The organism is Bartonella sp. AC329YNZD (genome assembly GCF_042196685.1).
In the GTDB taxonomy this organism is placed as follows: domain Bacteria; phylum Pseudomonadota; class Alphaproteobacteria; order Rhizobiales; family Rhizobiaceae; genus Bartonella.
Window position 1 is genome coordinate 1 of sequence record NZ_JBHIQS010000004.1, and the last position, 57,671, is coordinate 57,671.

The window sequence follows — 57,671 nt, forward strand, 5'->3', positions numbered from 1 at the left end:
TAAAAAATAATGGATATACTTCATAAGGAAAAATTAAAATCTGTTGAACCTATTTCACCAGCTGCTGCTTATATTGGGGGCAAAAGAAGATTAGCCAAAACCATTGTCAAAATCATTGAAGATATTCCACATAGCATTTATGCCGAGCCTTTCGTTGCTATGGGTGGAATATTCTTTAGACGGAAACTGATACCATCTACTGAAATTATCAATGATTTTTCAGGAGATGTGGTGAATTTTTTTCGGGTGTTACAACGCCATTATCACCCTTTTATAGAACTGTTAGCGTTTCAAATAAGCAGCCGTGAGACATTTGAACGCTTACAGACACAAAATCCAGAAACGCTTACGGATTTAGAACGGGCTTTGCGGTTTTTATATTTGCAGCGTTTAAGTTTTAGTGGGAAAGTAGCAGAGCGTACGTTTAGAGTTGAGACAGACCGTAGTGCACGGTTTAATCCCTTCAAACTTGAAGGTGTATTAAAGCTTATTTACCGCCGTTTAGCGAGAGTTATCATTGAACATTTAGATTGGTCTGATTTTATTGTGCGTTATGACCGGCCAAATACCTTGTTTTATCTTGATCCACCTTATTTTGGTGTTGAGGATTATTATGGCAAGGACTTGTTTAAGCGGGAGGATTACCAGACGATGTCTATGCTGCTTGCACAATTAAAGGGGAAGTTTCTTCTCTCTCTCAATGATGTGCCAGAGATTCGAAAAATCTTCAGTCAATTCCATATAAAAGAGGTGAGAACAATTTATTCCTGTAATTTGTCAAATAATGCGATTCCGGCAAAGGAACTCATCATTACCAATTGTGATTAGGAAAAGAGAAAACGATTCACGAAAGGGGCTTTAAATGACCTTTGAAAGGCCTTTGAAGACCCTTTGAGAACACCTTTAAAACTCTTTGAAAAAAAATGAATTGGTACAAAACCTAGTGGCAAAATATACAAAACCTGCTGGCTAGCTACACTACACAAGCTACAGCTGGCAAGCTACAATGGTAGCGGAGGAGGGATTTGAACCCCCGACACAAGGATTATGATTCCTCTGCTCTAACCTACTGAGCTACTCCGCCAAAATAAGCAATCATAATTGTCAATAATTACATCTTTTGCGGATATAAGGGGTAGAATAGTAAGATGTCAAGCATCGTTTTGAAGCTTTTTTCTTGTTATTTTATTTTATCCTCGATATGTAAGTGTAGTTTTATATGATAAAGTAAGGTAAGGCGTAAAAATGGTGCCACGTGTAGCGGTTTTAGGATGCGGTCATTGGGGTGGAAATCATATAAAGACACTTCACTCTCTTGGGGCTTTAGCAGCAGTTTCTGATATTGATAGTGATCGTGCTGCCAGTTTTGCAACACTGTATGGTGTGGAGATTATTAAACCAGATGATCTTTTTGCTCATAGAGATATTGATGCACTGGTGTTGGCGCTGCCTCCACAATTTCACACGCAAAATGTGCTGCGTGCTGTTAAAAATGGTAAAGATGTTTTGGTGGAAAAACCAATAGCCTTGAATGTTTCTGATGCTAAACGCCAAGTTCAGGAGGCTGAGGCCTATGAGCGAGTTTTTATGGTGGGCCATATTTTGCGTTTTCATCCAGCTTTTGAAAAAATGTGTGAATTGGTGAAAAACGGAGATGTGGGAGATGTGCGATATATTTATTCTCATAGATTAGGCTTTGGAAAATTTCACACACACAGTGATGCTTTATGGGATCTTGCCCCTCATGATCTCTCAATGATTTTGGCGTTGACAGGATGTGAACCTTCCGAAATTCGTGGTGAGGGCGCTGCTGTCGTTGATCAGATTTCTGATTTTTCTCATATTCATATGACTTTTCCAAATGGTGTGCGTAGTCATCTTTTTACTTCACGCTTGAGTTCTTATCGTGAGAGGCGTTTAATTGTTGTTGGAACAAAGGCTATACTCGTTTTTGATGATATGGAACCGTGGAGTCGTAAATTGGCAATGCACCATTTTGCCGTTTGGAAAGAAAATCAAGAGTGGGCTTTTAGCATGGATGAGCTGAATTACATTGATGTTTGTGAAGATTTGCCGCTTACTTGCGAATTACGGCATTTCCTTCATTGTATTGAAACGCGTCAATCGCCTCGTACAAATGGTGATGATGCTATTGCGGTTTTACGGATTTTAACAGCTGCTGATATCAATTATGATAGATAAAAGAGATAGGTAGCGCTTTTGCATTCTTGTGATGATCAATGGAGTTAATATGCAATTCATCGACCTTGGGGCGCAGCGTGCGCGTATTGAAGATAAAATTAATTCTGCAATTGCGCATGTAGTCGCTAGTGGTAAGTATATTTTGGGGCCAAAAGTAACAGAATTTGAAGAGAAATTGGCAGAATATCTTGGCGTTAAACATGTGATTGCATGTGCTAATGGAACAGATGCTTTGAAGATGCCTCTTATGGCTAAAAATATTGGTCCAGGGGATGCTGTTTTTTGTCCTAGTTTTACGTTTTCTGCAACGGCTGAAGTGGTTGCTTTGGTGGGGGCTAAACCTGTTTTTGTTGATGTTTTACCTGATACATTCAATATTGATGTTGAAAAACTTTCTCATGCAATTGAAATGGTAAAAAAAGAAGGACGTCTAAAGCCAAAAGCTCTTATTGCTGTTGATTTGTTTGGGCTGCCTGCTGACTATGTGCAAATTGCTCAAGTAGCAGCAAAGGAAAATCTTTTTGTGATTGAAGATGCTGCACAATCTATGGGCGGAAGAAGCGGTAATACTATGTGTGGTGCTTTTGGTGATGTAGCTGCCACAAGTTTTTATCCTGCAAAACCATTAGGATGTTATGGTGATGGAGGTGCTATGATGACCAATGATGATCATTTGGCAGAACTTTTACGTTCTATTTTGTTTCATGGTAAAGGTGAAACGCAATATGATAATGTCCGTATTGGTATGAATTCGCGCTTAGATAGCATTCAAGCTGCAATTTTATTAGAAAAGTTTGTTATCTTTGAAGATGAAATGCAAAAGCGTGTAGAAATTGCTCAACGTTATTCCGATGGCTTAAGAGATATTGTTACAGTTCCAGAAATAGGAGAAAATATTCGTTCTGCTTATGCACAATATACGATTAAGGTAAAAGAACGTGATAAACTAAAAGATTTTTTACAAAAAAATTATATTCCTACAATGGTTTATTATAAAACTCCTTTACATAAACAGCCTGCTTATAAACATTTTCCTTATGTCACAGATTCTCTTTCTGTTTCAGAGTCTTTAGGAGATTGTGTTTTAAGTTTACCCATGCATCCTTATTTAACGCAGAATGATCAGGATATGATTATTCAGAAAATAAAAGACTTTTATTACTCTTGAGAGAGTTCTTTTATCTTTAAAAATATGTAAAAGCTTTATGAATGGATCCATTTTAGAAAATATTTTTATTAGAGTGTGTGGCAAATGTTTTTAAGTATAATTGTCTGGACTCATGAAATGTTGTCTTTTAGGGCGGTGATATGATCAGCAAGGAGAACCAGCGAGACAAGAAGATGTTTTTTTTACAAAACGGCGTGGATTTAAGAAAATTTGTTCTTTCGTTTAGTGAGAAAGCCACGTTTAATAAAAAATATTTCGGTTATGAGAGCTCTTTGTTGATTTCACTCTTCATTTAAGGTGTTTTTAAAGACAACTTATTTAAGGGGGACTTGGGAGAGAAGCTTTATTTTTTGGCGAATACGTGATGCTAGGTCATTTTTGCTTTTGGATTTTTGAATCAATGTGTTGATGGGTGATGTATTCCCCTCTTGTAGTGCTATGTGAGCTGCCAATGTTGCTGCAAGTTCTTTTGTTTCTTCTCGGAGTTCTTCTAGCAGTTGCTGGTTAGCGGTCGTGTCCAGCTCATGAGTTTGGATTTTTTGTAAGCGTTGCTGATAGTGTGCGACTTTTTCACGCATCATTTGTCTTTCCTTTGGAAGTGTGTAGTGTGGCGATATTTTGTTTGATTGCTATCGCTTCTTTGGTGAGAGTATCTTTTGTGGGGAGGCATAGCCGATAAAATTGTTCTGTTACTTGGCTCAGTTGTATTTTTTGTTGGACATATTTTTTTTGCAAAAATTCGTACTTTTTTTGGTTGTTTGCTAATTCTACAGCATGTTGTGCACGAAGAAAATCGTGATTTGCTTCTATTTCCGCGAGTGATAATGGCATTTTCGCACAAACATCTTTATACGCAAAATGAACGGCTTTACGCCAAATAAAAGGAGATAAAAGCACCAGTAACCAGGAAGTAAAAGCAACTCCAAGTATAAAAAAAAGAAATGATTGAATAAGCATAATACCCCTTTTCAAATAAGAAACCGTTTAAAACGGATTCCATGTCGGTTTAGGTGTTAATTTTAAATATCCTATATTGATACCAAGGCGAGCGCCGACTCCTGTACGTATTGGGATTAACAAGGTATTATGGTATTTGAGGACATGAAAACCAACACCTGCAATTAAATAGGCCGAACCTGAAATACCTCCATAGCGTCTCCATAAATTATTTATGCCATTAAGATTGTAAACTAAGATCATTAAACGGGAGCCTTGTCCGCCAAAATCCCATCCTACTGAGGGACCTTGCCAAAAAACTTTATGTTGACCATAGCTTTTGGTAAAAACCATTCCTTCGCCATAGGTTAATCCAGCAAAAAAGGCACCAGAAGCTTCTTCTCCTAAAATATAGGCATTGGGATAACCGTATTTTGAAAAAATATTTTGAATTGCAACAGCCAGACCACTGGCTGTTTTTCCAAAAAAAATATGACCAGAATCAATAATTTCTTGGAGTGAATAATGAGGTTCGTTTTGCTCTATTGGTTTTAGTCGAGCTTGTGTAGTGTTTATGGTGATGAATAAAAGGAAGATTAAAGATATAATATTTTTGTACCAGTATTTGAGCAGAGAGAGAGCCATAGAGTTTTCTCCTTTTATTAGTGATAAACAAAAAGATAATATTAGAATTTTCATTCTATTCAAATAAAAAATAAGATATAAGGTTATTTAAATTCTTGAATTTATTTCTAAATTTTTTAGCATGATTGTTAATGTTTCCTATTATGCATCAGATGTTAAGAGTTTTTCTTTAAAATAAAGTTTGTTTTTTTGAATCTAGGAGTTTTCAATCATTATGACGTTAGATATTTTTTTGAAGCCTATGGATCTTGCTGCTTTGCTTTGTAGTCGTATTTGCCATGATTTGATTTCACCTGTGGGGGCTATTCAAAATGCAATGGAGCTTTATGATGAAGGAGGAGCTGAAGAAGATGCTTTACAATTGGTGCGTTTATCCGTTGCGAGTGCTGCTGCACGTCTACAATTTGCGCGATTAGCTTTTGGTTTTGCTGGTGCAAGTGGAGGACAAATAGATACACGGGCTGCAGAGCAGGTTGCTCAGCAATATATGAAAGAAGAAAAAGCAACTTTAAAATGGCAAGCTTCTTCTTTATTGTTAGCAAAAGATGAAGTTAAACTTTTGCTTAATTTATTATTGATTGCAAACGCAACAGTTTCTCGTGGTGGTGAAATTGTTGTTATGATTTTGCAAGAAGAAAATAAACGTTCTTTTCGATTTGAGGTTTTCGGTAGAACTCTCCGTATACCCCCTCATTTTCTTGCGTTATTTCGTGGAGAAGTTCAAGAAGAGCTTATTGATGCACATGTCATCCAATTTTATTACACAATGTTACTTGCTCAGATGACAGAGATGAAAATAAATATTGATGAAAGTGATGGTTGTATTGTTTTAGAAAGTGTAAAAAAGCTTTGAATAAGAGAGAAGCGCTTAAGCTGTGTTGGGAAAAGTGGCTTCGATTGAACTTATGAGTGATAAGGTTATATGTGTAAATTGGGTGTGGTTACTTCTTAAGCTTTAAGCGCTTTCTATATGAGATTTTTTGTGTGCGAGTCTCTACTTTTAAAAGAGAAAAGATCTCGGAAAAAATCTCGGCCCGCTACACTCCGAGATTTTACAATGTGCATGTTCACTGCTTAAGCGGTTTTTCGTACGTTCTCTTCAACTGGATCACGTAATACATAACCACGTCCCCAAACTGTATCAATGTAATTTACACTGGAAGAGACTGCTTCCAATTTTTTCCGCAATTTACAGATAAAAACATCGATAATCTTTAGTTCTGGTTCATCCATTCCACCATAGAGATGATTGAGAAACATTTCCTTGGTAAGGGTGGTACCTTTGCGTAAAGAGAGAAGCTCTAACATTTGGTATTCTTTACCGGTTAAATGAACAGGGCGCCCTGCAACTTCGACAGTTTTTGTGTCAAGGTTAACGGTGAGATCTCCGGTAACAATAACCGATTGTGCATGCCCTTTTGAACGACGAACAACTGCATGGATACGTGCAATGAGCTCATCCTTATGAAAAGGCTTCGTCATATAGTCGTCTGCTCCAAAGCCAAAACCACGAACCTTGTCTTCAATGGCATTCATACCAGAAAGGATTAGGACAGGAGTTTTTATTTTTGCCAACCTTAGAGTCCGCAAGACATCATACCCTGACATGTCAGGCAAATTCAGATCAAGCAAAATGATATCATAATCATAGAGTTTTCCCAAATCGATACCTTCTTCACCCAGATCAGTGATATAAACATTAAAGTTAGCCGACTTTAACATCAACTCAATGCTTTGAGTAATTGCTCTATCATCTTCAATTAATAATACGCGCATTTTAGATCCCTCACTTTGCTCCTTCACGAATCATAAGGAGCATTTCTATTTTATATCAGTTAGCAAAACCACTGTTATAAAAACAATTCATTAAATCAAACACTTATAACAAAGCGTTTATGAACATTTCAGTAGTACGCGTAACAATCACTACTAAATTCCCCACTATCCATGATAGTGGTTAACAAAATATTTTTATTTTTGAAAGAGGCTACAAAATTATTTTAGAAAAATCCTATATTTTTTAACATAATAAAAAAGGAGGACTTTTTTTATAAACTTTAACTTAAAAAAAATTGTAAAAGAGCTTTATAAATTACTTTTTTACAATTTCAGTGTTTATTTACTGAGCTTTAAACCTCTTCAGTTTATAATGGGGGAAAAGTTAAAGAAATAGTTATTACTCTTTAAAGCAGATTGTATTTTCAGATGCTTTAATGAAAGGCAGAAATTATTATAATTTCAAGTTAATAGACTGTTTTTGTCAGATAGATATATAACTAAAAGATATTTATTGGGTGTAAATGCGAGTTTTGAGTTGGCGCAATCAAGGAGTAGTGAGTATGAAGCCACGAGAAAATATGGTGCGATTGAGGATGTTTCAAGTGCGTGGAAAGCGGCGTGAAATTGCACAGCTTGAGATGATGATCGCAGAATTTGAACGAATGGTGTTAGAGTTGGAAGCACAGATTACTCATGAAGAACGTAAATCTGGAAACAATGATGTTCACCATTTTGCTTATTCTGCTTTTGCGCGTGCAGCGCGGCAAAGACGTGATAATCTGATCAATTCAATTCGTGATTTAGAACTTCAAAAAACAAATGCTGAAATTGCTCTCCATGAAGCTAATACAGAGCTGCAACGTGCACAGCTTTTGGAAGCACGAGAAAAGAAGATTGCTGCGGATGATAAGGATATTTTGATTCAATCTAATTCAATGGTTGGCTAATTTAATGGCTGGATGATAAAAGCAATTATTGAAAAATCCATTCTTTCAGGTTTATCTTTTGGATATAGTATAAAACAGCCAAACTTTTATCAAGTTTAGCTGTTTTATGGATTGCTTTATGTTATTAATCAATGGCAACTTAATGCCTGTAGTGTTGAATCTTGGTTGTTCGTAATCCCGCTAAACCGTGTTCATCGATTAAACTTTGCCATGAAAGAAATTCTTCTACAGTCAAAGTATAACGGTGGCACGCTTCGTCAAGACTTAATAATCCACCTCTGACAGCCGCAACAACTTCAGCTTTGCGACGAATCACCCAGCGCCGTGTTGTTTGCGGCGGTAGGTCGGCAATTGTAAGCGGACTTCCATCTGGCCCAATAACATATTTCATTTGTGTTTTTATCAAGTTGCTCATTCGTATCCTCTACCTTTAGTCAAGGACTTGATTCGTTTATAGAGCATGAAATTTAAAAAAGAGCTAAAAGCGCTGAAAGAAAAAATTAATAAAGTGATTGGGTATGTAAAAAGAAGCTCAAGTTGAAGTGTTAGAAGAGATTCTTGCAATATTTTACTGGATTTTTCAAAAGAGAAAAAAGGTTTTCTAAAAGGATTTCTCCTAAACAATTACCATTATGCCTTATTTCCATCATTCTTTTTTGTTTGCAGCAGCTTTTTAGAATGTGATGCTATGGTTGTGGAAAGGATAAAAAAACAATATAAAGAGCAATTAATAGTATAAAAGTGGCAAAGAATGCGCATCAGAATATTAATAATAGATGGGTATCCATTAAAGAGAGCATTAAATAGAGAATGAATACATGTTTTTAAACAGCCTTGATTTACCAGGACAACCTGAGGATTCTCGCATTGTTGTTGCAATGTCGGGGGGGGTTGATTCATCGGTTGTTGCAGGTCTTTTGAAAAAGGAAGGGTATAATGTTATTGGCATTACGTTGCAGCTTTATGATCATGGGGAAGCAACGCATCGGGTGGGGGCGTGTTGTGCAGGACAAGATATTGAAGATGCTCGTCGCGTCGCAGAAACACTAGGAATACCGCATTATGTTCTTGATTATGAAAAGCGCTTTCGCGAAGCTGTTATTGATCCTTTTGCAGAAAGTTATGCTCATGGAGAGACCCCAGTACCATGTATTGCATGTAATCAAACGGTTAAGTTTGCTGATTTATTAGCAACGGCACGCGAATTGGGGGCAGATGCTTTGGCTACGGGACATTATATTCGTTCGCGTTCCCACGGAGCGCATCGAGCACTCTTTCGTCCTCTCGATAATGATCGTGATCAGAGTTATTTTCTCTTTGCAACGACACAAGAACAGATTGATTATTTGCGTTTTCCACTTGGTGACCTTCCAAAAGCCCGCGTTCGTGAAATGGCAGCAGAAATGGGCTTTGTGGTTGCCAATAAGCATGATAGTCAGGATATTTGTTTTGTTCCACAAGGAAAATATTCAGATGTTATCGCAAAACTGCGTCCAGAAGCAGCTAATCCTGGCGTTATTGTCCATATTGATGGAAAGATTTTAGGTAAACATTCGGGAATTGTTAATTATACTGTTGGTCAACGTCGTGGTATTGGGGTGTCAACGGGTGAAGCGCTGTATGTGATTTATCTCGATGTGGAAAATGCACGTGTTATTGTTGGACCGCGTGAAATGTTAGAAACGCATAAGCTTTTTTTACGTGATGTGAATTGGCTTGGTGATGAACCGTTAGATAATTTCCCTTCTCAAGGTATTGAGGTGGCTGTAAAGGTGCGTTCAACGCGTCCTCCTCACCTTGCGCGCTTACATTATAAAGAAGGTATTTTTTCCGTTGATCTGTTGGAATGTGAAAATGGTGTGGCACCAGGGCAAGCTTGCGTTCTTTATGATGGAAATGGTCATGAGGCGCGTATTCTTGGGGGAGGATTTGTAACACATTCAGAACGTGCGGCCGATACTGAAATGATGTTGAAGCGCGTTTTATGCAATCTTGAAACAAAAGATTCTGTTTCCTCAGAACTAAAAACAACAGCTTTATAAAGCATAGTGAATTGATTTATAATGATATTTTTTAATCTTAAACTTGAATGAGAGACTTCCGGAAAATTTTCTCATTGAAAGTTTATTTTATGATTGAATCCATCAAAATTATATCTTCTGCATTTCATAAGCGGGGTTAGGGTGTGGAAAATGATTATAAAGAAAATGTGAAAATGTTTTTTATCAATGTTTTCAAAGGCTAGGGAACGGTAATATTATTGGAGACTGGTAGATAACACACAACATTGGATATGTTCTATAACTTGAAGTGTTATCATCTTTAGGGGTCAAAGTTAGTAAAATGGGCAAGTGCAATACCTGAGGCTGTGGCAACATTAAGGCTGTCAAAACCGTCAGTCATGGGAATACGTAAGGTGTTTGATTGTTGTAGTATATGGGGTGGTAAGCCATCGCCTTCTGTTCCAAAAATAAGTGCTATTCTTTTGGTTTTGTTGGCTTGTTTGAGAGTGTGTGAGGCAGAAGGGGAGAGTGCATAAAGATGAAAGTTTTCATCGTTTAGAGCAGCTATAATGTCATCTATATCAGCGTTTTGCGTATAGGGTACTTTTAAAGCAGCGCCGGCAGAAACTCTTATTGATTTGCGATAAAGTGGATCGCATGAGGTTTTGTCGACAATAATGCCATTACTGGCAAAGGCTGCTGCATTACGAAAAATTGATCCCATATTATCGTGATTCGAGATACCACATAAAACAAGAATCAAAGCTTTTTCTGGAAGATATTGTAAAAAACTTTGTAAGGATGGCAGTATTTTGCGTTTACCAATACCCAGAACACCACGATGAACATGGAAGCCGGTGATATTATCCATAACTTTTTGTGGAACGCAATAAATGGGACATAGGGGCTGTGTTTTTTCTAAAAGCGGTAGAAGTCCAGAGAGACGGTTTGCTACGATGAGCAGTGAGATGGCAGAAAACTCTTTTGAGTGTAGTAATGCGGACAATGTTACTTTGCCTTCAGCAATAAATTGATGTTGCCGTCCAACAAGATCTTTTTCACGGATATTATGATAGGCTTTTAGGCGTGGATCATCTGTTTCATTGATTGTTATGATATTCAAATGCATGGCGAGATTTTTAGTGTTTTTTTCTTATGATTTCCAGATGTTTGAATTTGTTTTATTTTAAAAAAAAGAGATAAAAAAATATTTTTTAAAACTTATGGTAGAATTTGTATTGACAATATACAACCATAGGTATACTGTAAAAGTACTGATACGGAATCATATATTTTTCTTGTATCGGATGCAGTGTCTTGGGTCCCCGCTATTTCCCAAGTTCTGTATGCCCTTAATTTCTAAGGGAAAAGAATCTGGGTCCCCAATGCCCAGATTCTTTTTTTTTGAGGGTAATCATTGTTCTTCTTTTTATATCTAAATTTTTTAGTAAATCATATTTTAAAATCCAGTTGACCTGTAAGGTTACCGTAGAGTGCTAAGATATTTTTTCTAAGGTGCAAAGATGGCTTATAATGCACATCATAAGACTAAAAAAATGCATGATTATGATAGATTTGAGCAAAAACAAGTTTTTCGTTTATGAGAAGTGAGATGGCTTTAAGTTATTCAGAAAACGATTAATAATGAAGGTTATGTGTTTGATTGCTCTTGGGAAAGCTCTTCTTTCTATTATTTTCTCTCTTCTTTATTTATTGGTGCTGTTCGTGTAACTGAGCAGTTTTTACGATAATAATGGTGAGCTGAAGCGTTTATTGTATGATGAAGCTTCTGTAATATTGAGGAAAGATCGTCGTTATGCCAAAAGTATAATGATATGGTTGAAAATATTAATTCCCTATTTCGTGAAGAAAAGGATGAGGTTCATGGATGTAAAAATCAATATACAAAGCTTAACTTTATACTCTATTTTTATTGCGTGTATTGTTTTTGCTTTGAAATATTGGGCATATCACATCACAGGTTCGGTTGCACTTTATTCTGATGCATTGGAATCAATCGTTAATATCCTTGCGTCATTGGCAGCATGGTGGGCTGTTAAAGTGAGTATGAAGCCAGCAGATCATGATCATCCCTTTGGGCATCATAAAGCGGAATATTTTTCCGCAATTCTTGAAGGGCTACTCATTATTATTGCGGCAATTGTTATTTTAAGAGAAGCATGGATAGCTCTTTCGACCGTTAAATTGTTGCAGAAACCTGGAATATGGCTTGCTATTCATCTTATTGCAACTGTCATAAACTGTATGTGGGGAATGGTTCTTATTGGGCAGGGAAAACTCCATCGCTCACCGGCTCTTAAAGCTGATGGAGTACATTTTATAACAGATGTTTTTACGTCGCTTGCAATTTTAATTGGTTTGATTGCCGGTTTTGTCGGAGGATGGGGAGCTTTAGATCCAATTTTAGCGATAATCGTTGCCGTTAATATTCTCTTACAAGGCTGGAAGGTGATTAGAAATGCTGTTCAGGGATTAATGGATGTTGGTGTTGAATTGAATGAAAGCATGCGGATTCGGGAGCTGATTTCTGCAAATGCATCGGGTGCGCTTGAGGTCCATGATTTGCGGACGCGTGTTGCTGGGAGGGTTACTTTTATAGAGTTTCATTTGGTTGTGCCTGCTGTAATGCAGGTAGGAGAAGCACATAAAATTTGTGATAAAATCGAAGCTGTTCTTCAAAAAGAATTTGATAATGTACGTATTTCTATTCATGTCGAGCCTGAAGATGAGGCAAAATTGCCTCCCGGTACAACGGTAATCCCTTTTATATAAAAAGATTTTTCAAATTGTCTGTTATGTTAGACTGTTTTTTTATGATGGGGTGATTCATATCTCTCGAAAATACAATGATGCTCTTTCGTTGATTTAATTTTTGCATTAATCAAGTATACAAGGTTAAACAGAGTATTTAAGGCAAGATTTATTCTATGTCGTTAAAACACTGCCATTTAAGGTGTGGTGAGATAAGGCATATAAAGTTTGATCTATTAAGTGTTTCTAGAGTATGGAGTAAATATTCAAAATAGGATTTGCCGGTGTATTCTTTTGTAAGTGAATCTCATGAAATGGTTAGCAGCTTAAATTCACTTAAGAAAACGGATTGTTTACAGACTGTCAGGAGTAGATGTTTCGTTGCTTAGGGAGAAGAGGAGTGAAGCCTTCGTAATAAGTTTAATGAGATTTAATTGTAAATTTTATATAAAAGTTATGAATAGAATTTTAAAGTTTGTGATCATAGATTAATCATCATTATTGTTGCTAATAAATGTGTTGTTTTATCGATACAATGTGTTCTGTTTTGAGTGTTCTTTATTACATGAAGGATGGGGATACATTAAAGAATGAAAAAACAAAAAATAATGCTCATATCTCTACTCTTTAAAGGATATTATTGTCGTTGCTGTAGAAAATCGCAAAGCTGGACTAAAGAATGATGCTAAAGATAGAGACTGGTTTTTAATTGATACTTTCATATTTTTATTTCAATCTGGCATCAAAATTTTACAAGGACTCGTACAGTACTGGTGCATTTTGATCATAAATATGCTGCTATATCAGGGCTATTTTAATTTATAGACAACAACAAAAAGAAAAGACTTTATAAGGAAAACAATGCTATAAAGTCAAAAATTTATACGCAATAAATTAGAGAGGTAGATCGAATTTTTATAAAATACTTTATAGACAATAACCAAACATATCTGGCTTTACTTTTACTTATATTTACGAACATTCGTTTGTGTATTTTTCGTTATATTTGTAAAGATCAGATTAGCTGTAATCTATAGATAACTTTTGGTTGAGAATATGAAAAGAAAGCGTGATACTATAGTAGAGTTTTTTCTGTCTTTATCTTTCAATAAGTAAAAGTGATTACAAATTCGTAATTTCTCCAAAAATGATTTTGTCATACCTATAAACAAAGTTAGATCAAAATGACTTTTTTCTCTTAAAACTGTAAACAAATATATTGTATCCGGATAGCTTGAACGAAGTTAGATGTTTGCCGGAATAACGACAGTATATATTTTAAGAATAGAGAAGATATTCCATATCGCTATGATGTTATTCAAGGGCTCTTAAAACGACGATTCCTGGTGTTTTTGCAACATAATCCATAAAAGGGGTATCGACGACTTTTTCATTTTCTTTGTGTGAAGGAGCATGTCGTAACATTGGCCCTTTATCTGTCATGATAAAGAAACTTACATGTGTTACATCCAATCCAGCAAGTTTTGCATAAATGCCAATGAAATCCCCTGATTTTAAACGGCTTATAACCTCTTCATTAATAAAGTTACTTGGAATATACGTTATTGTGCGTTTCACAACTGGAAGTCCAGGAAGATAGCGTCTATCATCAGCTTTTTTATTGAGATATTTTTCTACGCTGACTGTATGAGGACTTATTTCAGCGGTAATATCAGTGGCGAGTTTATATTCTCTATAAGCCCAGTCTGTAAAAAAATGTTTTCGGTTTAAAAAGTGAACATTACCCTTAATGTAACGCGTTTTTATGATGTTATTTATGAATTCTTTTGGGGTTGTTGATTTGCGCAATGCTTCAATATAATCCATACAAATGAAGTTATCTAAGCTTCTAAAATCAATAATCAGTTTTTCTGGTGTATTTTCTGAGCCATGTAACATATGGGCTTTGTAAGGTGTTCCTAAAAAAGCTTCAGAAAGAAAGTCAATCATGGCTCCTTTTTCCTGATCATTTATTTCTGAACGTTTTTTGAGAAGAGCATTTAATTTATTTAAAGTATAGGGATCTAGCTCTACGCTGGTTGTTTGTTGTGTTTCTATTTTATTTTCTATCCCCCCCTCTTGTGAATAAGAATTTTCGACATCACGTCCTATCACTAACATTAAAGTGATAATTAATAGGGATATTTTTCGCATTTTATACACCATTTTTGAATTTAACAGTTTATGGACAACACGTACTAAAAGAACTGTTTTCTTATGCTTATTAGCATTTAAATGTAATAATAACATATAATCTTGATATATTCAATAAATATAAACAATTTTTACAGTATTAATATATTTTTACTATGATTATTAAAGTTTTAAATGATTATATGGTATTGATGTATCTAATAGAGTTTATGTTTTAAAAATTAGCAGTATGATAAGTGATAATAATGTATTATAAAATTAATCATAATATCTCCAAAGTTATTTTAATACTCTATGTTTTACTATTAATTATTCATGATTTATTATCATAAATATTTTTTCATTTAATATAAAAGATATTCTTATATTTTGATAATGATATATCAAGTAAAAAATAATTTTATATTTTTATCTTGACTCTTTTTGTAATTTTTACTTTGTTATTATATTATATGTAAAAAATATACGGTATAGAATACTTTTAAAAGGAAAAGGGAGTTAAAATAGAGCGGGGGAGTCATTGTATGCGTAAAATAGTGTGTATGTTATGCAAGACCAAATGCTCAATCCGAAATTTGTTCAGCGTGGGCTCATTTTAGTGTTCATCACTTTATTGTTAGATATTCTTTGTATTGCGATCATTTGTCCTGTTTTGCCTGAATATTTTTCTCAGTTAACTGGAAAAGATGTCAGTGCATCTTTTGTAGAAAGAGGAAAATTACTTGCTGCTTACTCAGTGATGCAGTTTTTGTTTGCTCCTGTTATTGGTAATCTCTCTGATCGTTATGGTCGTCGTCCTATTTTGCTTGTCTCTATTATCTGCTTTGCTCTTGATAATCTCATATGTGCTATAGCATGGAGCTATTCTATGTTATTTATCGGGCGTCTTTTATCGGGGATAAGTGGCGCTAGTTTTGCAACTTGTACAGCTTATCTTGCCGATATATCCGATGATAAAACCCGTACGCGCAATTTTGGTCTGTTAGGCGTTGCATCCGCATTGGGGTTTATTTTAGGATCGTTTATTGGTGGTTTTTTAGGTCAGTTTGGTCCGCGTATTCCGTTTTATTTTGCTGCTGGTTTTTCACTCATTAATTTTATTTTTTCTTGGGCTATGATTCCAGAAACTCTTTCTTTATGGAATAGGCGCTTTTTTGATATTAAGCGGGCAAATCCCTTAGGTGCTTTTTGGCACCTGAAACAATATCCGATGGTTCTTTGGGTATTATTGGTCTTTTTTCTTTATTGGTTTGCGGAATCTGTATGGTTAAGCATTTGGGCGTTCATTGCAAAAGAACGCTATGATTGGAGTTCTTTTTCTATTGGGATCTCCTATAGTGTTTTTGGAATAGGCCAATTTATTGTAGTCGCTCTCATTTTGCCTTATTTTTCTAAACGATGGAGTGATTGGCATATTGTTATAGTGGGGCTTTTGTTTGCCTCCGTTGCTATGCTGGGCTATACATTTGCGACGCAGGGGTGGATGGTTTATATGGTTTGTGCGTGCACAATGCTTGAATATCTTGTTCAGGCACCTATACGTGCTATTGCTTCAGCGCAGGTACCAACAAATGTACAAGGAGAACTGCAAGGAGCAATGACATCTGTTATTTCGTTAAGTTTAATATTTGGTTCTGTTTTTTATGTGTTTCTCTTTGAATGTTTTACAGATAAAAATGCACTGTTTTATTTTTCTGGTGCTCCTTTTATAGGAGGTTTTTTGCTTCTTGTCATTGCAACGGTCATTTTTGCCTTGCGGGTACGTTAATGTGTTGAGAGGGGCTGGTATGTACTATTTTGCTAGAGAATGCACAAGATAAACAAAATGTATCATTTTATAGGCAGAAAGTTTTTTGTGTTATTTGTTTCACAAAGTGTTGTATAAAATATCGATATATCCTTTTCATTTAGTGAAAATAGTTTTTTTTATTTTGTCATATTGTTTGTATAGGGGAGCCCGTATTTTTTCTATTGCTTGCAAATTAATATTCAGTGCTAATGCAGCAGCATATTGAAAACAAAGATTAAAATGTATCTGAGTTAGATGTATCAGTATTGTATGAACAATTCCAAATTTTATAGGGCAAATTGGAAGTAAAATATTGCTTATATTTGTTGGCATTACTTCTAAAATCAAAAGAAAACCTCATTTTGGAAGAATATAAAGTTGTAAAATTGAAAAGATTTTTTCTGTTTTGCTATTACTTTTTTATTCGGCTTTACAGTTTTCAAAACCATCTACGGCAATATCTTTTAAAAAGTAGAGATTTGTTGCATTGCCTCACAATTTAATTTTTTTATTCTTTAGTAGGAATTATACTTCTCATGCACAATATAATTCTTAAAATTGTATTGTGAATCCAATATTTATTTGAAGGTTAGACACTTTACTCTTTTTAAAAATAGTTTTTATCGACACACTTATCTTGCTTGGGGGGGAGAAGCCAATGATTTTGATGGATACGACCTTAAGAGAAGAGGAATGAGAAAAATTTAAGCTATTCAGTGCGCTCTTTTTAGTTTCAGAATGATAAATAAGAATATTTATTCAATAAGTTGTAGGTATAAAAATAATATAATTGTGCGTAGGAAGATAATATAATTTAAAGGAGAGAAGCTAAAAGGTGAGGCTTTTTATTTTAAGATATTTTTTTATAATTCATAATGAGATCACTAAAATGCTGAAAGAGGTAGTGGCTATCTTGTGGTCCCGGAGAAGCTTCGGGGTGGTATTGAACAGAAAAAACAGGTTTTCCAATGATTCGAATACCACAGTTTGAACCATCAAAGAGAGAAATATGTGTTTCTTGAACATGTTGTGGTAAAGAGGTAGAATCTATGGCAAAACCGTGATTCATCGATACAATCTCAACTTTTCCAGTGTTAAGGTCTTTAACTGGGTGGTTGGCACCATGATGTCCTTGGTGCATTTTCACGGTCTTTGCACCAACCGTAAGAGCGAGAAGTTGATGACCAAGACATATTCCAAAAACTGGTAAATTATGATCAATTAATGTTTTGATTGTTGGAACGGCATATTGAGCCGTAGCTGCGGGGTCTCCTGGTCCATTAGAAAGAAAAACGCCATCAGGGTTCATTGCCAGAATTTCTTTTGCAGTTGTGTGGGCAGGTACAACAGTAATGCGGGCTTTTTGTGTTGCCATAAGGCGAAGAATATTGCGTTTAATACCATAGTCAATGGCAATGATATGAAGATTGTGCACATTGTTTGTACCGTATCCTTTATTCCAACTCCATGTTTTTTCATCCCATTGCATTGATGATTGAGATGTCACATCTTTCGTAAGGTCAAGATTGACGAGACCATGCCATTTTTGCGCACGCCTCTTTAAAGAAGGAATATCAAAATTTCCATTAGCATCATGTGCAATGACAGCATTTTGTGCACCTTTTTCACGAATAAGAATTGTGAGCGCACGTGTGTCAATACCACAAAGTGCAATAATTTTACGCGTTTTAAGCCATTGATTAAGATTTTCATTGGCACGGTAATTTGAGGGATTTGTAATGTCTGCCTTGAAAATAGCGCCAACAGCACCATGACAATTGAGAGGAGAGAGATCTTCAATATCTTCGCTATTTGCCCCTACATTTCCTATATGAGGAAAAGTAAAATTAACGATTTGTTGTGTGTATGACGGGTCGGTGAGGATTTCTTCATAGCCTGTGATGGCGGTGTTAAAACACACTTCAGCTTCAGCGATACCTGTAGCACCTGCTCCTTTACCTTCAATAATGGTTCCATCTGCTAAGACTAAGAGGGCTGTAGGTTTTTTGATACTCCAAGGGTGGCTGGGTGAAGTTGTTTGTATCATAGTATGTATCCACAATTTATTCCCTGAAAGGTATAATGATCAACTTTACACAAAAATCATACCTTTAACAGATGCGGTGTATATTATTCTGGTAACGTTTCGCTTGAAGTAGGCAGTATAAGTACATTCAATGAAGAGGTAAAGTCTTGTTTTAGCTTTTCGAAGATCGAGTCCTTAATTATTTTTTTATCCTCCATTGCAAGATGGATAAAGATTGGTTAAAAGGCATCTTCTTCTTGAACAAAATTGGATAAACTTATGTTGCGTAACCAGATTGATGGGGCTCTTAGGGCTGCTTTGAAAGCGCAAGATAGTGCGCGTCTTGCTACACTTCGTTTAATGAATGCTGCAATTAGGGATCGTGATATTCTTTATTATGATGAAGGGAAGCTAGAAGTGGATGATCAGCAGATACAGTCTGTTTTCACTAAAATGCTTCAACAGCGTGAAGAATTGATGCGAGCCTATAAAGAGTCTGGTTGCTTGGAATTGGCAGAGAGAGGACAAGCAGAAATAGAAGTTATTCGTGAATTCCTTCCCTATCAACTTAAGGAGATGGAAGTAGAACAAGTTCTTTGTGAAGCTTTGGCACAAACAAAGGCTGAAAAATTACGCGATATCGGTAAGGTGATGGCATGGCTTAAGGAACGGTATGCGGGGCAAATGAATTTTTCTAAAGTGTGCAATAGTCTTCGTAAGAAATTGCAATAGATCTTGTTAATTCAAGGGGATTGGAAAATATTTTTTATTGTGCGTCGCCTTTGTAAGTTAGTAGGATGTTAATAAATTTCATTTATTTTGTACACACATACTATTATCAAAAAAATAACTTTTTGATATCAACTAAACTTTTTAGGCTCTCATAGAGCAATGAAACATCTTTTATGTATTATATTTTCTGTTTTTCAAAGCTTTTAGACCATTAAAAAACAAAAATATTATAGAGTTTTTACTTTTTTAAAAAGATCTATTGTCAGCACTGTTAAAAATTTCAAAATAGGATGATTAAGCTAATTGATACAGATTTCCAATTTTGGAGAGTGTATTATTGTCTTTTTTGCTGTTTCAAAGCATTTTTTTGATAAAGAGTTTCCGTATTTTAGAGTGGTGATTATTCAGCAAGAAATTTAAATATAGATGGTTTTATCAATATGGTGTGTATCTTTTTAATTCAAGTACTGGTTTTAATGATAAGAAAATCAAAACTTTAAAACGTTTTTTCTAGGGAAGAGATTTTTAAGTTGAGTTTATGAAATAAAAAGATCTTTTGAAAAGAAGCCTTTGTTTGTAATGTGTTCTTGAGATAATTTTGAAATTCTTTTCTCTGATTAAATCCCTTATAAGCTATATAAAATCTATAAATTATGCAGAATCAAATGAGTAACCTCTATTTGTGGGGATACAGTGGTGAATCTGTTAAAAATAGTTCAGTTAGCAACAATGGCTTATCCGTTAACCGCAAGCGGGAACGACGTGCCCATAGCGCACCTTGTTGACCAATATGAATGTAATCGCGGGTTAATTTGTCATTGTTAAATAAATAATGTCCTAGAGGTACAGTTCCCAAATGCATTAAGGCTTGATTGTGTAGGAGGGTTTCTTGTGGAATTACAGTGCGTCCAAGGAGCCAAGGTTTATTATCTCCCATTAATATGACTTCACGTAGCCAATAACGCGCACTTTCGGGGATATGCTCTGCTTCTTCTGTTAATTTATCTCGCGTAATAAAACATTCGCGTTGTGGTTGAACTTGGAGGCAGGTACAATATTTCTTTAATCGAAGCGTCATTGAGCCCGATTCCATGAGCCAATTGCGAACGTTTTCTGGTATTGGAGGACTTTGATCAGAAAACCACTTTAGAGGTGGTAAGATGGAATCTTCAAGATAAGACATCGTTTTACTCCACAGCTAAAGTCTTATTCCATATGTTATGTTGGGTTAAATAGATAGCTCTATTGTAATACAAGGAGTATAAAAGCAGCAAGATTTTAACAGGAAGATATCAAAGGGAAAATCGAAAGCAAAGGTCTTTAAAAGAAGATATGCAGGAAGTATATATTATAGGATTATTTTCATTTAAAAAAGTAAAATAAAGTATTATGTTTTGTTCAAGGCGCTTTCACAATGTGTTACGGAAATTTCTTTATCGCATGAGAGCAATGGGAAAAATGTTTCGTGTTTTAAAATTCGTTTGTAACACATATAAAGAAGAGCTAAAAATTCATCTATGCAAGATGATATAAAGAGGAAGTTTTAAGAGGAACAAAACTTTATTTTATACTTTAGAAAGTGAAGAGATATTCAAATCTTTTGAATTGAGATGTAAAGGTGATCGTATTCTTTATAATAAAGAAGTTTATATTAATGCATATATTTTTATAAAATTTAAAATATATTATATTGTTAAAATTTTGAAATATTACATCACATAATATGTAGTAATTCTATAATAAAGTTATATTAATATTATTCATGTTTACTTATATATTTTTATTATTAAAAATAAATTAAAAACAAATCATAATTTAAGTGTTATATTTATTTTAGATACTATTTTATTTCACAGATTAGGAAAAATTTCTTTATCATTTTGTTCTTGCCATCTCTCTTTATTTCTTAAGATGCAAAAAAGCTCTTCGAGTTTTTCGGTAAAAAGGGTATTGTTGATAAAGTGTATAGGTATTAAGCATTATACGGTAGAATCTTTAATCATCGTTAGTGATTTTTGTAACCTTATGAATTGTTATTACAGTGAGATAAGCTGGATTTGCGCACGTGGTACAAAAATAAGTTCGTATTTCGTTAAAGTAACGCAACATATCTCTCTTGATATGCGTAAGTTTATATAGGTATGAAATGGTGCGTTATAAAGTTCTTTACTGCATTTGGTTTTATAATACGGTGATGGTGTATGCCTAAAATCGCAGCTTAAGCATCTCACCATCATATCAAAATTAGTAACAACAAGTTACAGGGGAATATTTCAAACTCTGCTAGTTGTTTCCTAGTTTTGTATTGAATCCCCAAAAGTGTAAAAATAGATACTCTATGATCGAATTTTTTCTCCTATCCATATAAGAATACAGGCTCCTATAAAACCTGAAATAAGATAGCCAAGCCAACCAGCAAAACTTACACCTAAAAGACTAAAAAGAAAGCTCGCTAGCGCAGCGCCAATAATCCCTAAGATAATATTTAATAATATTCCTGTTTGGCTTTTCATAATATATTGTGCAGCCCAACCTGCAATCCCGCCGATAATAATAGCTGCAATCCAACCGATGTTTGCATTTTCCATGATACCCTCCTTTGCCTGAATTTAAATTGTAACTAGAGTAAACTTTGTAAAAATCAAGGTTTATTCTTTTTTTACCCAGTGGAAAGGATATTTCTGTTAGAGATTTTACTTATTAATTTCCTTTATATTAAAATAATACTCACATTTATATTATATATAATACTTAATAAGTATAAATTATATAATACATTTTAATTTATAAACAAATTAATTAATTGAGAAATATGAATAAAAGAAGAAAATATTAGTGAAAATGTTTTAAGAATTCATAAAGTGTATTTATAAGCTTTTTAAGCTCTCTCTTACATTTAAAAGACAATTGTGATTAAAGTAATAAGTAAAATGGATATTTAAAAGTTTGGAGCTTGCCAATTGATATCAATGATGTTTAAAATGAAAACTGTTTCGTTGACAGGTTATAGCGTGGCTGTATAGGTTGAACCTCTACCAATCTTGATATAAACATTGCATTTTTGTGAGGTTTTGTATTCCTTATAGAGTATTTCTGTTTCGTTGCTACTGTGAAGCGGTTCCCTTTTTACAAGGTGGGTTTAGATTGCAACTGTCATGCTCTTGACCATCTCTTTATGTTTTGAACAGTTTTGGCTTTGAGATGGTTAGGTATTTTGACGTCTTTCTTCAAGAGTTCTATTCTATATGCTACTTTGTTTGTAATGTGCAAGCAAATGACTTTGAGGAATTCATCATGAGTAGATTTTAAATGGAAGAAATTTACGATGAAGAAAATTCATTTAAAATGTCAAATAGATAAAATATTTTTACTAAATTGATATTTTGATCAAGGTATTTGAATGTTCAAAATTTAATGATAGATGAGATGCATTTCTTATTCAAGTTATTTTAAAATTTTAAGATTTTTCTGTTTGTTCTTCAACAGGGTTGCGTAGACGAGAACTTTGAAGAAGTCCCTGTTCTTCTAAAATGGGGTAGATCATTGAGGTCAAAAGAGAGTTGATTTGTTTGAGGTCGCGCACAGTGTCAAGATGAAGACTGGATGATTCTACATTTTTGAGATCCCCTTCACGCAGACGTTTAAAATGTTTTAAACTCATCTCTTTTTCTAAGTTTCGTAGTTGATCTTTTTTTTGTACCAATAGGTGTGCAGTGTGTGTATCACGTGAGACGAGAACGTTAAATGCTATATGCGCGTTGGCTAGTACAATGGCGTGGAAACGAAGGAGGTCACTCCAGCCCTCGCTGCTGAACTGTAAACCTTTTTGTTGTTTCTTTTTAACCAGCATCAACATATTGTGAATAATGATATCGCCTGCTTGGTCTAATTTTATACAGGCACCTAGAAGTTCTTGCGTTTGAAGAGCTTCTTCGTCAGATAATTTTTGTCCCGCTAATCGTGCAAGATAAAGTTTGATGGCGATATGTTTTTTGTCCAATATGGTGTTGAGTTGGTTGAGTTCACGAATAATATTGGGATCAGGCTTTTCATAAAGTCCCATAATTTTTTCTAGCATGATGTCTACAAGATCACAAATATGAATGACTTCACGCATGACATTCGAGAGGGCGAGAGTTGGGCGTTCAAGAACACTATCATCAAGAGCTGTTTGATCGGATAAATTGAGCGTTTTATCGGTTTGCGTTTTTTTTGCACTTATATTCACGATCTGAGTGGTTAATTTTAAAACCCACTTTGAAAGAGGTATTCCAGCAAGGAGAATGAAAACATTAAAAATGATATGGGCATTAATCACTTGAGTAGGGGCGTTATTGCCAAGCCATGTGATGGGTGGTTGAAAGGAGAGAAATAAGATAAGTATAAGGATTGACCCTGCTCCACGCATGAGTAAATTTCCTAAGGGAACGAGGCGAGTATTAGGAGAGGCGTTGCGCGTTAAAAGTGGTGCTATAAGAGAAGAGCCAAAGTTGACACCAAGAACCATGACAACACAGAGTTGCGTATGGATAAGATCGTAATTGGCAAAATTGACCAGCAAAATGATTCCTGCAATAGATGAATGTAAGAGGTAGGTTAAGCCAGCAGCCAACAAAAAAGTGGAAACAGGATCGGTTGAAAGATAACGAATGATGCTAGGCAAAATTTCGCTTTCACGTAAAGGCTCTGTCGCTGTACTTATCATTTCTAAAGATAAAATCAAAAGACCAATACCGATGATAATACGTCCTATTTGACGCCATTCACGTTTTTCTGTTGTCATGAAGATACAAGTGCCAATTAAAAGACAAAGGGGCACCACAAGTGTGAGATCATAGGTTAGGATTTTTACAACGATTGCTGATCCTAATTCTCCTCCGCGTACAGCCATAAGTCCTGCTACTCCAGAGACAAAACCAGATTCAACGAAAGAGCCAACGAGGAGTGTTATTGCTGTAGAGCTTTGTAAAATCATTGCTGTAAAAAGCCCAAAACTTACGGCAAACAATGGTTTTGAAACGACGTGGCACATTTTATATTTAAGTCTGTCACCATAGGCGCGTTCAACTCCTGTGCGCACCATGCGTGTGGCCCAGAGAAGTAAAGAAATAGCGCCGGCAAGATGAAGGAGTACCAATGAACCATTCATGATACTTTATTCTTTCTTTGTTGTTGTGAATGTGGTTGCCTCAAATTAATAAATTGAAGTTTATTGTTTTTATTTTACTTTTGCTTTTAATACTTGATTAAAATCATAACCGCTTGGATTTTGAAAAACCTTTAGACCGAAACAGGGCAGAATGGAATAAAGGTGATCAAAGATATCGCCTTGAATTTGTTCATAGTCTATCCAAACGGTGGTGTTCGTAAAGCAATAGATTTCTAAAGGTAAACCATTTTCTGTAGGAGGTAATTGTCGTGCCATGAGGGTCATATTAGGATTGATGTTTAGATGCTGTTGTAGATAAGCAAAAACATAAGCACGAAAAGTTCCAATGTTGGTTAAACGGCGTGTATTGGCTAAGACATCATGATTTTTATCTAATTGAGCATTCCATTGATCAATTTCTGCTACTTTTTGCGTGAAATAATTTTCTAATAAATTAAATCGGGAAAGATATTTTTGTTCTTCTTTTGTGAGAAAATGGATACTTGATTGATCAATAAAAAGAGAGCGTTTGATGCGTCTTCCACCCGATTCTTGCATTCCACGCCAATTTTTAAAAGGGTCGGTCACAAGTTTACGGATAGGAACTGAGGTGATGGTGTTGTCGAAATTTTGAACTTTAACAGTATGCAAGGCAATTTCAATAACATCACCATCGGCACCGAGATTGGGGATTTCAATCCAATCCCCAACACGCACCATATCAGTGGATGAAATTTGAATACCGGCAACGAGAGAAAGAAGCGTATCTTGAAAAATTAACATGAGAACCGCGGCCATTGCACCAAGACCGGAGAAGAGAATAAGAGGGGAGCGGTCAATTAATGTAGCGACCATTAAAATTGTTGCAACAGCAAAAAGTGCAATTTTAGCAATTTGAATATAACCTTTTATTGGTTTTAGTCGTGCTGTTGGTCGTTGTTCGTAAAGGATGTTAATGACATTGAGACAGGAAGAAATTGTCAGGACGACAAAGAAGATAATGAAGGCGTTGGCAACATTACCGATGACAGTGCTAAATGCATCGGGCAATGTTGAGATAAAATTAACACCAATTGAAAGAATAAAAGCTGAAATGATATCCGCTATGTATTGAATAGCATTATTAATATCGATCGTTGTATTTTTGGGGAGAAAAGAAGAGAGTTTTTTTGCTCCGTGAATAAGTAATTTTCGTCCTAGAAAGTTCACTAAAAGGGCAGCTATAGTAAGAATAACAAGCCAAGAAATAGCCTCTAACCACGGATATTGAGCAATAAATTCGATCACTTTTTATTCTCCATTTCTAAAAATATATGCAGTTGAGGGTTTAAAATTTTACAACTGCTTTAAGAGGAAGTATTGGAATTATGCTCTAAAGTCGTTAAATATGCAAAAAAGAATTTTTAAACTCTGTGAGAGATAATGCGTTTTCCGCCCGATTTCCTTAATGAACTGCGTACGAGACTCCCAATTTCAACAGTAATTGGTCAACGGGTGGATTTTGATCCTCGAAAAAGTAAGCCTTCACGGGGAGACTTTTGGTGTTGTTGTCCATTTCATGGTGAAAAAACGCCAAGTTTTCATTGTGATGATCATAAAGGGCGCTATTATTGTTTTGGTTGTGGTGTAAGTGGAGATATTTTTACCTTTTTGTGTGAGCTTGATGGACTGCACTTTTCAGAAAGTGTAGAGCGTTTGGCTGATTTTGCGGGAATGAAACTCCCTATTTTGGATTCACAAAGTCATCAGCGTCAACTGGAAAAAGCTGACCTTTATGATGTGATGAAAATTGCTACAGATTTTTTTCAATATAATTTACGCGATAAAGGAGGTGCACAAGCACGTCGTTATCTGGATGCACGTGGTGTTACACCAGAGCTTGTAGAGCGTTTCCGCATTGGTTTTGCACCGGTAAGGCGTACAGCTTTGAAAGAAGCTTTGAGTGCACGTGGCATTTCAATCAAGCAAATGGAAGAATGTGGGCTTCTCTCAGTGCATGAGGAGAGCGCGGATTCTTATGACCGATTTAGAAATCGCATTATGTTTCCTATCGAAGATTTGCGCGGACGTGTGGTGGCTTTCGGAGGGCGTGCATTAGAGAAAGATACACGAGCAAAATATCTCAATAGCCCTGAAACAATGCTGTTTCATAAAGGAAATATACTTTATAACGCGGCGTCGGCGCGCAAAAATAGTCGCTTTGTTGGCGATGAGAAAATTCATTCACTCCTTGTTGTTGAGGGGTATATGGATGTTATTGCATTGACTAAAGCTGGTTTTGAAGGAGTTGTAGCACCCTTAGGGACAGCATTAACGGAAGCACAAATTGAGCTTTTATGGCAGATGGGGAAGGAGCCTATTTTGTGTTTTGATGGTGATGATGCGGGTTTAAAAGCTGCTTTTCGTGTTGCAGATCGTGTGTTGCCTCTTTTAAAGGCTGGGGTTTGTGTACGCTTTGTTTTGTTGCCGCAAGGAAAAGATCCTGACGAAATTGTTTGTGCTGGTGGTGCACAGCTTTTTTCTTCTTTTTTGCAAAAAGCAATTCCTTTGAGTGAGCTTTTATGGTGGCGTGCTACCTATGGAAAGCATTTTGAAACTCCAGAGACACGAGCAGCTCTGGAAAAACACCTAAAACAACAAATTTTTACGATTAAGGATGAAGATGTTCGTCGTTATTATTTGCAAGATGTAAAAAAACGCCTTTTTGATTTTTTTCGTCCCTCTTTTTCTAAAAAAAATGGAGGAGGAAGATATGATCTGTCTTCGCCAAATAGGATTTTTAAAGAGCAATCCTTTTCTCTGTTAGCAAATTCTGAAATAGTACGAAATTCTTCGCAAGCTATTCCTGTGCGCGAAGCAGTGATTTTACTCACTTTAGCTTACTATCCTGAGTTGTGGTATGAAAATTTTGAGATTCTTTCTGAGTTAGAATTAAAAAATACTCAATTGATGTGTTTTCATCAAGCTATGTTGGAAATTCTTGGCAATCAGCAGCTTCATGATAAAGAGACAATGGTTGCGTTCTTGGAAAAAAGAGGGCAAAAGGCTCTGTTAGAGCGTATGAAACATCTTGTGCAAAATATTGGTATGCGTATTATCTTTAGTGGAGCCCCTATAGAAGATGCACGTGCTATATTAAAACAAGCTGTCTACTTGCATCTTCAAGAACACCACCTACATAAAAGGTTACAGGATATTGAAGAGCAACTTGTAGAAAATCCTAAGAGTGAGGTTTTTGATCTGCTTCGTGAGATAAAAAATGAGCTGGAGCAGATGCAGGCAACAGAAGCGTTAATTGAAGGGTTTGGAAGTTGGTTGGATGAAAAAATAGACGGGAATGCACAAGATACGATAAAATGATTCGCTTTTTTAATGCGAATCAGTCACTTAAATTTTAGATAAGGAAGTTTTATGTGGAGTAATATTTTCATAAAGGTGATGATTAAATTCTAGAAAAAGCGGGCAAATTTTAGGAAAAGCGGGAAATTGGTTCTTACGATAGGGTACAGAAATTATCTCAGAAGGGCTGAGAGGTGTCGGGGAAACTTCTGGAGTTTTCCCGCGTTTTTGTCTGAATGACAAGGTGTATACAAAATGTATTCTTTCTAATAGTAATCTCTTAAGAAATATATATGAGAAACTATTGGGTGATTGAAGTGAGAACAAAAAAGCTGGTCACATAGAAACTATGGCGTGATCGAGTGGAGTTATGGTATGGCAACAAAGGTTAAACAGAAAGATAATGCAGAAGTAAAAAGCCAAGCGAGTTTAGATGGCCCTCTTCTTGATTTTTCTGATGATGCCATCAAGAAAATGATTAAACTTGCCAAAAAAAATGGTTACGTAACGATGGATGAACTTAATGCAGTTCTTCCGTCTGAAGAGGTTACATCCGAACAAATTGAAGATATCTTGGCGATGTTCTCTGAGATGGGGGTTAATGTTGTGGATGATGAGGATGAAGTTGATGCCGAAAACTATGAAGAGGAAGTTACTGTAGAAGGCGGTGATTTAGTAGAGTCCTCTAGTTACGCAATTGCAACGACAACGAATAAGCGCGAAGTAACAGATCGCACCGATGATCCGGTGCGTATGTATTTGCGTGAAATGGGGGCTGTTGAGCTTCTTTCACGGGAAGGCGAAATTGCCATTGCTAAGCGTATTGAAGCAGGGCGTGAGACAATGATTGCCGGACTTTGTGAGAGCCCTTTGACTTTTCAGGCTCTTATTATTTGGCGTGACGAGTTAAAAGAACAGCGTATTCTTCTTCGCGAAATTATTGATCTTGAAACTACTTATGCTGGTCCAGAAGCAAAGCAGGCTCCTGTTATTGAGAGAAGTGAAGTGGATAAGACAAAAGAAGAAAAAATGTCTTCTGGTATACATAATATGGGGGAGAGCATAGGAGAGAGAAACATTGAGGAAGATGAAGAAGAAGACGAGGACGATGTTAACTTATCACTTGCGGCAATGGAAAATGAACTTTGTCCTCAAGTTATGGAAACATTGGATTTTATTGCTCAAACCTATGTAAAATTACGAAAATTGCAAGATCAGCATGTTGAAAGCAGTTTGGCAGAGCGTAAAGAGGGAGCTCTTACATCTTCTCAGAAGAAAAAATATATTCAATTAAAGGGTGCTTTGATTCAAGCCGTAAAATCTCTTTCTTTGAACCAAAATCGTATCGAAGCTTTGGTTGAACAGCTTTATGACATCAATAAGAGATTGATTCAGAATGAAGGTAAGCTGAAACGGATTGCCAATAGCTATGGAATTGGCCATGAGGATTTTTTAAAAGAATACCAAGGACGTGAATTGGATGCAGATTGGATGAATTATATTGCCACTTTACCTACACCTGGTTGGAAAGAATTTTCGATGCGTGAAGCAAAAGAAATTCAAAAATTGCGGAGTGAAATACAAAATCTTGCACAAGAAACGGCTATTTCAATTGGTGAATTCCGTCGGATTGTTATGCAGGTGCAAAAAGGTGAACGCGAATCAACAATTGCCAAAAAAGAGATGGTAGAATCTAATTTGCGTCTTGTCATTTCAATTGCAAAAAAATACACTAATCGTGGTTTGCAGTTTCTTGATCTTATTCAAGAAGGCAATATCGGTTTGATGAAGGCTGTGGATAAGTTTGAATATCGGCGCGGCTACAAGTTTTCGACTTATGCGACATGGTGGATTCGTCAGGCTATTACGCGTTCAATTGCTGATCAGGCACGGACTATTCGTATCCCTGTTCATATGATTGAAACAATTAACAAAATCGTTCGTACCTCGCGTCAGATTCTCCATGAAATTGGACGAGAACCAACACCAGAAGAGTTATCTAGCAAGCTTTCTATGCCGTTAGAAAAAGTGCGAAAGGTTCTTAAAATTGCAAAAGAACCTATTTCACTTGAAACACCGGTTGGTGATGAGGATGATTCCCATTTGGGTGATTTTATTGAGGATAGAAATGCTTTATTGCCGATTGATGCAGCTATTCAGGCTAATCTTCGAGATACGACAACACGTGTTCTTGCTTCATTAACACCACGAGAAGAACGTGTTTTGCGGATGCGGTTTGGAATAGGGATGAATACCGATCATACATTGGAAGAAGTGGGACAACAATTCTCAGTTACAAGAGAGCGTATTCGTCAGATTGAAGCAAAGGCACTTCGTAAATTGAAACATCCTAGTCGTTCGCGAAAGTTGCGCAGTTTTCTTGATTCTTAAATAAAGAAATTCATGCATTTTGAAATTTTCTCCTTTCTTCTTAATAAAGGGGGAAGTGTTATTCCCTTGTACTTGGATGATTTTTTGAAAAAAAAAGAAAAATATGAGGTGACTTTGAATAACCTAGAAAGTTGATGATATTTAATGTTTTTCTGGGGGGTGGGATTTTGTATTTTTCTTTCTGAAAATAACAGATATGGGGCAAAGAGTGGTGTGGTCGTCTTTCAAAAAAATGAATGGTAAAATATTCTCTTGTGTGTAACGATTTGTTTCTTAAAAGAGGGGATGTATTAAGAATAAACTTATAGTGCTGCTATTGCAGCATACTGGCTTTTTGATGCGAAAGGTGTATTCTTTGCAGAAATTATTCTATCATTTCAAGGCGCACATTCTATTGCATTCTTTGTTAGCTTACAAAGGGATATTTCAATAGAGTATGTTCATTTATTGAGATATTTTCTGAATATCCTCTTGTTATTCAGAGAGATTTTAAGAAAATGATTTAAGTATGCATTGAGTTAAATCTTTTTAACACACAGAAATATATGAAATTATAGACATTAAACTTTTAATTCTTTCGTTTTTTATAGATCGTTTTAAATAAAAAGGTGTGCTTGAGTTTATGAGTGGAAAACTTCCCTTTTGGAAAGTGAAAAAATTAGAAGAAATTTCCATTTCTGAGTGGGAGAGCCTTTGTGATGGCTGTGGTCGTTGTTGCCTCCACAAAGTTGAGGACGATGATACGGGTGACCTTTATGCAACCAGTATTGCTTGTCGTCTTTTAGATGGAGAAACTTGTAGGTGTCGAAACTATGCTCATCGTCACTCAATCGTACCAGATTGTATATCATTAGACATTACAACAGTTAAAACGGCGCGTTGGCTTCCAGAAAGTTGTGCTTATAGATTAGTTTATGAGCGAGAAGATCTTCCGTGGTGGCATCCATTGGTATCAGGGGATTCTCAGACGGTGCATTACGCACATGCTTCTGCACGTGGACAAATAGAGGTTTATGAAGACGAATTATTATCTGAAGAAGCTTACCTCGCTCATATTACTGGTCTTCTGTGTGAAGGCCAGTGATATGATTGTTTTATACAATGCTTGCTCATTTAATCGATAGCAAAGACTACGGTGACACTCACGTTATAATTTAATTCACCGCTTGCAAAATTTGTATTTGCGTAGCTTGCATCTGCTGCTCTGCTCATGAGGCGCGGTGTTGGATGATAGTAATCATCTTTTTCATTGATTTCAATAATTTTTCCTAATTTTACATCGGCAGCTTGCGCTATCGTTTGCGCTTTTTCAATGGCTTCAGTAATGGCTTTTTTGCGTGCTTCTTGATAAAATGGCTTCGTATCTGCGTTGGTAAACGTAATACCGTTAACTGAATTAACCCCCAGTGTCATTGCTTGATCAAAGATTTTACCAGCATTGGTAAGATCACGAATGCGGACAGTTAAAGAATTTGAAACATGATAGAGTTTTTCATTATTCTTTTTTTCGTGGTGGTTATCAGGATTCGACTGATAAATGGATAAGCCTGATGTTTGCAAATCATTCGCTTGAATGCCATTGTTTTTAAAAGCTTTTATAATATCATTGATAGATTGATTATTGGAAGCTAAAGCTTTTTGGGCTGTTTTGTCATGGGTAACAACGGCGAGATTAATAATTGCCATATCCGGTACTGCCTGACTTTCTCCGATTGCCGTCACTGTAATCGTTGCATTTTTTATTTTATTTTCTTCAGCATAAGCACGTACAGTCAATGAAGAGGCTAAGAGCGTGAATGCTAATAGAGCTATTTTAACCAGAGACCCCTTCAGTGGTTGAGTTTTCTTTTCTATCATATCTATTCCTTTACATTTGTCAGTTGACTACTCTCTATCATTTTTAAGAGTTCTTATAAAGAAACTAGGGTACTGAAAAAAAAACCAATAGAAAAGAGAAAAAGATTGGTTATAATCTGGGTCAGCTCTTGTATCATAGGGCATTTTAGTTTAGAGAGAAACAACCTATATGGGGCCTGTAGCTCAATTGGTTAGAGCCAGCGGCTCATAACCGCTTGGTTGGGGGTTCGAGTCCCTCCGGGCCCACCAATAGGGGAATGTCCAATAGAAAAATGGATCGCTTATATAAAATTTTTGAGATTCCACCGTTTTCATTTTTTATTTATTTATTCTAGAAGCCTTTAGTCGTTGTTTTTTGCAGTTTTTTCTCTCACTCACTTTAATATAAAGTGAGGGTACGTTTTTTTAGTCTCATCAAAGAAGTTCTCTCATTTGCAACATTTTAGTATTTTGATTAACTGATATGTGTCGCTATTTATTTTCTTAATTCGTGTACTGTTTTGTACTTTTTCTGTGTGATGTACTTCAAAAATAGAAAGCTAAAAGCTTCATTGGATAAGTTTATTTATACTTGTTTTGCAAATAAACAGATCTTAATAGAGACAATTTTAAAGATTGGACCTGTTCAGAACAAATGGCTCAAAAAACATTTAATGTAAATTTGCTTTTTTCTAAATGATGTTAATGTCTTTTAGACGTTCGAATAGCATCATCGTGATGAAAAGTTAGTGTATAAGAGAATGTGATCTATGGACATTCATATGTATCGTGGGGGCAACGATGATAACATTTGTTGATATTTTCTTTTTCCCAAGAAAGGAATTCTATTTGATATTGTGAGAAATATTGTTCATAGTGACGGTTGAGTGTGCTCTGGAAAAGAATTTAATCAATTGCTCTTTGAACAGCTCATTGAATGATTATTGGTGTTTCTTTGCATCATGCAAATTTTATTGTAATAAGCATTTTATTATTCTGTAAGGAATGTTTTCTATGATGTTGGAAAATTCGTCAAAATACCATTTGGGCCTTTATGTATTTTCTGTTTAATGCTCAAAATATAGCATGTAATTCAAATTGTTATTGAAGAACCAAAGGTCTTTTTTGATTTTATTCTCATCGGGTATTGGTCGTATTTTGATAAACTTAGCTCTTTTTTTGTATTGCTAAAATTTTCCTTGTATTGATTGTGAAGAGAGTTTGATCTTTGTTATGAGTTTCTTTTCTTATGAAAAATTATTGGTAGGAGACTTTTTGTTGGAAAAATACACTTCTTCTTCAAGATCATACTTTGTAAAATATAATTCTCCATTTATGGATGGGAATTTATTTCTTATTGTAAGTCTGCATACAATTTACGTAAACAGATCATGGGGAATGATTCGTTTTATTTTTTTAATTATTACCATTTTTATCCATGATAGATATTTATATCAGTGTTTACAAAGGTGTGTTCAGAGGAGAGGTTCTCTATAAACTGTTTCAGAGTTTTAAGTAGTGCAGCTCTTTATAAGAACTTATTCCTATAGCATTGTGATATTCTTGCTTTGTAATATTGTTTAAAAAACATAGATGGTGCTATGTAGAACAAAATTATGATATATTCTTTTCGAAATGAGCTTTTTCATGTTCTCTTATATGAGAGTTCAGGAGTGTTTTAAGAGATATTTTCACATTAATTTATTATTGGTTCGAATCATAAGATTTGCGTAACATTATTCACATTGTTGATAAAAGTGATCATACCAATTTTCATAAGAAGGTCTGGATCGTGCGATGCTTTCTGTTTCACCATGGTACGTGACTAATAGAACTTCATCTGATTTTATAAAATAAGTTTGTATACAATTGCTTCCATACTGCCTATTGCAAATATTTTTTTCTGAGGTATGAGATATATTTTAAACGCTTTAGCGTTATAATAGTTTGACTACATGGAGTATGACTATGAAGAATGACAAAAAATTTGAAGCGGCTTTATCTGATATTATTGTGAAATGGGAGTCTCTATCGACGTCTCAAAAGCAAGCGATATTGGATAAAGTAGAAAATTCTATAGATTCTGCTCATTCAACAGAACATTTAAAGCTTCAATCTTCTTTTTATCTCCAGACGAAATCAAAGTTATGAGTTTTAAATCTTCATCGGAAATGTTGAAACCAGTTATTACATATATGGCACTAGCATTTCCCAGTGTATTCAAAATAGCCATGAGTTTATCTACAGAAGGCCTCTTGCCTCCATTTATCATTTGTTGGACGTAATTTTGTCCACAGCCTGCAGCTCTGCTTATTTCAATCATTGTTCGTCCGTCACTTTTTATCAATTCAACTAAGCGTTGGAACCAATCTTTTTCAGTCTGTGTCATTTTTAGACCTTTACATATTTACGCTATAGCGTTAATATTGCGTTGCGAATCCAGAATATATGATACAAGGAGCGTGAGAATATCCATGCAGAGCTCTTCGCTTATGAGGCATATAGAGTTGTTTTTAACTAATAACAAAATGTCTCCATACACTTTCAGATTCGAATCAATAAAAAATGGTTGCTTAGTTATACGGTTGTGACGATGTGACAAAATCAGTGCGTATACCGAAAACGGTAATACACTCTCACATACTCATGAGATTTTATCATAATAGTATACGCAGCGATATGATAAATCAAGATATACTCCGATATCAGCATTTGTAAAAAAATTCTGCATTGAGGCGGTATGTGACTATAATGAAGCTTTAGAGCCTTAAGAGATAGGGTAATGGCTGTAGAAAAAAATATAAATTCATAAGCAAAGAATGCTGATTTTTCCTTTATTGTAATAAATTAGATCACTATCAGTTAGTATATCGCGTGTGTGCGTTAAGAAATTTGGGAAATATCAAAAAAGGTGATCTTAGGTATTTTATTGAACATGAAGATAATCTGATTCACAAAGGTGGTGGTTTGGTAGGATGGATATACTCGATCAATGTGTTTTATGAGAATGAATGTATTTTTTATGATGTTGCGGTTATAATGAAGTCTGTCTTTACAAGGATATTGTTATTTATAACAATACGTTAATATATGGTTGTGTAGGGGGATGCAAGAATTCGCGTGTTTATGAAAGGGGAGGTTTTATAATTATTTACATGTGAATGGAGATGTATATGTTTAAACTAATGCGCTCTTTTTTGATCAAGTTTTGAATGTTCAATGTTTTCAAGTTTATGGTGATGCTCGTGATTATAGAAAGGTTAGAGTTTATGAAAACGCTTTAGTTTGTCGTGATGTAAAGATTTACAAGAGGGCCAAATTTTACAGAAATGCTGTGCTTTTAACCCTGCAGATTTTTGTAAGAAAAAGAACCTACACGTAGCAGAATTTCACATGGTGTACAAGAGGAAGATAGGAGTGTTTGAGGAAGGCATGTGTTGATTTTATTGCATCGTTCGTTTTGTTTGAAATTCCTTATTTTATATATTTTGTGTCAATAAATATGTCGCAAATAATTGGTGTGAGCGTGTGGATTTAGCCACTTTCAGAGTGATTTTTACATCATTTATCAATGTTTTAATAGAGAAAATAAGAATGCCGAGAGTGATTGTTCGCACTTAGAACATGCCGGTTTATTGCATTCTTTTTTTGATTGAGGATGCAACAAAGAAATTGGTCAAGATGATTACTTGAGCGGAAATTAAAGGAGATCTAAATGGGTGTAAACGAAATTTTATGGGGAGCAATGGTTGTTGTTTTGTTGTTCAGCGGAGTTATATTTCGGTTTTCTTTATATTATCGTAGTCAAGTTAAAGCTTTAAAAGAGGAGTCCAGAAGGATAAAGCATGAGTTTTTAAGAGATTCTATGAAGATGACTGAAGAACGAAATAGAGCTATTAGAGAGCAGAATATGGTGATTAAAAGACGCGATCAAACGATTGAAAAATTGAAAAAACAAATTAAACGATATGAAGAAAATGAAAAGAAATATCAAAAAGAACTTCAATCTAAAAATGATAAAGAGTAACTATATTCATTTTTTGTATCGAATTTATGCATTAAAGGTTTTGAAAATGTCTTAGAAAGACTGGAGTGATGAGAGAGATAAACTTTAATGAAGTAAATGACAGTGCTGGTGGGGAAATTGTATTGAAACAAAATATTCAAGTTTACTCTGACTTATGAAAAGATTTAATTTTATAAGATAGAGTATCATTGATCATAAAATAAAATTTTATGATAATGCACTGATTTATAGATATGCTAGGTTATTAAAAAAATCTGTATATAAGATTCAACAATTGTTGTGGTGATATTATATTATTACTGAAAGCGATTTTGTATGTTCTTTTTAGGTGTTGGGATATAAAAATATTATGATAGCTTCAACCAATAGGCATAAAAATTGCATGATAATAGAAAGAAAGAGATATTTTCTTTTTATGAAGATGAAGTGGATAAGCCAGTTATGCTATCGGACACAGAATAGGAAGATGAACGTAAAAGATATTAATCTCTGCGAGAGCAATCATATTCCTAATTTATGATTTATCTTATCTTCATGTGCATTTGCTTTTTATGAAAAATACAAAATTTGAGGGGGGCTCTTGATAGATGCTATAAAGATCTGATTATGTTTGAAAACAAACATACAACCTGCAAAAATTTACTGTTATTTGCGCGTGTTAAAAATAAGACAAAAGCTCTCTTTCATTGAGATAAAATCAGTTACTTTTCATTCATCACCAAAATAACTCAAAACTCCATTATATAAAATAAATGCTTATCTTAATGGTAAAGAATGTCAGGACTGCAATTCTCTGATAAGAGCCTTATGCGTAATTTCTTTGATTTGTTCAATATTCATAAGAATATCTTGTTTTGTTGGATAACCTTTACTTGAAAAAGCAATTTTTTGTGCATCTCCCGAGATTAAACGCCAGTACCATTGATTGTGAACTCCTTGAAACACTTCAAAATACATGCTTCCCACCTCATAAAATAGCTGATAATTTTCAGGATAAATACTCAACTAATCCGTTTATGAACATTAATCTATGTCTCTATAGGAAGTCGTCAATATATGCCCCTTAAATTTTCTGACCTAAAAAAATCTTCTATGAGAGCTATTATTCTTTTAACAAGAAAAAATTTCTTGTCAATAAGATATGAATGAGAATTTTATACTATAAAATTATTTTTTTTAATTTAATGACACTATATATTCATTTATAATGCGAATATTTTTACTATCATTACAGAAACAAAGTTTATAGAGAATACAAAATTCCACCAGCATGGACACAATAAAAAACTGTTCTCCACACTGGTAGAGTTTAATCGTTTCTTTTTTCTCTTTTAAAATAGACGTTTATTGGTTTGCTATAACCTCTTTTTGGGATACGCTGCGAATGAGTAAATCAATAAATAAACTAAGAGTATAAGAATTGGCCATTTTGGCTTTCATATCAATCAAAGAGATTGCCGTTTTAGGGGTTAGTCCATTTGATATACCTTGCTTTGATAAATATTGCTGCAATTTTTCATAAGAGCTATCGATTTTCTCTCGATTTAGTTTTTCATTATGATCATTATTGGCAATTGTTTCTTCAAGCCCTTCAATTTTTTTAATAAAATAATTCCAGTCAAAATCACCCTTTGTGTATTCGGCATCAAACATTTTTCCTTGTCCAGTTAAAAGCCAATTAATATTGACACCATACAACGTGCGGTATGTTTGTAAAACACTAAGATTGGGTTCTCTCTCTCCACGCTCGTAAAAAGCAATGGAATTTTTTGTCATGCTAAAACTTTTCGCTAAGGTTTCACGTGATGGATCACCTAAAGCAAGACGTACATAACGTAAACGTTTTCCAAATATAGTTTTTGATTCAGTTTCAGGACGTGCCACGAATTATCTCCCTCAGTAAATCATCATGGTATAAATTTTGATTAATAAAAGCACACTATGTATTAATATTCTATGATGTAATGTCAATATTATAGTTTTAATTTCTCTTTATTTTTTTATTTTTAATTTATTGTATTGAGGACTAATATTTATTTCAAAACAAAATTTTGTGTTTACTGCATTCTGTCTCTTGTTTTTTTGAGAAAATTCTCATGTAACTTTACCATATATATTCTATACACCTCTGCATTAATAAATGCAATTTTAAAGAGATGCAAGCTTTGGATTTATACTGTGTGTGCTGTAGTTGAATTAGAAAATAAACTTTGAGGAATGATCATGGCCCTATTACGCTATTTTGGGTGTGCTTTTTTTTTCACGATTATTGGTATTTTTTTAGGAGGGGCTATTGGTTGGTTCGAAACGGGAAGCATTACTGGTTTTCTTAAATATTTTTTTATTTGCTGTGTTTTAGGGATTTTGGAAATTTCTTTATCTTTTGATAATTCTATTATCAATGCGCGTATTCTTGGTAGAATGGATCCGTTATGGCGTCGCCGTTTTCTTATATGGGGCATTTTGATAGCTGTATTTGGGATGCGGATTGTTTTTCCGTTATTGGTGGTTGTCGTTGCTGTTGGGATTAATCCCATTGCGGCAGTCAAATTAGCGATATGGGAACCACATCGATATGCCGAAGTTTTAATCGATGCACATATGGGGATTGCCGCTTTTGGAGGAACTTTCCTTATGATGGTTGGCTTAAAATATTTTTTTGATTCTAAAAAAGAAGTGCATTGGCTTAATGTTATAGAGAGACCTGCTCAAAAGTTTGGGGCGCTTGTTGGAATTGATATTGCAATTGTTTTGATTTTGATCTTATTTGTTTCAGGTCAGATTGACGCAGAAAATAAAATAACTTTTTTATTGGCAGCACTTTATGGACTTTTGACCTTTATCGGTGTTGAAGTTGTCGGTCATCTCTTGGATACTCCTCAAAAGACTTTAACAACAGTAGCTCACGGGGGAGTAGGGGCGTTTCTTTATTTAGAAGTTCTTGATGCTAGTTTTTCTTTCGATGGCGTGGTTGGTGCTTTTGCCTTTTCACACAACCTTTTTATTATTGCGATAGGTCTTGGTATCGGAGCATTTTACGTTCGTTCTATGACAATTATGTTGGTTGAATCAGGCACATTATTGCATTATCGTTATTTAGAGCATGGTGCTTTTTATGCAATTCTAGTTCTTGCAGTGATTATGTATCTGCAAACGATTATATCGGTTCCTGAAGTTTTAACAGGACTTGTGGGAGTCTGTATTATTGGAATAGCATTGTATTCTTCGATTCGTTTTAAGCGTTGTCAATTGGATAAACAGGGCGTGTCTAAGTAATGAAAAATTCGTGTTTTCTCACGCTTTTGTTTATCGCATGTCTTTGAATAGAGAGAGGCTTTTTATGCAAAAAATGCCATGTTATTGCTTATTGATGTTTTTGTTTTAAAGTTGACACTATTGCGCGATTTCCCTCCATGAGGTAAATAATGTATAATCTTTTGGATAACTTTTGACGTATAGAGGCTTTTTGACTTCAATATAAGGTGCAAGTTTACGCTATACTTTTTACCAGCTTTTAGTATCATAACTGCTTTTGCATTTAATGATTCATAAGAAGCATTTTGGCTGTTTTTTTTGCAAGATTTTTATTCATACATCAATCCTATTTATGATGTTTTAAGAGAATGGTATTGAAATAGGGGTGAAATGAGAGAATTTTACGATATTTGGGTTCCTTTCTTAAATAGGTAAAAAAATTTATTCATTATAAATCAGAATGTTATAATGGTAGATGAGAAAAGAATATTTTAGGAGAGCATTAACAGTTCTATACCTGCTTCGTTCATAGTTTTAAGCATAGTGTTTAGTGATCCGTTTACATCAATACCAGCACAAGCATTTAATGAAACACTGACTTTAAAACCGTATTGTATGGCGTGAAGAGCAGAGAATCCGACACAAAAATCAGTTGCTAAGCCGCACATAATGAGCTTGGTAAAACCATGTTCTTTGAGATAAACATGTAAACCTGTTGGTGTTTTTTGATCATTTTCAAGAAAGGCAGAATAACTATCCATTTTTGGATTATAGCCTTTTCTAAGGATAAGTTGTGCCTTTTCCACTCTAAGAGATGTATGAAACTCTGCTCCTTGTGTTCCTTGTATACAATGATCAGGCCAAAGTATTTGAGGACCATAGTCAAGAGTGACTGTATCATAGGTTTTTTTTTCAGGATAGCAGGAAGCAAAGCTGCAATGGTTTTTGGGATGCCAGTCTTGGGTTAAGATAACGTGATCAAAATGATTTATGAGATTATTGATGGCGGGTAAAATAGTATCACCTTGTGGTACTGCAAGTGCTCCACCAAGTAAGAAGTCATTTTGAACATCAATGACGATTAAGGCTTTTTTTTCCATAAATATATTCCTCATAGGAGACGCGCTTTTATCGTATTTTTAAAAAGCTATATTTCGCCTTGAAGTTTTGAAATGAGTTGCTGAATATTGATACTATTTTTACAGTTATCAAGCCAAAAGAGGGGAATGGATAAGTTTTTACAATTTGTTTTATAGTTTTTTACGAATTGTAACCACGTACCAATGGGGAGTGCACTGTAGTCATTTGTTGCTACATGTTGATGCAATGCCTTCATGATCATTGGGCTTGGGACGTCAGATCCCATAAGGCGGCAGTCATTTTGTAAACGTAATTTAAGCCACATCAAGGAAAGGGGGGAAGTCCATTGTTTTCCGTAACAAAAAATCGATGAAAAAAGGGAAGGATTTTTTACGGCGTAATATAAAGCCCATAAGGCAAAAAAAGAAGGCGCGTAGAGAATTGCTTTTCTTTCTGGTATCCTATCACATTGATAAGTTGGTTTAATACGATAAAAATACAAGGTTATATCTGGTATGGAAAAGATGGGCAATGTTTGATAACATGTTTCAGGGACAGCTAAAAAGATTTGCTTTTTGCTTTTTGAGGCGATGTTTTTTTGCATTCAGAACCATACTGGGGCTTGTGAGATTAGAAAAAATGTACCAATATAAAGCGAAAAGCTTTTGATACGGTGTAAGCACTATTTACTGTACAGTTTCAAAAAGCGAAAGCAATTTTTTCAAACCCTAATCTTTAATATCGCGCAATATAAAGAGAAATTTATGGCACGTCAATTTATCTATCATATGGCTGGGCTCAACAAGTCTTACGGCAATAAAAAAATCTTAGAAAATATTCATTTGTCTTTCTATCCAGATGCGAAGATCGGTATTTTAGGGCCAAATGGTGCTGGTAAATCAACGATTTTACGTATTATGGCTGGGCTAGATAAGGAATATACAGGAGAAGCATGGCTTTGTGAAGGAGCGCGCTGTGGCTATCTACCACAAGAGCCTTTGCTTGATGCAAGCAAAGATGTGCGCGGCAATGTGATGGAAGGTGTTGCAGATAAACAGGCAATTCTTGAGCGTTATAACGAATTGATGATGAATTATAGCGAAGAAACGGCTGATGAAAGTGCACAGCTTCAGGATATTATTGATAGTCAGAATCTTTGGGATTTAGAAAGTCAAGTGGAAATGGCTATGGCTGCTCTTGGATGTCCGCCAGCCAATGGGGATGTCACAAAACTTTCTGGTGGTGAGAAGCGGCGTGTTGCGCTTTGTAAATTACTTTTGTCAAAACCTGATTTATTACTTTTGGATGAACCGACAAACCATTTAGATGCTGAAACGACGGCTTGGCTTGAGAGGCATCTACGTGAATATCCTGGGGCTGTACTTTTGATAACCCATGATCGTTATTTTCTCGACAATGTAACGGGTTGGATTTTAGAATTAGATCGCAGTAGAGGTATTCCTTATGAGGGGAACTATTCTGCTTATTTGGGGGCTAAAGCCAAGCGTTTGGTTCAGGAAGGCCGTGAAGAGGCAGCGCGTCAACGTGCTTTATCACGTGAGCAAGAATGGATCGCTTCTAGTCCAAAAGGGCGACAAGCAAAGTCAAAAGCTCGGATTAAGGCTTATGATGAGTTGGTTCAAGCAGCACGTGAGCGCCGTCCTGGAGAGGCGCAAATCATTATTCCTATTGGAGAAAGGTTAGGACAAGTTGTTATTGAGGTTGATAATCTCTCTAAAGCTTATGGTGAACGTGTATTGATTGATTCTCTTTCTTTTAAACTTCCTGCTGGTGGCATTGTTGGCGTTATTGGTGCCAATGGTATGGGAAAGTCGACCTTGTTTAAAATGTTAACGGGACAGGAAAATCCCGATTCAGGTCAGATACGTATCGGTGAAACAGTTCACATGAGTTATGTGGATCAGAGTCGCGATTCCTTGGTGGGGGATAAAACTGTTTGGGAGGAAATTTCTGGTGGAAATGACATTATTAAATTAGGCAAATATGAGATGAATAGCCGCGCTTATTGCGGGGCTTTTAATTTCAAGGGGGCAGATCAGCAGCAGAAGGTGGCAAATTTATCAGGAGGGCAGCGCAATCGCGTACATTTGGCGAAACTTCTAAAAGAGGGGGGGAATGTGCTTCTTCTTGATGAACCGACAAATGATCTTGACACTGAAACATTGGGTGCATTGGAAGATGCATTGGAAAATTTCGCTGGTTGTGCAGTTATCATATCGCATGATCGTATGTTTCTTGATCGATTGGCAACACATATTTTAGCCTTTGAAGGTGATGGTCATGTAGAATGGTTTGAAGGTAATTTTGCTGAATATGAGGCTGATAAAGTTCGTCGTCTTGGGGCGGAATCTCTTAATCCTAAGCATGCAAATTATAAACCTCTTACACGCTAGAATTTTTATCTTATCGCAACTTTGTTGGAATAATAGTGTATTTTATTGTGTTTGTTATTTCATAAATAAAGTGTGTGTGTGCTCTGTGGAAGTTTTTATTCATTGAAAAAAGTAAGAGACATTTTATGAAATTATGACCTAAATAGGGTTATTCTACTCATGATATATAACCGGTTATTGCTTGTAAAATTGCAATGAAAAGGAGGAGATGAAGAGTATAGTATTACTTCTACAAATGCTCTGGTCATTGAGCATTATCGTCTTTACTTAATAAAGATGCAAGCTGACACTATCATATTATTTATTTTTTCTCAATGGTATGCAGTTCTTGTTTTGAGGTGGGCATAAAAGGTATTTTTATCTATATGTTCCCTCCGTTTATGTGCTGTAAGAGAATGATTTGGATTGATTTATCATAAATAGATTTGAAATGAGAAAAATTTATGGTATTCTGATTTTTTATTCAAGTTAAAATGAATGAATTATTATTATAAATCAATGTATTATCATTATAACGAGAAACAGATGGATAAGATCTGTTCGTTTTTTACATGAGCCTATTTTTTTCATAGTATGATAAAATAGAGAGCACAAAATAGATGAGAATATGCGTTGTATGCTTGACTTTTTTTCCTATAAACAAATGTTTATAGGAATGTTTAGGGGATAATTATGAAAAAAAGTACAAGTTTAGATGCAATAATTGAGCTGCTGAAAGCGGTTGCAGAAGTAAGCCATTTACGTGTTCTTACGCTCTTGCGTCATGAAGATTTAACAATCCCTGATTTTATTTTTATTCTTGATCAGTCGCAAGCATGTATATCACGATATTTACGTTTATTGTACGAAGCACGATTGATTGAGCGTTATCAGAAGGGGGATAGCCTTTATTTTAAGCTTTGTCATGATTTTGGGGGTAAAGACATTGTGATGGGTATTCTTTCGTCTTTACCAAAGAATGATGTGTTGTTAGCGCATGATTTAGAACGTTTGAAGGACATTAAAAAGCAGCGTCAAAAAAGGAGGAAGAAGCATTTCTTACAAAATGCGTTGCAACGGGATGTATTACGGTCATCCTATATGGCAGATCATGGTGTAGAAAACTCTTTACTTGAAATCATTGGCGATAAACCATTTCAGATGATGCTGAATATTGGAAGAGGTGGAGACTCTATCTTAAAATTGTTTTCTAATCTTTATACGCATGCGGTTGAAGTTGTGCTTGATAGCGATGTTTTTCACTTGTCTGTTGGAGATACAACTTTTGATTTAGTTATTCTTCATTGGGTTTTACATTTTTTTGAAAATCCTGAAATGTTTCTTCATGAGATATCAAGTGTTTTGCGTCCCTATGGGCGTTTATTGATTGTGGATTTGGGTTATCATAAAGCTGATTCTTCACATTTTGATCAAGCACATATGCGTCTTGGATTTTCGACTTTACAAATAGAAAAGTGGCTAAAAAATGCCGGACTTATGCTAGAGCAAACAGTTTGTCTTACTCCTATACAAAATGAAAATAGTAAGGAGGGCATGGTTACACTTTGGCTTGCTCGTGATCCGCGTTTATTAGTTGACGATATCAAAGATAAACAAGTAGATTTTGCATAAATCGCGTTTGTTAACGCACTTTATTCTCTGATTTTTCTCAAGGAATAGCGTAGAGATAAAACTTTATTCAATCATTGATAAGCTATTGTTTTTTACATTTGTATTATGTTTTTATATGGGAGTATTGGTGTTTTATAAGGGTGTGTAGGTTGTATAATGAAAGCACTTACTATAGAGTTAAGCTTATGAGGATCATTATTTAAGGTGTCCTGATATCATCTTCGTTTTATTAGTCAATATATTGATTTTAAACGATAATATATTCTTTTAAAACTTCAATAAAAAGCTCAAATACAAGAATATTTTTTCATTTAAAATCTTTTGTTTTTAGAATCTAAAAGCGTTTATTTGTATGTTACAAGAGCAGGTTTTTGTATTAATAATACCGTTTGGAAAAGGAATGACATCTCTTATGCACATTTCTCAATGTAAGATTAACTATATTATAATGGAGTGATAATTCGTGTCTTCATAAAGTCAAAGATGATGATGATCAATAGGGCTTAAGTTGTATCTTTAATGGCACAAAGAGAGTGGGTGAAACAGGGTAAAATGTCTCTTTAAAGCAGGTTCTTAGACGAGAAGTACCTTAGAGTTTTTTTGTGAGGGGTGCAAAAAGATGCTAAAAAGAACGAAAATAGCATAAGACAATGCACAATTTTCATTATTTGAAATACAGCATTATGAGTATTTTTGAAAGTCGTAAAACAAAATGAAAGGAAGGGTAAAGATGGCAACAGGTTTTGTCTTTAGGTTTTTATATTTTTTCCCAAATGAATGATGGTTTTCCTTGTTTAACAATTCCTCAAACAGATATAAATATTTTTTACTCTCATTGGGTATATAAAATCTGGAACGGTTCGCAGGGAGCGTTCGTCTTAATTTTTATTTCAAATGTGGCTGATGTGCTAAGCGTTGATATTGATGATAAGTAACAGAAAAAATTCAGCAAACACCACTATGAAAACACTTATAGGCCAGCAATGGATTGGAGTGATATTCCGGATTTTATAAAATATTTTGCAAATGATAATCGTCATACACATTTGGCTTGATGAATTCGGACAGGTACTTGTACAGATCCTTTATGTTATATTCATAAAGTCAAATTAAGATAGCTTCTGCAGAGGCTATGTAAAGAAAAGAGTGATATTATGGCATAGTTTCGCGTATCTTTATCATTAGAAGCAATGAGGATTATTAAATAAGTCCATTTTTCTTGCTAAAAGTGGTTTTCTTCTTTCTTTTTATGTTTTCGCGTTCATTTTAGATGCAGCTCATGGAGAATATAGTATAAAATTCATAGAGTACTACCATTTTTAGTTTAAGTAAAAGTTGTAAGCCGGCTTTACCATTTTGTTTTCCAGTTTCTCATGTTGCTGCAGATCTTATTTTCAAATGGCTCATTGGAGGTATCTTCACCTTTTAGTGGTATTCACATGCTTCTTTTGGCTTGTGATATGCAGATGAATGCTTTTTATTGATTCAATATAAGAAGATTTGAAATAAGAGGACTTACGCTATTCAGATCTCTCAAGTAAGTTGTAAAATGATGTGTTATGATTGCAAATCAATGGATTATTTACGTTAAAAAATAGAGTGTAACAATTTTTGAGCATAAAAACTGCTGTGTTTATTCTTTTACGGATTAGTTTAAGTGATAGAAATTAAGAGAAAATGTTTGCACGGATCTTTATTTGTTATATTAAAATGCGTTGGAGTCTGTTGGCTAGTGAAAAATAATTTATCGCTACTTAGAATGATCATAGGGTATGATTCGAAAAAATACCTTTAGCGTTCTTATTTTTTCGTAAAAGCAGCTGTTTAAATTTTTCATTGATGTTGTTGCGTAAGGAGTTTGACAATATTTTAAAGGATCATTTGTAGAATTTTTTATGAAGATAGATAAGATTTGGTTTAGCTAATTTATTGTCTTTATTTAAACAATCCATATCTTCTTTTAAGCAGATATTTTTTGCTGTTATTGTATCAGTTTTAAAAGTCTACGTTTTTTTCTTTTTGTGATGATCGCTGTTGGACAAGTGATTCTGCTTGTATGGACTTTGCTTTTTATAGGGTGAATATATACAAATTGCTTGTTTTTTAATGATGATCATCAGAGTTATGAAAAAAATTATTATAAAAATTACAATAGTCGTAGATTCTGATTGATGTTTTTTTGGAATAAAATTGCTTCAAATTGGGTCAATTTAAATTTTTTTTGCCTAAATATCGTCATTTTTAAATAATTTATAATTCTTTTATGCTTTTTTGCGTAGAAGATGATAAGAATTTCTTGTTGTTTAAAGCATTTTATTCCATAGCAAGGATATTACATCGGCTATCTTAGTGGTTGATGTGAGAGGACAATCGGGGAACCTCCTCCCCCCCCCCCCGCGTGGATCCCCTAGATTGTCTGGCCTGGCTGAGGATTTCCTCAGTCAGGTTTTTTTGTAGTTTTTGTTAGAGTTTGGTAAGATGTTATCAGGGGGTAAAAGGCGTAAGATATGCTATTGTTTCATCTATAGTGTCTCAGTATATAGGGCGGGTAGCGGTTGTTTCTTGGTTAGTGTTATTGCGTTTATTTTCAATGGTTAGAATTTTTTTTATTGAGTCATCATTGAATGCTATGGAAGGAGCCTATATTTGCAGTCTGTAATCTTTAAGTAAGAGATGATGGGATTTTTCTCCGGTCGTATTGCTTTTATTTTGTTTATATTTCTTATTTTTGGTTTTAGCATTTTTGCTTCTCGCAGTGTTGCTGTTTATCAGTTTTTTTCTGGCTACACTTCTTCTTCTCAGCAAGTTGAGGTAACGGAGGAGGTGTTGCTAGAGAGATGGGTAATGGCTTTTCCGGATATTATCGTGCACCTTTCTAAAATGAGTCCTCGGCAGCAAGAGCTGTTTATTGAGCAAGTGCGTCGCGAGGCGGTTTCATTTGCTTGTGAAAATGGTCAGAGACGTGAAGAGGCTCACAAATTTGGTGAAACTGTTGCTATGGCTCTCTCAAAAGCGATTTCTCGTCCTTCTATTGCTAATGCTTATTTTTAGCTATTTTTAAAATTGTGCTTTTGGATTTGATTTTAAGGGGGAGAGAGCTTTTCGTGAGGTTTTGAAAAGTGTGTAGGAAGATAATAAATTTGTAAGATAATCAGCAAAATTTATCTTCCTACAAAGGTAAGAAATCAGAGTATAAGATAATGTTGCAATTATTACAGGAGCGATAGCAAGTCCATCAAGGGCATTGGTTAGGCTGACTGCATTATTCATTGTTACAATGACAAAAGCAATAAAAAACAGCTTAAATCAATACGGTATTTTGCATAAAGGGTGAGGATAAGCTGAGGGCACTCATTTGTAGAAAAGCAAAGGAAGAGATTGCTATAATAAAACACGTTAACCGCATTTTAGATACCAGTTATTTTTTTATTTGATATGAGCAGATAGAAAATTCTCAAAGAGTTTGCGCAATATTTTGAATTGGTAAATAGCGTATGATGGTTTTTGTATATCTATGGACTCCTTATGCACAGTGATGGAGGTAGGGGGGTGATTTTAGTCAATGGTTTATTGGGGCCATAAAGAATGCTGCGCGTGTTTATTGGTTAGAAAGAAGCATCAATAACGGGTTTTATTTTTGTGAAACTTTTGCGATATCGAGGATCTTTGGTAAAGATGATCTCGTCTCTATTGCTTTGTGGGATTGATATCAATAAAAAATTTAATCATCGTATATAAAAAAATATCATATCTTTTTAAAGTGCTATTTTGTAATATAAAAATTGATTGATACAATAGATATAGCAGAACTTGATAGAATATATCATTTTAGTTAATATGATATAAGTTTAATTATAGGCTTTTAATTTTTTTATTTGATGATATAGAGAAGTATATAATTTTTGTATAAAGAGTTTTTCTTTTTATACAGAACTTTATCTTGAAATTGTCTTAATATTTCCCTTTTCAAGCCGTTCTTTTGCTTTCTTTTTTTGTACAATGCATTCGAAAATTATTTGCGGTTAGAATTTGAGAATTTTTGAGTGAGAGAAAGAAAATGCAATTTTTGAAAATTTTGTTAAATACAGCGTGTGCTGTATTTTTTGTATTTGATATAAGTTGGGCTCATAGTGTTTTAAATGTTGCAGAAGCAAAAGAAGGCTTAGGGAGTGTTGCTTCTCAGATTTCTAATCGTCCTTATGAGTTTCTTATTCAGAAATTTGCAAATAAGTATAATATTCCGGTTAATTTAGCACATGCTGTTGTAAAAGTTGAAAGTAATTATAAGGCAGGTATAAAGGGGGCTGCTGGCGAAATAGGTTTGATGCAAATTAAACCCTCTACGGCACGAGGGTTGGGCTTTAGTGGTTCTGTACAGGATTTGTACGATCCTGCGACCAATCTTGAATATGGTATGCGTTATTTGGCACGGGCCTATAAACTCAGTGGTGGAAGTACGTGTGGTACAATCCTTAAATATAACGCAGGTCATGCTGCAAAAAAAATGAATTCCATTTCAGCGAAATATTGCGCAAAAGTAAAGACTTATCTGGCTTCATTAAAATAAAAACATCTGTTGAGAGAGGTTTGTCATAAAATATTTTAAGATGCTATTTTCACGGAGCAAAAAATGTTTTATAAATCAGTATGTCAGTCGGCTGGGCAGCCGCGCTTGTCCAATGCTGAAAGGCGGCAGGTGAGGAAAGTCCGGGCTCCATGGAAAGACGGTGCCGGGTAACACCCGGCGGGGGTGACCCTAGGGAAAGTGCCACAGAAAGTAAACCGCCTATTTTTATAGGTAAGGGTGAAAGGGTGGAGTAAGAGCCCACCGCGCATTCAGTAATGAATGTGGCAAGGTAAACCCCACCGGGAGCAAGACCAAATAGAAATGACGTGCAAAATTTAATTTGCAGCCGATTTCCGGGCGAGTCATTCGGGTAGGTTGCACGAGGCGGATGGTAACATCCGTCCCAGATGAATGGTTGCCATGTAAAGTGTAAGCTTTACTCTACAGAACCCGGCTTATAGGCCGACTGATATTTCATGATGATACGCGATATTTTATAAGATCAATTATATATGGTCTTTTATGGAGTCTATGTGTTTGAAATGGACACTTGAGCAAAGAGTGTTTTAAAAAATTATAACATTTCTTTAAGTATAATGCGTTAGGATCTGTTTTAGGATAACTTTAGTTTTTTCGTTCATTGTGATTAATGTGATGAAGGCCAGGTTATTCTAAGATCAGTTGCCATGAGAGAGCTGTTGATTTAAGACAGCATAACTTCAAGACGGATTATTTTGATAAAGCAGGATCAAAGAGCTGAACGCCATATTCCAGTGTTGTTACAGCCAGTTTTGGCTGGGCTTATGCCATTGGTTGGAGCAAAAGTGATTGATGGCACCTTTGGTGCTGGTGGTTACACGCGCGCTTTGTTAAAGGCAGGGGCACAGGTGATTGCTCTTGATCGTGATCCTCATGCTATCAGTGCAGGACAATCGCTTGTTGAAGAATTTTTTCCACGCCTTCGTTTGGTCCATATGGCGTTTTCACAGCTTGATCGTGTCGTTGAAGAGAAGGTGGATGCAGTTATTTTGGATATTGGTGTCTCTTCAATGCAGCTTGATGAAGCAGAAAGAGGTTTTTCTTTTCAAAAAGATGGGCCATTGGACATGCGAATGGCTCAGACTGGTTTTACAGCTAGCGATGTTGTCAATCATTTAAAAGCAAGAGATTTGGCACGTATTTTTAAGGTATTAGGAGAAGAGCGTTATGCGGGACGAATTGCACGGATGATTGAAACGCGTCGTGTTATTCAGCCTTTTTTGCGTACGGGTGATTTGGCGTATGCTATCGAAACGTTGATAGGACGTAAACCGGGAGATCGTATTCATCCTGCAACACGTGTATTTCAGGCTCTTCGTATCTATGTTAATGATGAAATTGGTGAATTGGCGCGTGGTTTATTTGCTGCTGAACGCGTTTTAAAAGCTGGAGGCCGTTTGGGGGTTGTCAGTTTTCATTCTCTTGAAGATCGTATGGTCAAAAGATTTTTTTCGACTCGTTCTGGAGAACGTATGAGATCACGCTATCTGCCAGAAATAAAGGCTGCTCCAGCAACATTTTTTCCTTTGTTTAGAGGTGGGATCACGGCAACTAAAGAGGAGTTACAGAAAAATCCTCGTTCACGTTCTGCGCGGTTGCGTATTGGTGTACGGACTGAAGCAGAGGCTCTTACAGAAGATATGAAATTATTTAGTTTAGCAGAGATTGCCAGTTTTGAAGGCGGCAAGAAATGACAGTTTTTCGTACATTTGATATGATTTTAGTGATGATTATGATTTGTATGGCAGGTCTTACTTATAAGGTAAAATATGATGTTCAAAAACGAATGAATGAAGTTCTTCATCTTGAGCATGAAATTGCTGCAGCAAAAAATACGGTGAGTTTGCTTCATGCTGAGTGGGCTGTGATGATCAAGCCTTCGCGCATGCAAAAACTTGCGAAACGTTATCAAAAAGAACTTGGATTAGAAGTTATACAGCCGCGTCAAATCGTAGAATTTAAAGACATTCCGGTACGGGTACATGATCCAATTGAAGAATTGATTAAACAAAATATCTTGGAAGATAATCAAGATATTTTGGCAAATCGTCGGGATTCTCAGATGAATGGTGTTGTCCAAAAAGGCGTGCAGTGATGAAGTCGACTTTTTTATTCTTACAGAAGAAAAAGCACTTTAAGAATTCGTTGAATAATCATAATGTTTCTGTTCGTCGTCCCTATTCTAGTCGTCCACGTTTGCTTTTTTCGTTGTTCTGCTTTTTAGTTTTATATGGCATCATGGGGGCTTGCCTTATTTCTTATGGGTTGGAAGGTGGACAGATTGAAGAAGCAAAGGGGCCAGGAGTTCTTCAACTGACGGCGCGGCCTGATATTGTTGATCGTAATGGTCGTTTATTGGCAACAGATATTAAAACTTATTCACTTTTTGCTGAGCCACGACGTATTATTGATGTGGATGAAACCATTGAATTGCTCTCAACAGTTTTGCCTGATCTTAATTGGCAGGAAACCTATAAGCGCTTAAAAAGAAAAACTGGTTTTTCTTGGATACAGCGTGGGTTAACACCAATGCAGAAGACACAAATTATGGCCCTTGGTATTCCAGGAATTGGTTTTCGGACTGAAATTCGTCGTTTTTATCCCGATGGACCTGTAACTTCCCATATTCTCGGCATGGTGAATGTTGATAATCAAGGTATTGCAGGTATGGAAAAATATATTGATGATGCGGGTTTGAGTGCTCTGCGTGCTGCTGGTCTTGCCATGGAAGAATCATTAAAACAAGTTCAGCTTTCGATCGATGTGCGACTTCAGGCAATTGTCCATGATGAACTTATTCAGGCTATGAAGCGTTATAAGGCAATTGCTGCAGGAGCTGTTATTTTAAATATACATACGGGGGAAGTTTTGGCGTTGGCATCTCTACCAGATTTTGATCCTGGAAATCCTATTGAAGCTTTAAAAAGTGATCGTCTCAATCGGATGACGGCCGGAACATTTGAAATGGGATCGATTATTAAAAGTTTTACGACTGCCATGGCACTTGATTCCAATATTTTTCATTTAAACAGTATTATTGATGCTTCAAAGCCCATAAAAGCAAGTAGTGGATATATTATTCATGATTTTCACGGAAAAAATCGTCCCTTAACGTTATGGGAGGTTTTTGTTTATTCTTCCAATATTGGTTCTGCTAAAGAAGCATTAGCGATAGGGATTGATAAACATCGTGATTTTTTGCAAAAACTTGGGCTACTGGATCGACTCGTAACAGAGTTGCCTGAAGTTGCTCATCCTATTGTGCCACATCATTGGAAGGATATCCAATCTATGACGATTGCTTTTGGGCATGGTATGGCAACAACTCCCTTGCAAACAGCTGTTGGGGCTGCTGCTTTAATGAATGGTGGTTGGTTAATTGCTCCGACATTTTTAAAACGGACAAAAGAACAAACTTTGCACCATGCAAAACGGGTTTTGCATGCTAAAACAAGTCAAAATATGCGTTACCTTTATCAATTAAATAGTGAGATTGGGTCTGGACGTAATGCAAAAGTAGAAGGTTATCGTGTAGGTGGTAAGACAGGAACAGCTGAGAAAGTTGAAAATGGAAAATATTCTAAAACAAAAAATTTCAATAGTTTTCTTGCTGCTTTTCCTATTGATGATCCTGCTTATGTTGTTTTAACAATTATCGATGAACCAAAGCCTGCAGAGGGACAGCGTTCATCAACAGCGGCGATGAATGCTGGACCAATGCTTGCTAATATTGTTCGTCGCACAGCTAGTTTTCTTGGTGTAAAACCCGATTTTAAAAAAGAATATGAGTCTCTTTTAAGTAAAAAGAGCAATTCAAGTTTCGTTAAACAACGGTAAAATAAATATAAAGGTGCGTTATCATGTTGTTGGGAACAGTTTTTACAGAATGTGTTGAAGATGAAAGTCTTTCTTCAATAGCAATAACAGGAATAAGTGTGGATTCTCGGCAAGTTTTGCCGGGCTATGTTTTTGTTGCTGTTCAAGGGAAAAAAAGTGATGGAAGACACTATATAGATGACGCGATAAAGCGTGGCGCACGAGCAATCGTTACAGACTGTCATGCTGTTCTTGAGGATTTATCTGTTCCCATTTTACGTGTTTCTAATGTTCGTCATAGTTTAGCGTTGGCAGCTGCACGTTTTTACGGTTCTCAGCCGGAAACAGTTGTTGCTGTGACTGGTACAAGTGGTAAAACATCTGTTGTCTCTTTTCTTCGGCAAATTTGGACTCATGTTGGATTTTGTGCAGCGAGTATAGGAACGGTTGGTGTTGTTTCTCCTAAACGGAATGTTTATGGTTCTCTCACAACACCTGATCCGGTCGTCTTGCACCGTCTTCTTTGTGAAATTTCTCATGAAGGTGTGACGCATGCCGCTCTTGAAGCTTCTTCGCATGGGCTTGATCAAGGACGACTTGATGGAGTCCGTTTAACGGCTGGTGCCTTTACTAATTTAGGGCGAGATCACATGGATTATCACACGGGGGTAGAGGATTATTTGCGGGCTAAAATGAGGTTGTTTGATACACTTTTGCCTGTATCTGCTCCTGCTTTGATTTTTGCTGATGATGTTTATTCACAAAAGGTTATTGATGTTGTTACACAAGCCCGCCGCCGTGTCTTGACAATTGGACGTAAGGGGCAATTTATCACGATTAATCGTGTCGAACATCAACGCTCCAAACAGTGTATTGAGTGTCGTGTGGAAAACAATATTTATACATTTGATTTGCCTTTAGCTGGAGATTTTCAGGTAGCTAATGCGCTTATGGCAGCGGGGTTAGCCATTGCAACGGGCGTTTCACCTCGTAAGGTTTTTCCTGCGCTTGAAACTTTGCAGGGGGCTCCTGGGCGGTTAGAGTTTGTGGGAAAGACAGAAAATAATGCGCTTGTTTATATTGATTATGCTCATAAACCAGAAGCTTTGGAGCAGGTTTTGCTTTCTGTTCGTCCCTTTACGCAAGGACGCTTGATCGTTGTTTTTGGTTGTGGAGGAGATCGTGATCAAGGAAAAAGACCTTTGATGGGAAAAATTGCGGCAGATAAAGCGGACATTGTTATTGTAACAGATGATAATCCTCGAACAGAAATGCCAGAAAAAATACGTAAAGATATTTTACAGGCGGTGCCAACAGCAATAGAGATAGCAGATCGTGGTGAAGCTATTTCTTACGCGGTGGAGCTTTTGAAAGCTGGTGATACACTCATCATTGCTGGAAAAGGTCATGAGGATGGCCAAATTATAGGGCAGACAACTTATCCTTTTTCAGATCGTCTGAAAGCGATAGAAGCTTTAGAGGACCGAAAGAAATGACAGCTTTATGGGATAAGCAAGCACTTGTTGCTGCAGTTAATGGTGTTGTAATGGGAAGCTTGCCAGAAACTTTTTCTGGGGTTTCCATTGATAGTCGTACTCTTGCGGAAGGGGATGTTTTTTTCTGCATTAAAGGGCACCATCTTGATGGTCATGATTTTGCTGCGCAAGCTTATGAACGAGGTGCAGGCGTTCTTATCGTTGCGGAACACCGTTTGAGGGATATGAAAAAGATATTGGCTCCACTCATTGTCGTTCCTGATGTTTTGCAAGCCTTAGAACAACTTGCACAAGCTGCACGCAAACGTTCAAGAGCTAAGATTATCGCGATAACAGGATCGGTGGGAAAAACGACGACAAAAGAAGCTTTGAAACAAGCACTTGCAACGGCTGGGAATGTTCATGCGAATCTCGCTTCTTTAAACAATTGCTGGGGGGTTCCACTCACTTTAGCGCGGATGCCTATGGAGAGTGATTATGGTATCTTTGAAATTGGCATGAATCATAGAGATGAAATTCGCCCTCTGGTCAAGCTGGTTTGTCCGCATATTGCTCTCATTACGCATATTTGTGCAGGACATATGGGATTTTTCAAAGATCTTGAAGAAATAGCAAAGGCAAAAGCTGAAATTTTTGAAGGATTGGATGAAGAAGGCATTGCCATTTTAAATGCGGATAGTGATTTTTTTTCTTATCTCGTTCAAAAAGCAAAGAAATGCGGTGTAAAGAAGATCTTAAGCTTTGGTGGGACTAAAGATGCTGATTATCAAGCGCGAGATATACGTCTTCTAACCGATAGTTCTTCTATGATTGTGCGTATTGGGGGGCGGGATAAGGAGGTTCAAATTGGGGCTCCGGGACGCCATATTGTGCAAAATAGTTTAGGGGTTATTGCTGCTTGTGATGCTATGGGGGTTGAGTTAGAGCCTGTTTTTCTTTCTTTTCGCCATTTTTCTTCTCAAAAGGGGCGAGGTGTTCGTTATCGACTGTCTTTATCAAATGGGGGTGAATTTTATCTCATTGATGAAAGCTATAATGCAAATCCTGCTTCTATGCGTGCTGCACTTGAGCTTCTTGCTACAGGACCTGTAGGAAAAGGGGGGCGGCGAATTGCTATTTTAGGGGATATGCTAGAGTTAGGGGAGTATAGTGAAAAGCTTCATCGTGATTTAATAAAACCAATACGTCTTTCCGGTGCTAATCCGGTTTTTCTATTTGGTGAGGCGATGAAATCTTTAGTCAGTGATTTGTCTGCTGGTGTTAAGGTTCATTATGCTGAAAATATTGAGAAAATTTTACCGCTTCTTTTAGCAGAAATTTCTCCTGGCGACCTACTTATGATTAAATCATCCAATAGCCTTTGTTCATCAAATATTGTGACTGCATTGCTTGATCGCTATAAAGCAGTTTCTTCATAGTTTTAAGAGGTTTTTTGTTCCATGATGCTGTTTTTTTCTTCGTTTAGTGATTGGCTTCCGGGTGTAAATGTTTTTCGTTATATTACTTTTCGCACGATAGCAGCTATGCTTACTTCGGGGCTTATCGTCTTTTTGTTTGGACCTAGCATCATTGCTTCTCTTAAATTGCGGCAAGGTAAGGGGCAACCGATTCGTGCTAATGGACCTCAAACACATTTTAAAAAGGCTGGAACACCTACAATGGGTGGATTAATGATTTTAATCGGCATTGTGGTATCGGCATTTTTATGGGGTAATTTATCGAATATTTACTTTTGGGTATCGCTATTGGTTATGCTTTCTTTTGGGGTAATTGGGTTTTATGATGATTATCTTAAGGTCACAAAACAAACAGACAAAGGATTTTCTGGGAAAGCACGGTTAAGCTTGGAGTTTTGTGTTGCGGCGATTGCTGCTTTTGCCATTCTGCAAATTGGCTCATCTGGATTAGCTTTGCCTTTTTTGAAAGATTATCTTATCAATTTGGGCTGGTTTTTTATTCCTTTTTCTGCTTTCGTCATTGTCGCGACGGGTAATGCGGTTAATTTGACGGATGGACTCGATGGGCTTGCTATTGTTCCTGTGATGGTTGCAGCCTTATCTTTTGCTCTGATTGCTTATCTTTCTGGTAATATGAATTTTGCTGATTATCTCCAAATCCATTATGTATCGGGAACAGGTGAATTGGCTGTTTTATTGGGAGCTGTTGTTGGGGCAGGGCTTGGATTTTTATGGTTTAATGCACCACCTGCAGCTATTTTTATGGGAGATACTGGATCGTTGGCTCTTGGAGGACTCTTAGGGACTGTTGCGGTTGCTACGAAGCACGAAATTGTTTTGGTTCTTATTGGTGGACTTTTTGTTGTGGAAGCTTTTTCGGTCGTTATTCAGGTTGGTTATTTCAAATTAACAAGAAAACGCGTGTTTCTTATGGCACCGATACATCATCATTTTGAGAAAAAAGGTTGGACTGAAAGCCAAGTGGTGATACGCTTTTGGATTATTTCGATTGTTCTCGCTCTCATAGGTCTTTCAACACTTAAATTGCGGTGAGAATGTGATTTCTGTTACGTGTTATAAAGGTCAAAAAGTTGCTCTGTTTGGATTGGGGCAGTCTGGACTAGCAACGGCACAAGCATTAATGTGTGGTGGTGCAGAAGTGGTGGCGTGGGATGATAGTCCTTCAAGCGTGCAGATGGCTTGTCGGCAAAATATTCCAACAAGAGATCTCCACGATGAGGACTGGTCAGAATTTGTTGCATTGGTTCTCGCTCCTGGAGTTCCTTTAAATTATCCTCAACCGCATTGGGTTGTTGAAAAGGCACGAAAAAAAAATATAGAAATTATTGGTGATATTGAATTGTTTGTTCGTGCACGCCATGATTTTTTACAGCATTATGGTTTTTGTGACCAAGATGTTCCGTTTATTGCGATTACGGGGACGAATGGAAAGTCGACAACAACGGCTTTGCTTACGCATTTATTGGAAAAAATGGGCTATGATGTGCAGATGGGGGGAAATATTGGAAAGGCAATATTGACGCTTAAGCCATTTGTTAAAAAACGTATTTATGTGATTGAATGTTCATCATTTCAAATTGATCTTACTCCCTCTCTTCAGCCAACCATTGGACTTTTATTGAATTTGACATCTGATCATATTGATCGACATGGAAGTTTTGCCTGTTATGTGCAAACCAAAAGGCATCTGATTGCTCAGGCTTCTCAGGCTTTTATTTCAGTTGATGATGCAGCTTGTCAGGTTTTATATCAACAGTTACTTCATGATGGGAAGCAAATTGAGGCAATTTCCAAGAATCATTTTGTTGAAAATGGTTTTTATGCAGATGGAACCAAGCTTTTTTCTGTTCGTCAAGGACAGCGTCATATGCTTGCAGATCTTGCTCCTATGGCGGTGTTACGTGGGAGTCATAATGCGCAAAATGCTCTTATGGCATTGGCAACATTGCAGGCTTTAAAAATAACAGATCCCTCTATAAAAAAGCATTTAGCAAGTTATAAAGGGTTGGATCATCGTATG

General features: G+C 35.8%; 44 protein-coding genes, 2 tRNA genes and 1 other RNA gene (1 of these 47 running past the window's edge). 28 read left to right on the forward strand and 19 right to left on the reverse strand.

Annotation, left to right across the window (positions count from 1 at the left end):
- The first annotated feature begins 9 nt into the window (after positions 1 to 9).
- The gene (locus ACFIMW_RS03260) at positions 10 to 828 is read left to right on the forward strand and encodes a DNA adenine methylase (RefSeq protein WP_375608210.1); all 819 of its coding nucleotides are present in this window, start codon (positions 10 to 12) and stop codon (positions 826 to 828) included.
- Positions 829 to 1,007: 179 nt separating this feature from the next.
- On the opposite strand, the gene ACFIMW_RS03265 is transcribed toward ACFIMW_RS03260, so the two are convergent.
- A tRNA-Met gene (locus tag ACFIMW_RS03265) sits at positions 1,008 to 1,084 on the reverse strand.
- Positions 1,085 to 1,245: 161 nt separating this feature from the next.
- Between ACFIMW_RS03265 and ACFIMW_RS03270 the strand changes: the two genes are divergently transcribed.
- Complete coding sequence (locus ACFIMW_RS03270; protein ID WP_375606925.1) at positions 1,246 to 2,202, forward strand: Gfo/Idh/MocA family protein; 957 nt, start codon at positions 1,246 to 1,248, stop codon at positions 2,200 to 2,202.
- Between the two features lie 49 nt (positions 2,203 to 2,251).
- On the forward strand, positions 2,252 to 3,370 hold the full coding sequence (locus ACFIMW_RS03275) for a DegT/DnrJ/EryC1/StrS family aminotransferase (protein WP_375606926.1): 1,119 nt from the start codon (positions 2,252 to 2,254) through the stop codon (positions 3,368 to 3,370).
- A 314-nt stretch (positions 3,371 to 3,684) separates the two neighbouring features.
- On the opposite strand, the gene ACFIMW_RS03280 is transcribed toward ACFIMW_RS03275, so the two are convergent.
- The 3 genes from ACFIMW_RS03280 to ACFIMW_RS03290 are packed head-to-tail and all read right to left on the reverse strand — an operon-like array spanning position 3,685 to position 4,951.
- Entirely contained in the window at positions 3,685 to 3,951 is a 267-nt protein-coding gene (locus tag ACFIMW_RS03280) for a hypothetical protein (RefSeq protein WP_375608211.1), read from the reverse strand.
- Positions 3,941 to 4,327: a hypothetical protein gene (locus ACFIMW_RS03285; RefSeq protein ID WP_375606928.1), complete on the reverse strand. Its 387-nt coding sequence runs from the start codon at positions 4,325 to 4,327 to the stop codon at positions 3,941 to 3,943. The genes ACFIMW_RS03280 and ACFIMW_RS03285 overlap by 11 nt, the downstream gene beginning before the upstream one ends.
- A gap of 27 nt (positions 4,328 to 4,354) precedes the next feature.
- On the reverse strand, positions 4,355 to 4,951 hold the full coding sequence (locus ACFIMW_RS03290) for a DUF1134 domain-containing protein (protein WP_375606929.1): 597 nt from the start codon (positions 4,949 to 4,951) through the stop codon (positions 4,355 to 4,357).
- 214 nt (positions 4,952 to 5,165) lie between these two features.
- Here ACFIMW_RS03290 and chpT point away from each other — a divergent pair, with 214 nt between their 5' ends.
- Complete coding sequence (chpT, locus tag ACFIMW_RS03295) at positions 5,166 to 5,804, forward strand: histidine phosphotransferase ChpT (RefSeq protein ID WP_375608212.1); 639 nt, start codon at positions 5,166 to 5,168, stop codon at positions 5,802 to 5,804.
- 221 nt (positions 5,805 to 6,025) lie between these two features.
- On the opposite strand, the gene ctrA is transcribed toward chpT, so the two are convergent.
- Entirely contained in the window at positions 6,026 to 6,727 is a 702-nt protein-coding gene (gene ctrA / locus ACFIMW_RS03300; RefSeq protein ID WP_375606931.1) for a response regulator transcription factor CtrA, read from the reverse strand.
- Between the two features lie 563 nt (positions 6,728 to 7,290).
- On the opposite strand from ctrA, the gene ACFIMW_RS03305 reads away from it, so the two are divergent.
- Entirely contained in the window at positions 7,291 to 7,677 is a 387-nt protein-coding gene (locus ACFIMW_RS03305; RefSeq protein ID WP_375606932.1) for a flagellar export protein FliJ, read from the forward strand.
- Positions 7,678 to 7,816: 139 nt separating this feature from the next.
- Here ACFIMW_RS03305 and ACFIMW_RS03310 read toward each other — a convergent pair whose 3' ends face one another.
- Complete coding sequence (locus ACFIMW_RS03310; protein ID WP_273790817.1) at positions 7,817 to 8,092, reverse strand: DUF1153 domain-containing protein; 276 nt, start codon at positions 8,090 to 8,092, stop codon at positions 7,817 to 7,819.
- Between the two features lie 403 nt (positions 8,093 to 8,495).
- Between ACFIMW_RS03310 and mnmA the strand changes: the two genes are divergently transcribed.
- Positions 8,496 to 9,719: a tRNA 2-thiouridine(34) synthase MnmA gene (mnmA, locus tag ACFIMW_RS03315; protein WP_375606934.1), complete on the forward strand. Its 1,224-nt coding sequence runs from the start codon at positions 8,496 to 8,498 to the stop codon at positions 9,717 to 9,719.
- A gap of 280 nt (positions 9,720 to 9,999) precedes the next feature.
- On the opposite strand, the gene ACFIMW_RS03320 is transcribed toward mnmA, so the two are convergent.
- On the reverse strand, positions 10,000 to 10,809 hold the full coding sequence (locus tag ACFIMW_RS03320; RefSeq protein ID WP_375606935.1) for a TrmH family RNA methyltransferase: 810 nt from the start codon (positions 10,807 to 10,809) through the stop codon (positions 10,000 to 10,002).
- Between the two features lie 755 nt (positions 10,810 to 11,564).
- On the opposite strand from ACFIMW_RS03320, the gene ACFIMW_RS03325 reads away from it, so the two are divergent.
- Positions 11,565 to 12,473 (forward strand): cation diffusion facilitator family transporter, encoded by a 909-nt coding sequence (locus ACFIMW_RS03325; protein ID WP_375608213.1) that lies wholly within the window; start codon positions 11,565 to 11,567, stop codon positions 12,471 to 12,473.
- Positions 12,474 to 13,766: 1,293 nt separating this feature from the next.
- On the opposite strand, the gene ACFIMW_RS03330 is transcribed toward ACFIMW_RS03325, so the two are convergent.
- Positions 13,767 to 14,606 (reverse strand): N-acetylmuramoyl-L-alanine amidase-like domain-containing protein, encoded by an 840-nt coding sequence (locus ACFIMW_RS03330; RefSeq protein ID WP_375608214.1) that lies wholly within the window; start codon positions 14,604 to 14,606, stop codon positions 13,767 to 13,769.
- Between the two features lie 547 nt (positions 14,607 to 15,153).
- On the opposite strand from ACFIMW_RS03330, the gene ACFIMW_RS03335 reads away from it, so the two are divergent.
- Positions 15,154 to 16,374, forward strand: coding sequence for an MFS transporter (locus ACFIMW_RS03335; protein WP_375606938.1), 1,221 nt, complete (start codon positions 15,154 to 15,156; stop codon positions 16,372 to 16,374).
- 871 nt (positions 16,375 to 17,245) lie between these two features.
- On the opposite strand, the gene carA is transcribed toward ACFIMW_RS03335, so the two are convergent.
- On the reverse strand, positions 17,246 to 18,442 hold the full coding sequence (gene carA / locus ACFIMW_RS03340; protein WP_375608215.1) for a glutamine-hydrolyzing carbamoyl-phosphate synthase small subunit: 1,197 nt from the start codon (positions 18,440 to 18,442) through the stop codon (positions 17,246 to 17,248).
- 258 nt (positions 18,443 to 18,700) lie between these two features.
- On the opposite strand from carA, the gene ACFIMW_RS03345 reads away from it, so the two are divergent.
- Positions 18,701 to 19,153, forward strand: a complete 453-nt coding sequence (locus ACFIMW_RS03345) for a GatB/YqeY domain-containing protein (protein WP_375606940.1) — start codon at positions 18,701 to 18,703, stop codon at positions 19,151 to 19,153.
- A gap of 676 nt (positions 19,154 to 19,829) precedes the next feature.
- Here the strand turns inward: ACFIMW_RS03345 and ubiC are convergent.
- The 4 genes from ubiC to ACFIMW_RS03365 all read right to left on the reverse strand — a co-directional run bounded on the left by ubiC (position 19,830) and on the right by ACFIMW_RS03365 (position 25,589).
- Entirely contained in the window at positions 19,830 to 20,336 is a 507-nt protein-coding gene (ubiC, locus tag ACFIMW_RS03350) for a chorismate lyase (protein WP_375606941.1), read from the reverse strand.
- A 1,153-nt stretch (positions 20,337 to 21,489) separates the two neighbouring features.
- Positions 21,490 to 21,741, reverse strand: a complete 252-nt coding sequence (locus ACFIMW_RS03355) for a GlsB/YeaQ/YmgE family stress response membrane protein (RefSeq protein WP_375606942.1) — start codon at positions 21,739 to 21,741, stop codon at positions 21,490 to 21,492.
- An 869-nt stretch (positions 21,742 to 22,610) separates the two neighbouring features.
- Positions 22,611 to 24,302, reverse strand: coding sequence for a Na/Pi cotransporter family protein (locus tag ACFIMW_RS03360; RefSeq protein WP_375608216.1), 1,692 nt, complete (start codon positions 24,300 to 24,302; stop codon positions 22,611 to 22,613).
- A 69-nt stretch (positions 24,303 to 24,371) separates the two neighbouring features.
- Positions 24,372 to 25,589 (reverse strand): mechanosensitive ion channel family protein, encoded by a 1,218-nt coding sequence (locus tag ACFIMW_RS03365; protein WP_375606944.1) that lies wholly within the window; start codon positions 25,587 to 25,589, stop codon positions 24,372 to 24,374.
- A 135-nt stretch (positions 25,590 to 25,724) separates the two neighbouring features.
- On the opposite strand from ACFIMW_RS03365, the gene dnaG reads away from it, so the two are divergent.
- The 3 genes from dnaG (at position 25,725) to ACFIMW_RS03380 (ending at position 31,116) form a co-directional block, all read left to right on the forward strand.
- Positions 25,725 to 27,662 carry a DNA primase gene (gene dnaG / locus ACFIMW_RS03370; protein WP_375608217.1) on the forward strand — a complete coding sequence of 646 codons (1,938 nt, stop codon included), beginning with the start codon at positions 25,725 to 25,727 and terminating at the stop codon, positions 27,660 to 27,662.
- Positions 27,663 to 28,016: 354 nt separating this feature from the next.
- Positions 28,017 to 30,032, forward strand: a complete 2,016-nt coding sequence (gene rpoD, locus ACFIMW_RS03375) for an RNA polymerase sigma factor RpoD (RefSeq protein WP_375608218.1) — start codon at positions 28,017 to 28,019, stop codon at positions 30,030 to 30,032.
- Between the two features lie 622 nt (positions 30,033 to 30,654).
- Positions 30,655 to 31,116, forward strand: coding sequence for a YcgN family cysteine cluster protein (locus ACFIMW_RS03380; protein ID WP_375608219.1), 462 nt, complete (start codon positions 30,655 to 30,657; stop codon positions 31,114 to 31,116).
- A 29-nt stretch (positions 31,117 to 31,145) separates the two neighbouring features.
- Here the strand turns inward: ACFIMW_RS03380 and ACFIMW_RS03385 are convergent, their stop codons facing one another.
- Complete coding sequence (locus tag ACFIMW_RS03385; RefSeq protein ID WP_375608220.1) at positions 31,146 to 31,889, reverse strand: SIMPL domain-containing protein; 744 nt, start codon at positions 31,887 to 31,889, stop codon at positions 31,146 to 31,148.
- Positions 31,890 to 32,061: 172 nt separating this feature from the next.
- Here ACFIMW_RS03385 and ACFIMW_RS03390 point away from each other — a divergent pair.
- Together ACFIMW_RS03390 and ACFIMW_RS03395 are read left to right on the forward strand one after the other, a co-directional pair.
- Positions 32,062 to 32,138: transfer RNA gene (locus ACFIMW_RS03390), tRNA-Ile, on the forward strand.
- A gap of 1,698 nt (positions 32,139 to 33,836) precedes the next feature.
- The gene (locus ACFIMW_RS03395) at positions 33,837 to 34,019 is read left to right on the forward strand and encodes a hypothetical protein (RefSeq protein ID WP_375608221.1); all 183 of its coding nucleotides are present in this window, start codon (positions 33,837 to 33,839) and stop codon (positions 34,017 to 34,019) included.
- On the opposite strand, the gene ACFIMW_RS03400 is transcribed toward ACFIMW_RS03395, so the two are convergent.
- Positions 33,943 to 34,257 (reverse strand): helix-turn-helix domain-containing protein, encoded by a 315-nt coding sequence (locus ACFIMW_RS03400; protein WP_375608222.1) that lies wholly within the window; start codon positions 34,255 to 34,257, stop codon positions 33,943 to 33,945. The two genes, ACFIMW_RS03395 and ACFIMW_RS03400, sit on opposite strands and share 77 nt — an antisense overlap.
- A 1,326-nt stretch (positions 34,258 to 35,583) precedes the next feature.
- Between ACFIMW_RS03400 and ACFIMW_RS03405 the strand changes: the two genes are divergently transcribed.
- The gene (locus ACFIMW_RS03405; protein ID WP_375608223.1) at positions 35,584 to 35,895 is read left to right on the forward strand and encodes a hypothetical protein; all 312 of its coding nucleotides are present in this window, start codon (positions 35,584 to 35,586) and stop codon (positions 35,893 to 35,895) included.
- Between the two features lie 777 nt (positions 35,896 to 36,672).
- On the opposite strand, the gene ACFIMW_RS03410 is transcribed toward ACFIMW_RS03405, so the two are convergent.
- Together ACFIMW_RS03410 and ACFIMW_RS03415 are read right to left on the reverse strand one after the other, a co-directional pair.
- Positions 36,673 to 36,852 carry a YegP family protein gene (locus tag ACFIMW_RS03410; RefSeq protein WP_375608224.1) on the reverse strand — a complete coding sequence of 60 codons (180 nt, stop codon included), beginning with the start codon at positions 36,850 to 36,852 and terminating at the stop codon, positions 36,673 to 36,675.
- Between the two features lie 387 nt (positions 36,853 to 37,239).
- Entirely contained in the window at positions 37,240 to 37,779 is a 540-nt protein-coding gene (locus ACFIMW_RS03415; protein ID WP_375608225.1) for a helix-turn-helix domain-containing protein, read from the reverse strand.
- Between the two features lie 339 nt (positions 37,780 to 38,118).
- Here ACFIMW_RS03415 and ACFIMW_RS03420 point away from each other — a divergent pair, with 339 nt between their 5' ends.
- Complete coding sequence (locus ACFIMW_RS03420) at positions 38,119 to 39,171, forward strand: DUF475 domain-containing protein (RefSeq protein WP_375606951.1); 1,053 nt, start codon at positions 38,119 to 38,121, stop codon at positions 39,169 to 39,171.
- A gap of 470 nt (positions 39,172 to 39,641) precedes the next feature.
- Here the strand turns inward: ACFIMW_RS03420 and pncA are convergent, their stop codons facing one another.
- Together pncA and ACFIMW_RS03430 are read right to left on the reverse strand one after the other, a co-directional pair.
- A complete protein-coding gene (pncA, locus tag ACFIMW_RS03425) occupies positions 39,642 to 40,250 on the reverse strand; it encodes a bifunctional nicotinamidase/pyrazinamidase (protein ID WP_375606953.1) in 609 nt (202 codons plus the stop codon).
- A gap of 47 nt (positions 40,251 to 40,297) precedes the next feature.
- The gene (locus ACFIMW_RS03430; protein WP_375606954.1) at positions 40,298 to 40,834 is read right to left on the reverse strand and encodes a hypothetical protein; all 537 of its coding nucleotides are present in this window, start codon (positions 40,832 to 40,834) and stop codon (positions 40,298 to 40,300) included.
- 160 nt (positions 40,835 to 40,994) lie between these two features.
- On the opposite strand from ACFIMW_RS03430, the gene ettA reads away from it, so the two are divergent.
- The 12 genes from ettA to murD all read left to right on the forward strand — a co-directional run.
- Complete coding sequence (ettA, locus tag ACFIMW_RS03435; RefSeq protein WP_375608226.1) at positions 40,995 to 42,644, forward strand: energy-dependent translational throttle protein EttA; 1,650 nt, start codon at positions 40,995 to 40,997, stop codon at positions 42,642 to 42,644.
- Positions 42,645 to 43,316: 672 nt separating this feature from the next.
- On the forward strand, positions 43,317 to 44,255 hold the full coding sequence (locus ACFIMW_RS03440) for an ArsR/SmtB family transcription factor (RefSeq protein WP_375608227.1): 939 nt from the start codon (positions 43,317 to 43,319) through the stop codon (positions 44,253 to 44,255).
- A 2,676-nt stretch (positions 44,256 to 46,931) separates the two neighbouring features.
- Complete coding sequence (locus ACFIMW_RS03445; protein ID WP_375608274.1) at positions 46,932 to 47,306, forward strand: hypothetical protein; 375 nt, start codon at positions 46,932 to 46,934, stop codon at positions 47,304 to 47,306.
- 1,006 nt (positions 47,307 to 48,312) lie between these two features.
- Complete coding sequence (locus ACFIMW_RS03450; protein ID WP_375606959.1) at positions 48,313 to 48,822, forward strand: lytic transglycosylase domain-containing protein; 510 nt, start codon at positions 48,313 to 48,315, stop codon at positions 48,820 to 48,822.
- A gap of 83 nt (positions 48,823 to 48,905) precedes the next feature.
- An RNA gene (gene rnpB / locus ACFIMW_RS03455) (RNase P RNA component class A) lies at positions 48,906 to 49,296 on the forward strand.
- 260 nt (positions 49,297 to 49,556) lie between these two features.
- Complete coding sequence (rsmH, locus tag ACFIMW_RS03460; RefSeq protein WP_375608228.1) at positions 49,557 to 50,555, forward strand: 16S rRNA (cytosine(1402)-N(4))-methyltransferase RsmH; 999 nt, start codon at positions 49,557 to 49,559, stop codon at positions 50,553 to 50,555.
- The gene (locus tag ACFIMW_RS03465; RefSeq protein ID WP_375606961.1) at positions 50,552 to 50,956 is read left to right on the forward strand and encodes a hypothetical protein; all 405 of its coding nucleotides are present in this window, start codon (positions 50,552 to 50,554) and stop codon (positions 50,954 to 50,956) included. The genes rsmH and ACFIMW_RS03465 overlap by 4 nt, the downstream gene beginning before the upstream one ends.
- Complete coding sequence (locus tag ACFIMW_RS03470) at positions 50,956 to 52,698, forward strand: peptidoglycan D,D-transpeptidase FtsI family protein (protein WP_375608229.1); 1,743 nt, start codon at positions 50,956 to 50,958, stop codon at positions 52,696 to 52,698. The genes ACFIMW_RS03465 and ACFIMW_RS03470 overlap by 1 nt, the downstream gene beginning before the upstream one ends.
- Positions 52,699 to 52,721: 23 nt before the next feature.
- On the forward strand, positions 52,722 to 54,173 hold the full coding sequence (locus ACFIMW_RS03475; protein WP_375608230.1) for a UDP-N-acetylmuramoyl-L-alanyl-D-glutamate--2,6-diaminopimelate ligase: 1,452 nt from the start codon (positions 52,722 to 52,724) through the stop codon (positions 54,171 to 54,173).
- Positions 54,170 to 55,591 carry a UDP-N-acetylmuramoyl-tripeptide--D-alanyl-D-alanine ligase gene (murF, locus tag ACFIMW_RS03480; RefSeq protein ID WP_375608231.1) on the forward strand — a complete coding sequence of 474 codons (1,422 nt, stop codon included), beginning with the start codon at positions 54,170 to 54,172 and terminating at the stop codon, positions 55,589 to 55,591. Before ACFIMW_RS03475 ends, murF begins: the two co-directional genes overlap by 4 nt.
- 21 nt (positions 55,592 to 55,612) lie before the next feature.
- Complete coding sequence (mraY, locus tag ACFIMW_RS03485; protein ID WP_375606965.1) at positions 55,613 to 56,683, forward strand: phospho-N-acetylmuramoyl-pentapeptide-transferase; 1,071 nt, start codon at positions 55,613 to 55,615, stop codon at positions 56,681 to 56,683.
- A gap of 4 nt (positions 56,684 to 56,687) precedes the next feature.
- Positions 56,688 to 57,671: the 5' portion of a UDP-N-acetylmuramoyl-L-alanine--D-glutamate ligase gene (murD, locus tag ACFIMW_RS03490; protein ID WP_375608232.1), read on the forward strand. It continues 411 nt past the right edge of the window; only the first 984 of its 1,395 coding nucleotides appear in the window; its start codon is at positions 56,688 to 56,690; its stop codon lies off the right edge, out of view.

Bases quoted from the DNA above. Each gene is read 5' to 3' on its own strand.
- ACFIMW_RS03380 (WP_375608219.1), top strand. From the start codon at position 30,655: ATGAGTGGAAAACTTCCCTTTTGGAAAGTGAAAAAATTAGAAGAAATT.
- ACFIMW_RS03430 (WP_375606954.1), bottom strand. From the start codon at position 40,834: ATGCAAAAAAACATCGCCTCAAAAAGCAAAAAGCAAATCTTTTTAGCT.
- ctrA (WP_375606931.1), bottom strand. From the start codon at position 6,727: ATGCGCGTATTATTAATTGAAGATGATAGAGCAATTACTCAAAGCATT.
- ACFIMW_RS03385 (WP_375608220.1), bottom strand. From the start codon at position 31,889: ATGATAGAAAAGAAAACTCAACCACTGAAGGGGTCTCTGGTTAAAATA.
- ACFIMW_RS03280 (WP_375608211.1), bottom strand. From the start codon at position 3,951: ATGATGCGTGAAAAAGTCGCACACTATCAGCAACGCTTACAAAAAATC.
- ACFIMW_RS03395 (WP_375608221.1), top strand. From the start codon at position 33,837: ATGAAGAATGACAAAAAATTTGAAGCGGCTTTATCTGATATTATTGTG.
- ettA (WP_375608226.1), top strand. From the start codon at position 40,995: ATGGCACGTCAATTTATCTATCATATGGCTGGGCTCAACAAGTCTTAC.
- ACFIMW_RS03305 (WP_375606932.1), top strand. From the start codon at position 7,291: ATGAAGCCACGAGAAAATATGGTGCGATTGAGGATGTTTCAAGTGCGT.
- mnmA (WP_375606934.1), top strand. From the start codon at position 8,496: ATGTTTTTAAACAGCCTTGATTTACCAGGACAACCTGAGGATTCTCGC.
- ACFIMW_RS03450 (WP_375606959.1), top strand. From the start codon at position 48,313: ATGCAATTTTTGAAAATTTTGTTAAATACAGCGTGTGCTGTATTTTTT.
- ACFIMW_RS03310 (WP_273790817.1), bottom strand. From the start codon at position 8,092: ATGAGCAACTTGATAAAAACACAAATGAAATATGTTATTGGGCCAGAT.
- mraY (WP_375606965.1), top strand. From the start codon at position 55,613: ATGATGCTGTTTTTTTCTTCGTTTAGTGATTGGCTTCCGGGTGTAAAT.
- carA (WP_375608215.1), bottom strand. From the start codon at position 18,442: ATGATACAAACAACTTCACCCAGCCACCCTTGGAGTATCAAAAAACCT.
- dnaG (WP_375608217.1), top strand. From the start codon at position 25,725: ATGCGTTTTCCGCCCGATTTCCTTAATGAACTGCGTACGAGACTCCCA.
- ACFIMW_RS03440 (WP_375608227.1), top strand. From the start codon at position 43,317: ATGAAAAAAAGTACAAGTTTAGATGCAATAATTGAGCTGCTGAAAGCG.
- ACFIMW_RS03260 (WP_375608210.1), top strand. From the start codon at position 10: ATGGATATACTTCATAAGGAAAAATTAAAATCTGTTGAACCTATTTCA.
- ACFIMW_RS03405 (WP_375608223.1), top strand. From the start codon at position 35,584: ATGGGTGTAAACGAAATTTTATGGGGAGCAATGGTTGTTGTTTTGTTG.
- ACFIMW_RS03475 (WP_375608230.1), top strand. From the start codon at position 52,722: ATGTTGTTGGGAACAGTTTTTACAGAATGTGTTGAAGATGAAAGTCTT.
- ACFIMW_RS03360 (WP_375608216.1), bottom strand. From the start codon at position 24,302: ATGAATGGTTCATTGGTACTCCTTCATCTTGCCGGCGCTATTTCTTTA.
- ACFIMW_RS03275 (WP_375606926.1), top strand. From the start codon at position 2,252: ATGCAATTCATCGACCTTGGGGCGCAGCGTGCGCGTATTGAAGATAAA.
- ACFIMW_RS03470 (WP_375608229.1), top strand. From the start codon at position 50,956: ATGAAGTCGACTTTTTTATTCTTACAGAAGAAAAAGCACTTTAAGAAT.
- ACFIMW_RS03270 (WP_375606925.1), top strand. From the start codon at position 1,246: ATGGTGCCACGTGTAGCGGTTTTAGGATGCGGTCATTGGGGTGGAAAT.
- ACFIMW_RS03335 (WP_375606938.1), top strand. From the start codon at position 15,154: ATGCAAGACCAAATGCTCAATCCGAAATTTGTTCAGCGTGGGCTCATT.
- ACFIMW_RS03325 (WP_375608213.1), top strand. From the start codon at position 11,565: ATGGATGTAAAAATCAATATACAAAGCTTAACTTTATACTCTATTTTT.
- ACFIMW_RS03465 (WP_375606961.1), top strand. From the start codon at position 50,552: ATGACAGTTTTTCGTACATTTGATATGATTTTAGTGATGATTATGATT.
- ACFIMW_RS03355 (WP_375606942.1), bottom strand. From the start codon at position 21,741: ATGGAAAATGCAAACATCGGTTGGATTGCAGCTATTATTATCGGCGGG.
- ACFIMW_RS03285 (WP_375606928.1), bottom strand. From the start codon at position 4,327: ATGCTTATTCAATCATTTCTTTTTTTTATACTTGGAGTTGCTTTTACT.
- ACFIMW_RS03420 (WP_375606951.1), top strand. From the start codon at position 38,119: ATGGCCCTATTACGCTATTTTGGGTGTGCTTTTTTTTTCACGATTATT.
- chpT (WP_375608212.1), top strand. From the start codon at position 5,166: ATGACGTTAGATATTTTTTTGAAGCCTATGGATCTTGCTGCTTTGCTT.
- murF (WP_375608231.1), top strand. From the start codon at position 54,170: ATGACAGCTTTATGGGATAAGCAAGCACTTGTTGCTGCAGTTAATGGT.
- ACFIMW_RS03320 (WP_375606935.1), bottom strand. From the start codon at position 10,809: ATGCATTTGAATATCATAACAATCAATGAAACAGATGATCCACGCCTA.
- pncA (WP_375606953.1), bottom strand. From the start codon at position 40,250: ATGGAAAAAAAAGCCTTAATCGTCATTGATGTTCAAAATGACTTCTTA.
- ACFIMW_RS03290 (WP_375606929.1), bottom strand. From the start codon at position 4,951: ATGGCTCTCTCTCTGCTCAAATACTGGTACAAAAATATTATATCTTTA.
- ACFIMW_RS03400 (WP_375608222.1), bottom strand. From the start codon at position 34,257: ATGACACAGACTGAAAAAGATTGGTTCCAACGCTTAGTTGAATTGATA.
- ACFIMW_RS03345 (WP_375606940.1), top strand. From the start codon at position 18,701: ATGTTGCGTAACCAGATTGATGGGGCTCTTAGGGCTGCTTTGAAAGCG.
- ubiC (WP_375606941.1), bottom strand. From the start codon at position 20,336: ATGTCTTATCTTGAAGATTCCATCTTACCACCTCTAAAGTGGTTTTCT.
- ACFIMW_RS03445 (WP_375608274.1), top strand. From the start codon at position 46,932: ATGGGATTTTTCTCCGGTCGTATTGCTTTTATTTTGTTTATATTTCTT.
- rpoD (WP_375608218.1), top strand. From the start codon at position 28,017: ATGGCAACAAAGGTTAAACAGAAAGATAATGCAGAAGTAAAAAGCCAA.
- ACFIMW_RS03410 (WP_375608224.1), bottom strand. From the start codon at position 36,852: ATGTATTTTGAAGTGTTTCAAGGAGTTCACAATCAATGGTACTGGCGT.
- ACFIMW_RS03330 (WP_375608214.1), bottom strand. From the start codon at position 14,606: ATGCGAAAAATATCCCTATTAATTATCACTTTAATGTTAGTGATAGGA.